The sequence below is a fragment of the Yersinia artesiana genome, assembly GCF_902726545.1.
Taxonomy (GTDB): Bacteria; Pseudomonadota; Gammaproteobacteria; order Enterobacterales; family Enterobacteriaceae; genus Yersinia; species Yersinia artesiana.
The window spans coordinates 1-57,671 of the sequence record NZ_CACVAD010000005.1 but is presented as its reverse complement, the minus strand read 5'-3'; the positions used below and the strand labels follow the sequence as shown (position 1 = coordinate 57,671).

Here is a 57,671-nt window from a genome sequence, read left to right as displayed (position 1 = left end):
ATCTTCGTTTATCACATGCCTTTTAATCGCGAATTAGGATTAAAATTAACTCGCTTCGAGCAAGATTTCGCCGAAATTACTTTTGATAATAATGACAAACTGGTCGGTAATATTGCGCAGCGGATTTTACACGGCGGTGTTATTGCTGCGGTGCTGGATGTTGCGGCGGGTCTGGTGTGTGTTGGGAACAGCCTGGTTCGCCATGAACCGCTGATTCAGGAACAACTGCAAATGAAGCTGGCCAAAATGGGAACCATCGACCTGCGTGTCGACTATTTACGCCCTGGCCGCGGCGAGCATTTTATTGCCAGCAGCCGCATTTTGCGCAGTGGCAACAAGGTGTCTGTTGCCAGAGTTGAGCTGCATAATGAAAGCCAAATGCATATCGCCAGCGCGACTGCGACCTATCTGGTTGGCTGATGCGGCCTATTGCGGTGATGAATAATAACGTGAAGTTAAGTACACTCACCGCATCTCCTTTCTTGTTCTGAGCCACACCATGGATAAACAACGAACCCGTCAGGGCATTTTCTTTGCTCTGGCAGCCTATTTTATTTGGGGCATCGCCCCTGCTTATTTCAAGCTCATCCAACAGGTGCCGGCTGATGAAATTTTGACTCATCGGATTATCTGGTCATTTTTCTTTATGCTGATTTTGCTAACTGTTAGCCGTAATTGGCCACAGGTCCGCAGCGCCATTAAAAACCGTAAGCGCCTGCTATTACTGGCGGTGACCGCGGTGTTAATTGCCAGCAACTGGCTATTATTTATTTGGGCGGTCAACCACAACCACATGTTGGAAGCCAGTCTGGGCTACTTTATTAACCCGTTGGTTAACGTGTTATTTGGCATGCTATTTCTCGGCGAGCGTTTTCGCCGCATGCAATGGGTTGCGGTGGCACTGGCGTTCGGTGGTGTGCTCATTCAGCTATGGCAATTTGGCTCGCTGCCGGTGATTGGTTTGGGTCTGGCGATTACCTTTGCGTTATATGGCCTGATTCGCAAAAAACTGGGGATTGATGCCCAAACTGGCATGTTGGTTGAAACAATGTGGCTATTACCGATCGCGGCAGTTTACCTGTTCTTTATTGCCGATAGCCCAACCAGCCACATGGGCGCCAATGCCTGGTCGCTGAATGTGCTATTAGCCGCCGCAGGGGTGATTACCACTATCCCACTGCTGTTCTTCACCGCTGCTGCCACACGTTTACGGCTGTCGACGCTGGGCTTCTTCCAGTATCTGGGGCCAACGCTGATGTTTATTCTGGCGGTCACTTTCTATGGTGAGACTATCGGCAACGATAAGATGGTCACTTTCATCTTTATCTGGGCAGCACTGTTGTTGTTCACACTGGATGCGCTCTATACCCAACGCAAACTGCGCGGCTAACAGTTCAAATGCTAAAACTCATTGAGTTATGAATTGATAACCAAAGAACTTGAAGTTGCAGGTAGGCAGCAAGCGAACTCATCCCGATGAGCTTACATAAGTAAGTGATTCAGGTGCGTGAACGCAGCTAACACCCCTGCAACTTCAGGGGCGAAGGCTTTAGAGCCAGTTTTTGCGTTTGAAATAGAGATATGGTGCCAGGCCAGCGATAATCATTAAACCAATCGCCGCCGGATAACCAAATGACCAACGTAGCTCCGGCATAAACTCAAAGTTCATCCCGTAGCTGGATGCCACCAACGTAGGCGGTAGGAAGACAACCGATACCACCGAGAAGATCTTGATGATACGGTTCTGCTCGATGTTGATAAAACCCATCGCCGCTTGCATCAGGAAGTTAACTTTCTGGAATAAGGATTCATTGTGCGGCAGCAGGGATTCGATATCGCGCAGCACCTCACGAGCTTGTTCCAGTTGGCCACTTGGCAAACGCGCTTTACGCACCAGGAAATTCAGCGCCCGCTGGGTATCCATCAGACATAACCGCACTTTCCAGCCGATATCTTCCTGTTCCGCCAATGTGGAGAGCGCAGCATCATATTCATCGCCCTGCTGGCCCTCCATGATAACGCGGCTCAAGGCTTCTAAATCGCTGTAAATATTCTCGATTTCATCTGCCAACTGTTCGATTTTGGTTTCAAACAAGTCCAGCAGCAACTCATAGGCATTACCATCAACCAGTGTCTGGTTACGCGCGCGCATACGATATAAACGAAATGCCGGTAATTCACGTTCGCGTAGGGTATACAGGCGGCCATCCCGAATAGTAAATGCCACCGTTGAGTTACCCGCGTGGTCTTCAGCATCTTCATAATAGAAGAAGGAGTGGATATGCAGGCCATCCTCATCCTCAAAGAATCGTGCGGAAGCCTCGATGTCGTCCAATTCTGGCCGGGTCGCCAGGCTTTGCCCTAACTCATTCTGGACGCGTTCCCGCTCCCCCTCTTCTGGCTCGACTAAATCGACCCAAAGTGAGGTTGTCAGGTCATCTGATTCATCCAGCTCCAAACGGGATAAGCGATTATTACTTAATTTAAATGCGCTCAGCATGTGCCAAAACTCCCTTGCGGTGATGGATAGGGAAAACGCATTGAAGCACAGAAACAGGTGAGTATTGAAATACCGTTTGTTTCAGACCGTTAGGAGATCTGACTCACAGCGACGGTTTAGCGGGGCCGCTGACAACCACGAAGGCTATCAGCAAATAAGAGGATAGCCTTAGAAGTTGCACCATATGAACAGGTTATTGAGCCAGTATCTACTGGGTGTGTCCAAGGCGAATGTCCTCATCAAGAATAGTGCGCGCATGTTACGCCGAGAAGAAAAAGTCTGTCAACCGGTTAAAAGATGTTAATTGATGAGCACAAATTTCAGTTCTTGCCGATAATCTCACCAATAGCAAAAGCAGGTAAGAACACACCGGGTTAATAGCGGTAAAAAGTAAAAAACCGAAGCCAGCTTCGACTTCGGTTTTGTGTATCCTGAATGTTTATTAAGCCGATGACTCAGCAAAATTTACAAACAGGCTTTCCCTTGGTATTGGCAAGAATAATCAACGCTTTATATTTTTAAACTGCTTAGTCGTGTCCGTCAGCGCAATTTCTGTCGGCAGCCTTTCCATTGAGCTGGCACCGTAGAAACCATCACATTGCGGGCAATTATCCATGATGTATTGCGCATCTTGCGGGGTAGAAATCGGCCCGCCGTGACACAACACAATCACATCTTCACGTACTGCTTTTGCGGCAGCGGCCCATTCATTAATCAGAGGAACGCAATCTGCCAGCTTCAATGCCGTGTCAGCGCCAATATTACCACCGGTGGTCAGCCCCATATGAGGGACAATAATATCAGCCCCCGCTTGGGTCATAGCGACAGCATCTTCGGCACTGAAAACATAAGGTGTGGTGAGTAAATCTTTCTCGTGGGCAAGACGGATCATGTCCACTTCCAAACCATAACCCATGCCAGTCTCTTCAAGGTTGGCACGGAAGTTCCCGTCGATTAACCCGACAGTTGGGAAGTTCTGCACGCCAGAAAAGCCCAATGCTTTCAGTTGGTCCAGGAACTGGTCGAACTGACAGAATGGATCCGTGCCATTCACCCCCGCCAGCACCGGTGTATTCTTGACCACTGGCAGCACTTCTTTTGCCATATCGACCACAATTTCATTGGCATTGCCGTAGGCCAACAGACCAGCCAGCGAACCACGACCGGCCATGCGATAGCGGCCTGAGTTATAGATGACGATTAAATCAATACCACCGGCCTCTTCACATTTGGCCGATAGCCCCGTACCCGCACCGCCACCGATAATCGGTTCACGGCGCGCAATCATTTCCCGAAATTTAGCCAATATGGCCTGGCGTTGAAATTTTGGCATATGTTTCTCCAGATATTTTATGGCCCTAAACCCGTCATACTTCGAACTGCATGTGCGTTGGCTGCCTTCGCTCACCCCAGTCACTTACTCGTGTAAGCTTCTGGGGATTTACTCAGTTGCCGCCTTCCTGCAACTTGAATTATTTAGGGTGTAATGGGATGGGCTCTTTGCTATTTCTTTAAATTTTTCAACCGCTGCCTGGGCAAACTGTGGATCATTAATATTGAACGGATAATGCACCAGACGGCGTTTGTCAGTTTGAATCACGGTTTCTTGCAGCGTATGGATAAAGGCTTGCAGTGCTTTTTCGTCCCAGAAAGGCTGGCCCGGAGCATCCAGCGCTGAGAAGCCACCCTCTGGAATCAAGAAACGCACTTCCCCCTCACAACGATTGAGCTTCTCGCCAATCCAGCGCGCCATCTCAATATTCTCTTGCTCGGTGGTGCGCATCAGTGTGACTTGCGCATTGTGCTCATAGAATAAGCGGTCAGCGTATTTCGTCGGAATAGTAGCCGGGCTGCCGAAATTGACCATATCTAATGCGCCACAAGAACCGACATAAGGGATTTGGCTGTGAGCAATGGCATCGAACCTTTCTGGCCCACAGGCTAAAACACCATCAAATAATAGATCGCAGACTTCGGTGGTGGTCAGATCCAGCGCCCCTGCCAGTAAGCCACTTTCCGCTAATTTTTCCATGGCCTTGCCGCCACTGCCGGTCGCGTGGAACACCAGGCAATCATATTCTGCCGATAACGCAGCACTAACAGCCTGAATACACGGGGTTGTCACACCAAACATGGTCAAACCCAGCGCAGGTTTGTCAGCGGTGGCTAACTCTTCTTTGGCAAATGCTTCTTTGGCAAAATAAACCGCACCGGCAATTTGATGGGCCGCATTGCTCAGTACGCGGCGGGAAATACGATTCAGCCCGGCAATATCCGTGACCGAATACATCATGGCAATATCACTGGCGCCGATGTAACCGGAAACATCACCAGAAGCCATTGTTGATACCATCAGTTTAGGAATGCCGATGGGTAAGCTTTGCATGGCGGGTGTAATTAGCGCCGTACCACCGGAGCCTCCCAAACCTAACAGTGCAGCCACATCATCACGGCTGGCAATAAAACGTTCAAAAGCCACCGCCATCGCACTTATCGCCCGCCCCCTGTCACCACAGAAGACGGCCTGACGCCCATCAGGATGATGGCTTGCCACCATTTCAGCCGTGATATCAGCGCCACCTGCTCGCTGAGCCTCTTTAGTCGACAAATCAACCGTAACTGTCTTCAGGCCGGTTGCTTTAATCAATTCACTGACATAGGCCAGCTCGTCGCCTTTGGTATCTGTCGTAGTCGCGATAAAAATATGACGGGGCATCTGAACATCCTTCTGTGAGTGCGGAATGTCACAAAAAATGAAGCGCGTTGGTTAAGATAGAATCATATTGAGACTGCCGTATCATTATCGCAAAGTGCATTTTCCAAATGTGAGACTGCAGTCTCAAAAATAATCTGAATGTGAAGGGCATTCATGGCGATTTGTGCCAACGGTTTGTTATAGTGGGCGCAAATACGATCTCAAGCCTATGGAGTGACCGTGAGCCATCAAGATAAACCAGAGCACGCCTCTCCATCACTAACCACTATCAGGGCCAGAACCCGGCGGTTACTTATCGATACCGCGATGTCGATGTATGAACAAGGTGCGTTTCCATCAATAACTGAAGTGGCAAATGCTGCCCAGCTTTCCCGTGCAACGGCTTACCGCTATTTCCCGACGCAAAGTGCCTTGGTTTCTGCCATGGTCGATGAGAGCCTCGGGCCGATATTGGCGTGGCAACCGACTCAACCTGATGCCCGTCAGCGGATTGCTGAATTATTGTCTTTTGCTTATCCGCGGATGTTGCAACATGAAGGTGTGCTGCGGGCCGCGTTGCATTTATCGTTACAACAATGGGCCGACAACCGCAGTAATCCAAACAATGAAGAGAAGCTGGTTCGTGGTAACCGTAAACGGTTGTTAAAGCTGGCAGTTGAGCCATTGGAAGGAAAGTTACCGCCAGAAGCACTGCAACGCGTGATTTATGCCTTTTCGTTAATTTATGGGTCAGAAGTGTTTATGGTGCTGAAAGATATTTGGCATTTGGATGACGCCGGAATTCAGGATGTTACCCAGTGGATGGGCAAAGCCATTCTGCTACAAGCGGAAACCGATGCAAGGCAGGCGGCTCAGGATGAGAGCCGCATGAGTCAGTGATTCGGGTGAGTGAATGCCGCTAACACCGCTGCGGCGTCAAGGCCGCAGGGTTTACCCAAAGTCATTGGCGTTGCAGCAAGGCAGCAAATGAACGCATCCCGATGAGCTGACATGAGTCAGTGATTCGGGTGAGTGAATGCCGCTAACACCGCTGCGGCGTCAAGGCCGCAGGGTAAATTTAGACGGCTTCCAGCCGTGCGTAAGCCGCCACCAACCACTTAATCCCTTCACCGGGGAAAGCTACTTGCAATCGACTGTGCTCACCGCTGCCTTCCAAATTGACGATAGTGCCTTCACCAAACTTAGGATGTCGCACCCGCTGGCCCAGTGAGAAGCCGCTGTCATTTTCGTTCATTGGAGTCCCCATTCTACGGTGGTTTACCGGGCGGGAGACTGTCGCGCGTAGCCGCACTTCTTCGACACACTCTTGCGGTAATTCGCCGATAAAACGTGATGGTCGATGATTTACTTCTTTGCCGTACAAGCGGCGGCTCTCGGCATAACAGAGGGTCAGTTTCTGCATCGCGCGCGTGACCCCAACATAGGCCAGCCGCCGTTCTTCTTCCAGACGCCCACCTTCATCCAGTGACATCTGACTTGGGAACATGCCCTCTTCCATACCCACGATAAATACCTGCGGGAACTCCAGCCCTTTTGCTGAATGGAGAGTCATCAATTGTACTGCATCCTGATAGGCATCGGCCTGCCCCTCACCGGCTTCCAGCGCCGCATGAGAAAGAAATGCCTGTAGTGGCATCAGATCCTGATCTTCATCCTGATAGCTGTATTGGCGGGTCGCGTTGACCAGTTCTTCAAGGTTTTCAACACGCGCCTGACCTTTTTCGCCCTTTTCCTGCTCATACATCGACCACAAACCAGAATCGCGAATCACTCGATCAGTTTGGACATGCAGCGGCATATCAGCGGTTTCATGCGCCAGTGAATCCACCAGTTCGACAAAACGTTGCAGCGCAGAAGCCGCTCGGCCTGCCAGCACTTTTTCCTGCAACATGGCACGGGTTGACTGCCACAAGGTTAACTGACGGTCACGCGCGGTTTGGCGAATCACATCTAATGTGCGATCACCAATCCCACGAGTCGGCGTATTCACCACCCGCTCAAAAGCGGCATCATCGTTACGATTGGAAATCAGGCGCAAATAAGCCAGTGCGTCTTTGATTTCCTGACGTTCGAAGAAGCGCTGACCACCATAAATACGGTACGGCATCGCCGTTTGTAACAAAGCTTCTTCCAAAACACGCGATTGGGCGTTACTACGATACAAGATGGCACAATCATTCAGCGCACCGCCGTTGTCTTGCCAGGCTTTGATACGATTTACCACAAACCGGGCTTCATCCAACTCATTAAAGGCACAATAGAGTGAGATAGGCTCGCCTTGCGCCCCATCAGTCCACAAGTTCTTACCCATGCGCCCGTCATTATTAGCAATCAGGGTGTTTGCCGCCGTCAGAATATTGCTGGTCGAACGATAATTCTGCTCCAATCGGATAGTTTCAGCGCCGGGAAAATCTTTCAGGAAACGCTGGATATTCTCCACCTGCGCCCCGCGCCAGCCATAAATTGACTGGTCATCATCGCCGACAATCATCACATTGGAACGATCCCCCGCCAGCAGGCGAATCCAGGCATATTGAATGTTGTTGGTATCCTGGAACTCATCCACCAGAATGTTGGTAAAGCGCTCGCGATAGTGATTCAGAATGTGGGGCTTATTCAGCCACAGCTCATGCGCGCGCAATAATAGCTCGGCAAAATCCACCAGGCCCGCGCGGTCACAGGCTTCCTGATAGGCCTGATAGATGCGCAACCAAGTGGCTTCAACCGGGTTACCGTAGCTCTCAATATGCTGCGGACGTAGACCTTCGTCTTTTTTGCCGTTGATGTACCACATTGCCTGACGCGGCGGCCATTGTTTTTCATCTAAATTCAAGGCCTTAACCAAGCGCTTTAATAACCGCAACTGGTCGTCACTGTCGAGGATTTGGAAATCTTGCGGCAGATTGGCATCCATATGGTGAGCGCGCAGCAACCGGTGCGCCAAACCGTGGAAAGTGCCAATCCACATGCCGCCCTGACTGGTGCCAATCAAATGCTCAATACGGTGGCGCATTTCGGCCGCCGCTTTATTGGTAAAGGTCACCGCGATAATCGAATACGGGGAGGCATTTTCTACCGACAACAGCCAGGCAATACGATGAACCAGTACCCGTGTTTTGCCACTGCCCGCACCGGCCAGTACCAACAGGTTGCAGCGTGGTGCAGCCACGGCTTCACGTTGTTTTTCATTCAGGCTGTCGAGCAGATCAGAAACGTCCATAGGCACCGTTTATCGGGTAAGGGAAAATAGCTAAATCGCCAGCTATCCGGCGATTTTAACATCATTTCACTGTGAATTTATACAGAGTTATTGCAGAGGATTATAGCAATGCTGTCAGGGAAGCCAACTGCGAAATCTCAATATGTGGCAATAACCGGCTGTCACTGGCCGTCATCAGGCTCTGTTGGCGGTCATTAATCCAGCATGCTTGCATGCCACAACGCAGTGAACCGGCTACATCTGTAGTCAGGTCATCACCGACATGTAAGATATTTTTCAGCGGAATATCCAGATGATTCGCCGCTTTATGATACATATCGCGGAAGGGCTTGGCGCGACCATGCGGGCCGGAGCGCAAGACAAACTGAAAATAATTATCCAGACCACAGGCTTTAGGGTCCGCATTGCCATTGGTGATAGCCACCAGCGGATAATGTTCAGCCAGCGCGCTTAAGGTGTCGTGAGTCGCCGGCGGCACATAAATACGGCTACGCCATAGGGCAAAGTTTTCCATAGCAGCATCAGCCCCACATTGCGCTTCTGACTTACTCAAGCCATGACGCATCAACCCCAGCTCAATAGCATGCCAGCGCCACTGAGTGACATCGTGGTAAATGTCCGGATCTTGCTCCAGTAATTCACGGCGAAAGTGGTGTAAATCTGCGGCTTGTAACTGCGCCAAATTGGGGTGGTACTGCTGTAAAAATGCCACAGATTCTTGTTCTGTGCGGGATATCACCGGCCGATTGTCATACAAGGTGTCATCCAAATCGAAGGTAATGGCGGAAATACGTTCAAGTGGACGATAAAAATGCATCAGGATTTGCCTCGTTTGGCCCGTGGATGAGCAGCATCATACACTGTTGCCAGATGTTGAAAGTCTAGATGAGTATAAATTTGTGTGGTGCTCAGATTGGCGTGGCCGAGTAACTCCTGCACTGCACGCAGGTCGCCGCTGGATTCCAGCATGTGGGTGGCGAAAGAGTGGCGTAGTTTATGCGGGTGAATATGGCTACTGACCCCTTGCTTGACACCCCATTCGGCAAAGCGTTTTTGCACATTTCGCGCTGAAATCCGCTTCCCGGTATTAGCTAAAAAGATGGCGTCATCCTGCGGTTCAAACAATTCACGCAGTTCCAGCCAATGCTCCAGCCACTTGACTGCCGTCTTGCCGATAGGCACTTTGCGCTCTTTACTACCTTTCCCCATCACCCACACTTCACCGCTCGCCAGATCGACATGTTTGCAGTTCATTCCGACCAGTTCAGATAAGCGCAAGCCCGCGCCATACATCACTTCCAGCATCGCCCGGTCACGTACAGCCAGTGGGTCATTCAGGTCGATATCCAGCAGTTTATCGACCTCATCGACATCAATATTTTTCGGCAGATGACGGCCAGAACGCGGGGTACTGACTCCTTTAGCCGGGTTGGCTTGCAGTATGCCCTGACTGACCAGCCAGTTGAGGAAACTGCGCAAAGCCGAGAGCCGCAAAGCCAGGCTGGATGAGTGCAAACCGGCGCGTTTGCTGCGCGAAACCAATGAGCGCACTTGAGCGGCATCCAGTGTTTGCCAGTGTGCCAACCCCATCTGTTCGCCCATTTCCATCAGCGCCTGCAACTGACGCCGATAACTGGTGACAGTCAGCGGGCTGAGTTGGCGCTCAACTTTGAGGTAACGCAGAAAAGCCTCTACCTGCGGGGCAAGTGAAGTGCTGAACTCGGTCATACCGGCTCTATCCAACGCTCCAGCAGACTCGGCAATAACATGGATAATTGATTCAGCATCACGGTGCCCATGCCTTGCTGATAATGCTGGATATCACGACTGCTGAAAATGATAACCCCCAGATCGCCCTCTTTGCCCAGCAACGACAATGCCACAGACCCGACTTGCTTGGCCTGCGGCAATAACAGCAACAGCTCCGGCCCATTCAGGCTGCCAAGATAATGGCGAGCATTCCCCAGCCGCTGAATGCGCATTGGCTCAAAAGCGTGGCGAGACAGACCTAAATGGGTGAAGTCAGATGGCGCGCCGATTTGCCAACGGTCAGTAAACAATCTGACATTTGCACCAGCCAGCCCAAAATCTCTGGCCCAGCGCTGCAAACGATTGAGCATATCTTGCAAGCTACTGGCGGCGGCAAGATTGCCTTGTAGTTGCAGTAACCGGTTGAATAACACTTCATTCAGACCCGCCTGCTCCATCAGTAATGTAATCTCTTCTTCCAACTGACCTATCTGGTTACGCTGACGCCCCAGTTGCCACTCCACCAGCGAGACTGTGCCTCTAACCGGATGGGGAATATGCATCTGTTCAACCAAACGAGCATTGCGGATAAAGAAGTCGGGGTTTTGCAATAAATACTGCATAACGGTATCGTCATCTAACTCGATACCCGCTAGCGCCTGCTCCTCAGAACTTTTCATGTCACACCCGTCATAATGAACCTTTATACCCTAAATAATTCGAGTTGCATGAAGGCGGCAACTGAGCGAGTCCCCAGGAGCTTACATAAGTAAGTGACTGGGGTGAACGAAGGCGGCCAACACACATGCAGCTTGAAGTATGACGGGTATATTATAAATGAATGAAGCCATCATACACATGGGTTGCTGGCCCGGTCATATACAGCGGGTGACCCGGCCCTTTCCAACTGATATGCAAACTGCCACCCGGCAGTTCAACATGCACCTCTTCACCCAACAATTCTTGCTGAATGCCAATCGCCACGGCTGCACAAGCCCCGCTACCACAAGCCTGAGTTTCACCGGCTCCGCGCTCATACACCCGCAAGCGGATATGTTCACGGCTCACAACCTGCATAAAGCCGATATTAGCCCGTTCGGGAAAGCGCTCATGGCTTTCTAATACTGGGCCTAGCAAGGCAACATTGGCAACCGAAACATCATCAACCTGCATCACACAATGAGGATTGCCCATCGAAACGACACCACATAACACGGTGTGTTCAGCGGCACGCAAAATGTAGGTTTTTTCAGCTTTAGCCGCACGGAAAGGAACACTCTGCGGTTCGAAATTGGGTTCGCCCATATTGACGCACACCAGTTCGTCTTCAGTCACACTCAGTATCATGCGGCCAGTTTGGGTGCTGACACTGATATCGCGTTTATTGGTCAGCCCTTTCAGGCGGACAAAACGGGCAAAACAGCGCGCGCCATTGCCACACTGAGAGACTTCGCTGCCGTCGGCATTAAAAATACGGTAGTGAAAATCCAGCTCAGGATCGTAAGGCGGTTCAACCACTAACATTTGATCAAAGCCCACGCCAGTGTGCCGGTCTGCTAATCGGCGGATCAACTCCGACGAAAAGTAAACATTTTGGGTAACTGCATCGACAACCATAAAGTCGTTGCCAAGACCGTGCATTTTGGAGAACTGCATTTCATACTCCGCTGACTTTTATTGACCGGCTAAATTTTCGGTACTGGCTACATTCGGTACTGACTCAATCTGGCGGCGTAAAGGATTGTCACTGTGGCCCAGCGATACTTTGGGTCGGTTTTGAATCGCCCGGTAAACCCTGCTGATTTTTATCGACCTGCCCGCTGTCTTGTTTTGTCGTTTCAACTGTAGGTTTATCTGCCGGTGGGAAATATAACGGACCTTTCAGACCACAACCGCTCAGCGCGAACACCATCATCGCAGTCAGTGGCCAACATAGTTTCTTTTTCATTTTTTAACGCCTGTAAATTGTTTTGACGCCGGTAAATGTGTTATTGCCTGTGATTCACGCGTCCAAGGCCTCTATAATCGCAGGTGGATCATGAAAAGCAATAGGAATTGAATATGAACGACAGCGAGTTTCATCAGTTAGCCGATCAATTGATGCTTTGCATTGAAGAAACACTGGATGGTTTTAGCGGCGATAGCGATATCGATTATGAAACCAATGGCGGGGTGATGACCCTGACTTTTGAAAATGGCAGCAAAATTGTTATCAACCGCCAGGAGCCACTACATCAGGTATGGCTGGCAACTAAAGCGGGCGGTTATCATTTTGATTACCGCGAAGGGCATTGGTATTGCTCGCGCAGCGGCGAAGAGTTCTTTACCAAATTATCTGAAGCTGCGACCGCGCAAGCTGGTGAAGACGTAAGTTTTATCGAGTAGCTCAAACGGGTAAGAGCGCGCAACTAACTCCCTGCGGTGTCAAGGCCGCAGAGGGTTAGTGTAGCTGAAACTGCTGCGCCGGTGCGGAGGTTTCTTTATCAGCAATATGCAGATGAGATAACGCATTACTGCGGAAAGGGATCACCTGAGTTCGACCATCTAATTGCACAATTTGGTAGAACTGCGGCAAGTTGAAGTTGATAAAGCTGGAGCCGTAGGTAAAGCGGTCGTGAGAAGATGAATAGAAACGGCTGACATCCCGCACTAACTCCTCTTTACTGCCCTCGCAATGATGATAAACCTCAACGCGGTTTGTCTCATCCAGGATATAAATATTAAATCCTTTCTCATCGGCGGTGCCTTCGAAGAAGAACTGAATAATCCCCTCGCTGGCAAAACCATCCACAACCGGTGGTAAATGAATTTGGTCAGTTTCGACCTGAATCGATAACCCATGCAGCTTGTTATTGGATATCGCGCCATAGAATTCGACAGCATTTTCCAGTTTTTGTACTGAGACACTCAGGCGCTCAAAGAACAAGCCCCAAGTCTGGCCGGAAACTCGCACCGCTTTGAAACGGCCCGGTTCCTGGCGGGTACTGGACAAGCGCAGTTCAATACATTCAGAAACCAATTGCTGGATACGGGTACGAATCAAGCCACGCAAATGTTGGCTATAGCAGAATACATCCACGGATTCTGGCGGAGCCGCATCCTGATGCATTTTGCCTAAAATGGTTTTCAGCGCTTCCAATACCGCCTGTTCACCGCTGAAATGCAGTGTCCGCACTTCATTCCATGAATTGCGATACAACAAGTCGATACTGCCAACCAGGCACTGTTGCTGCTCGCCAAAACTGAAAACATCCAGTTTACGGAAATCAAAATGCACCACTTGATTACGGAAAGCGGCAGTTGGGTCATGTTCCAGATTGACGATAATCGCCAAATGGCGAATCTCGCACGGGCTATACAGCGCTTTCGGTGTCGGTGCTGGCAGACGCAATGGGAAGTGGTGAGAGATATCTGTCACCAACTCTTGCAGTTTGACGGTATCGCACAGATTGGCACTTTTAATATGCAGGCGCGTTTTGCTGGTCAACAAGCCGTTGAAATAGGCCCATGACACCAATTTATTCAGGTAACGGTTATATTCCAGCGGTTGATGGCTGACAATCGTCTCCATCGACGGCGCTTGGTTATACAGATACCAGCCCGGACGGTTAGCACGGCCCGCGGGCACATGAATAAAGGTCAGGTGCTCTTCGGAAAGATCCGGTGAAATTTGTGGGTTAACCAGGGTCACTTTACCCGGCAGGGCTTCAAATGCCGCATACAGTTTTCGGGTCAGAACGCCGATATCCTGCGGGCTGGCGCTAACGCTCAAGTTGTTGCGCCGCGCAAAGCGAATCAAATTACGATAGCTTTGCATCATGGCATCTAACAGCTCGTTATGTGCTTCACGCACCCGTTCAATCTTCCAGTTTGCGCGGTTATCCAACACCGCCAGACTCTCGTCACTCCAGCCCCATTCACTGACCAATTGGCTGAGAATTTCACGCCGCCAGCCCGCACTTACGGGGCTGCGGGATAATTTCTCGCCCACTTTCAGATAGAAACAACGACGCACCAGGTTCAAACGGGTGGTGTCATTAATTTGAGTCAGGTAGCGGGTGACGCGATCGAGCATCATGCAGTAAGCATCAAGGCCAAATGCCACAATCTCACCGGCATGCAGGCGCTGTTTGATTTCCATCGCCAACAGTTGGGAATTAGGGTATTCCCAAGAATAGGCTTCCAGCAGAAGTGTTTTCAGCACCGCTTTATAAGGCGAGTCGATACTCTTGTACAATTGCCACAAGCTGGCCCCGAAATACTCTTCCGCTGACAGGGTGCTCAAACCGCCCAGATCCAGCCATTCATTCGGGGTTAATACGCCCTGCGCATACAGCGACAACACGTAATCATCGTAATTATTTTCTTCTTCAACCGGAACCATATTCCACAGAATACGTTTCCCTGCCAGACGAACCGCGCTGCGGTAAAATTCATCCAGCAATAAAATATGTTGGGTAGAGCCACAATCTTCGCCCCCCAGACTGCCACTGGCGTTATGGCGGAAGCGGTTTTCATCTATCAGGAAGAAGCTGACTTCAACACCCATTGATGCAGCCCATTTTTCCAGCAGACTACATTTCTTTTGCAGCCGGTTGCGCTCTTCAGCATCAAGCCAGGCTTGGTGACACACCCAGATATCCAGATCGGACGTATGGCACTGACCAATAGATGAAGTGCTACCCATTGAGTAGACGCCGGTAATCGGCAGTTCACCGCCCACACTCTGCTGCAAAGGCTGGCCCCATTTGGCTTCAACCTCAGAGAGATAATCCTGTTGCGTTTCATTGGGCGTGAAAAGGCAGATGCCATGGGGAACGTTACCATCAAGGTAGCCCGGCATCAGTGGATGATGACAATGTAATAGGGTCGGTAGCAGACTGTAGACCTTTTGGAAGGCTGGCCCCATAGCCGCCAAGGCGCGATCGACTCGTAATTGGTTGATCGCATCCAGTCGCTGTTTCAGTGTCTCGATGTAGAGGTACAAGACGTCTCGCCTGGTTGTTCCGGTGCTTAGAATTGTTCCGGTGCTTAGAAAAAAAACCGTGTTCCAAATTCGCTTATGGCTTTTTTTGACTTTCAGCGAAAATGTGGTTTTTGTTGAACTGACCAAAAAACATTTTGTTTGAAGACATATTGTTTGAATAACAGTTAACGAATTATTGCTGGAAACGTGATCAATCTAACACCTTGCCGATTGACCGTAAAGAAAGTAAAGCTATCCCTACAATTATAATGCCTATCTCTTGCCAAAGTCATGATCGCAATGACCCGATATCTGGCAAAAACCTTTAAGGCCTGTGGCTATCACACTGACAGTCTTCACCGGTCAATGGTAGGATGGGCCGTAAAATATAAAAACGGTAACAAGCAATGTTAGACAAAATTATTCGAATTGCCACGCGACAAAGCCCGCTCGCCTTATGGCAAGCACATTATGTTCAACATTTACTGCAAGCCAATCACCCAGGCCTGCAAGTCGAATTGGTGCCAATGGTGACCCGTGGGGACATCATTCTGGACACTCCACTGGCAAAAGTCGGTGGTAAAGGTTTGTTTGTTAAAGAATTAGAGCTAGCGCTATTGGAAGGACGAGCAGATATTGCCGTTCATTCGATGAAAGATGTCCCGATCGCTTTCCCTGAAGGGTTGGGGCTGGTCACCATTTGCGAGCGGGATGACCCTCGCGATGCTTTCGTATCAATAAATTATGCCCATTTGGATGAGCTGCCCGCTGGCAGCATTGTCGGCACGTCAAGCTTGCGCCGTCAGTGTCAATTGCGTGAGCGCCGCCCTGATCTGATTATCCGTGACCTGCGCGGTAACGTCGGCACGCGCCTTGCCAAGTTAGATAAAGGTGAATACCACGCTATTATTTTAGCCGTTGCTGGCCTCAAGCGCCTCGGGCTGGAAACGCGAATTCGTTATGCCATGCCTGCCGAGGAGTCATTGCCCGCGGTTGGTCAAGGTGCCGTCGGTATTGAATGCCGTCTGGATGATGATTTTACCCGTCAACTACTGGCTCCCTTGAATCATCGCGAAACTGAATTGCGCGTGTGCGCTGAACGCGCCATGAATACCCGCCTTGAAGGAGGTTGTCAGGTGCCTATCGGCAGTTATGCCGAATTGGACGGCGATACACTGTGGCTGCGCGCGTTGGTCGGTGCACCCGATGGCAGTGAGATTATCCGCGGCGAGCGCCGAGGGCCGGCTGAAAATGCAGAGCAAATGGGTGTTGAGCTGGCCGATGAGCTGCTATCACGCGGTGCTCGTGAAATACTGGCTGAGGTTTATCAGGATAATCCACCGCTATGACGATTCTGGTCACCCGTCCATCTCCTGCCGGGGAGCAGTTAGTTAGCCGCCTGCGTGCGCTGGGCCGGGTTGCCTATCATGCGCCGTTGATTGATTTCTCACCCGGTGATGACCTGCCCAAACTGCCCGCATTACTGCAAGAGATGCAGGCGGGTGATCTGGTTTTTGCCTTATCGCAGAACGCGATTCGCTACGCTAACCCGCTGTTAAAAAGAAATAACCTGTCATGGCCTACGCAGTTATCTTATTATGCTATTGGTCGTAACACTGCATTAGCATTGCATACCGCCAGCCGCTTGCACGTTACCTTCCCCCCGACGGGAGAAACCAGCGAGATGCTATTATCATTGCCCGACCTGCAACAACTGACAGGTAAGAAGGCACTGTTATTGCGCGGTAATGGCGGGCGAGAGCTGCTTGGTGAAAGCCTGACCGAGCGGGGAGCAACGGTGACTTTTTGCGAATGTTATCAACGCAGTCCTATTTTTTATGATGGCAGTGAACAAAGTGCGCACTGGCAGCGTTCCGGGGTCAATACTCTGGTCGTTACCAGCGGCGAAATGCTACAACAGATCTATACTTTAGTTCCTGATTATTATCGTTCTTCCTGGTTGCTCCGCTGCCGGTTAGTGGTCGTGAGCGATCGTTTGGCGACCCTGGCAGCCCAATTGGGCTGGAGCAAAATCCGGGTCGCGGAGAATGCTGATAATGATGCGCTGATCCGCGCACTGCAAAATTTTCAATAAACCTGAAACCTGACTATGGGATGCCCAATATGACGGAACAAAATACCCCATCCGCACCAGTGGAAGAGACAACCACCGCGGCTGAGAGGCACCAACAGCCAGAACCAGAAGCCCGCCGGGAGAAAAAAACCGGCCCAATTCTGGGTGCCATTGCTATTGCACTGGCTATCGCGCTAGGTGCCGGGCTTTATTATCACGGACACCAGCAGGCTCAGTTACAAGCAGCAGCAAATAGTGCGCTGCAAGATCAGTTAGCCGAATTGAAACAGAGCCAGTTGCAGGAAAAACAACAGCTTGAGTCATTATTGCAACAGCAAGGCAAAGCGCTGGAGGCGGCTGACCGCCAACAAACCTCACTGACGCGCCAACTAAATGAGTTGCAGGAAAAAGTCGCGACGATTTCAGGAAGTGATGCTAAAACCTGGTTACTGGCGCAGGCAGATTTTCTGGTGAAAATGGCAGGGCGTAAGCTTTGGAGCGATCAGGATGTCACCACCGCGGCGACATTACTGAAAAGTGCCGATGCCAGTCTGGCCGATATGAATGACCCAAGCCTTATCGACGTGCGCCGGGCCTTAACCGAAGATATCAGCACTCTTTCGGCAGTCACTCAGGTCGATTTCGACGGTATTATTCTCAAATTGAATCAATTGTCGAATCAGGTCGATAACCTGCGTCTCGCCGATAACAATATTGATGATTCACCGATGGATGCTAATAGCGATGAACTGTCCAGCTCATTAGCCGAATGGCGTCAGAATCTGACCAAAAGCTGGAATAGCTTTATGTCAGATTTTATCACTATCCGCCGCCGCGATAGTAGCGCGGAGCCACTGCTGGCCCCCAATCAGGACGTTTATTTACGTGAAAATATCCGTTCCCGCTTGCTGGTCGCTGCTCAGGCAGTACCTCGCCATCAAGATGAAGTGTATAAACAGTCGCTAGAGACGATCTCTACCTGGGTTCGCGCCTATTTTGATGTGAATGATCCGAATACCAAGGCGTTTCTGGATGAATTGGAGAACCTGAGTCAGCAGTCAATTTCAATGGACGTGCCAGATCAATTGAAGAGCCAGCCGATGCTGGAAAAATTGATGCAAACCCGGGTTCGTAACTTACTGACACAAGCGCCAGTTGCCGCTCAGGGGGAATAAGTATGCTGCGAGTATTACTGTTATTCCTCATTCTGACCGCCGGGATCGTCCTTGGCCCCATGCTGGCCGGTCATCAGGGTTATGTATTGATCCAAACTGACAACTATAACGTCGAAACCAGTGTGACCGGTTTGGTCATTATGTTGGTCTTGGTGTTGGTGGCATTCCTGATAGTGGAATGGATATTACGCCGTATTTTCCGTACCGGCGCACGTACCCGTGGCTGGTTCCTTGGCCGCAAACGCACTCGTGCCCGTAAGCAAACCAAAGCGGCGCTGATCAAATTGGCTGAAGGTGATTTCAAGCAAGTTGAGAAGTTATTGACTCGCAATGCCGATCACGCCGAACAGCCGATGGTGAACTACCTACTGGCGGCGGAAGCGGCCCAGCAACGCGGCGATGAATTCCGCACTAATCAGTATCTGGAACGAGCTGCGGAAGTGGCTGATACCGATCAATTACCGGTCGATATTACCCGGGTGCGGATTCAACTCGCACAAGGGCATGTTCATGCCGCACGTCATGGTGTTGATCGGCTCCTGGATCAAGCACCACGCCATCCGGAGGTGTTACGTCTGGCTGAGCAGGCTTACCTCCGTTCCGGTGCTTACAGTTCATTACTGGAAATTTTACCGGCAATGAACAAAGTACAGGTGCACACCGCCGAGGAAATCGCCGCGCTGGAACAGCAAGCTTATATTGGCATGATGAATCAGTGTATGGCAGAGGAAGGAAGTGATGGCCTGAAACGCTGGTGGAAAGATCAAAGCCGCAAAGTACGCAATGAGATCCCACTGCAAGTCGCCTTGGTCGAGCATCTGATTGAATGTGATGATAGCGATGTGGCCCAGCAGATCATTTTGGATGGCCTGAAACGCCAGTATGATGAACGGCTGGTGTTGCTGATCCCGCGCTTGAAGTCCGGCAACCCAGAGCCACTAGAAAAATCATTACGCCAGCACATCAAACAGCACGGAGCCACACCATTGCTTAATAGCACTTTGGGTCAGTTGATGCTGAAACACGGCGAATGGGAGAAAGCCAGTGAGGCCTTTAAAGCCGCACTTGCGCAGCGCCCAGATGGCTATGATTATGCATGGCTGGCTGATGCTTTGGATAAGTTACACCGCCCTGAAGATGCTGCTCAGGCTCGCCGCGAGGGGTTATTACTCACATTGCGACAGAATGGCGAGTCACTTTGATGGTACGCGAGTAGCTCAGTGAGTGAAGGGTTTACCGCACCTAGGGGTACTTCGGTGGCTCACGCCACTACGACCCCAACGGCACGACTCCCCTTCATTTGGCTTTGTCAGCAGTCTGAGGCTCCTTCTGGGGCCTTTTCTTTACCCCTGATTCGGGTAAGTGCGTGCAGCTACCCCCCTGTAGCTTCAGGTACGAAGGGTATGCAAAAAAAACGCTTGCCGATAAGGGCAAGCGTCTGAAATTTTCAGGTCTACAGACAACAATGTCGGTGCCTCACTCAACGTTATGCCCGGTATGTGATGAAGATATTCAACATCGTTTACATGGACAATAGGCACCCTAAAATCGGCTCTGCATCATCCCTGGGTTTATGAAGCTAAATTGGCTATAAAAACCAGGCTGTCATAATAAGTGGGATGAGCATCTACATAGTAGATAATGCAGTTAGCGTGCCAAGTTTCATAACAGGTCGAACCTTTACCCGAACATCCATAAATAAATTTATAATTTACTGATAAGTAATAACTTTATTTTATAACTGATTTATCCTGCGAAACCTCTCTTTCACTATACTGGGCTCCACTCCACCATGGTGATCTGTCGCTACAAAACGACGGTATAAACTGCCATTTTTTTTCTATATATTTATCATTAGGTTACGCGTCTCCATTTAGAGACAAGGCATTCAACTTTTGTCGCAAAAAACCAACACCTTGCTCTTCACCTCATAAAGAAAAGGGCGGCTCCTGCCATAAGACAAATTTGATCAAAGAGCGCCAACAACGGTTTCTTATGTAAGTCGGACGGATAAGCAGTGGGTAGCAGAATAAAGATGATATGAGAGGGAGAAGAGGGAAATCGATTTGATGCGAACAAGGCTGAGGCAAAGTACAGACGAAAAAAAACCCCGCATTGCGGGGTTTCTTCTGAAATTGGTCGGCGAGAGAGGATTCGAACCTCCGACCCACTGGTCCCAAACCAGTTGCGCTACCAAGCTGCGCTACTCGCCGATTTCGTACTGCTCACTCTACATGGTCTTTCGACCTATGTCCATGTAAATCTTAATAAAATCTACATGTTTTGTGTGGTGCGAAGGGAGGGACTTGAACCCTCACGTCCGTAAGGACACTAACACCTGAAGCTAGCGCGTCTACCAATTCCGCCACCATCGCATGTTCCACAAAATTTGGGGTGGCTAATGGGGCTCGAACCCACGACAACTGGAATCACAATCCAGGGCTCTACCAACTGAGCTATAGCCACCATAACTTCCTACTACTTACAGCCTACTTCGACTTCGTCGTACGCGGCAATCTTACCACCGCAGCTCTTGCACACAAAATTAATGGTGCGCCCGACAGGATTCGAACCTGAGACCTCTGCCTCCGGAGGGCAGCGCTCTATCCAGCTGAGCTACGGGCGCTTAGCGCCGTTGCGGGTGAGGATACTACGGTTTTAATACTTGGCTGTCTAGTGCTTTTTTAGAAGAAATGGTGTGTTTGCTTACGCTTTGCACACTCTGCCGCAAAAGTCAGCCATTGATAGCCCTCACCCCGCCTTGTTCGCTGGTTTTATAGCCGTTTAATTTCGACTGCTACCTTTTTATGCATTCCCAGGCAAAAATAGCAGGCGGTCACTAAGCCAAGGAAAATCACCCCAACCAACAAAGATAACCGGGTATCCGGGTTAAGCCCCATTCCCACCAGCACACAAATCAGGAAAGCGATGGTGAGGTAGTTTACATAGGGGAACATGATGGATTTAAATGGATGCTGTTTCAGTGCCTCAACATGCGCCTGACGGAAACGTAGCTGGCTCACCAACACCACAAACCACGGCACCATGCCCGGCAGCACACTGGCACTGTAAACATACACAAACACCTGCTGTGGATTGGGAATGATGTAGTTAAGGCTAGAACCCACCATCAAACATAAAATGGTGACGGCAATGCAATAAACCGGAACACCGCTGGCCGACAGCTTGGTCAAGCAAGCGGGTAACTGACGGTTCTTCGCTAAGGCATATAGCATACGCCCACCGCTATACATGCCACTGTTACAACCCGACAGCGCCGCTGTGAGCACGACAAAGTTGATAATCCCTGCGGCTGAAACTATTCCTATCTTGGCAAAGGTCAGTACAAACGGGCTGCCCCCAGTGCCAATACCGTCCCACGGGAAGATTGTGACAATCACGAAAATCGCCCCGACATAGAAAATCAGAATGCGCCAAAGGATATTATTGATAGCACGCTTTAGTGTGACCTGAGGATTTCTGGCTTCGCCAGCCGTAATTCCGACTAATTCGACCCCCTGGTAAGACGCCACCACAATACACAGCGCAAACATAAAGCCTTTCCAGCCTCCAGCGAAGAAACCGCCATGGGCCGTCAGGTTATCAAAACCGATAGGTTGGCCATGATTACCAAAACCGAAGAAAATAACCCCTAACCCCACCAAAATCATCACAATGATGGTGGTTACTTTGATCATCGCAAACCAAAATTCCAGCTCGCCATACAGCCTGACCGCCGCGAGGTTAGCCAGTGCAACTATCGCCACCCCAGCAATAGCCGGTAACCATTGGGGGATTTCCGGGAACCAAAACTGGACATATACACCAATCGCGGTAATTTCAGATATTCCCACCGCTATCCACATAAACCAATAACCCCAAGCCGTCAGGTAGCCAAAATAGGGGCTGAGATATTTATGGGCATAAACGGCAAAAGAGCCTGCAACCGGCTCCAGATAGAGCATTTCGCCCATGGAGCGCATAATGAAAAATACAAACAAACCGGCAATGATATAAGCCAGTAATACCGATGGCCCAGCCCATTTTAATGTACTGGCGGAGCCCATAAATAACCCAACTCCAATAGTACCGCCCAGCGCTATCAGTTCGATATGCCGGGCTTCCAGCCCACGGTGTAATCCTTTCTTCTCTTCGTTGTCTGCCATATATCCTCTATAAACCGACTGGTGTGTCTGCTCCGGATGCCCCGGTTGTTGTTGTTATTCAATATAAGATTAACGACCAAATGAAATATTTAGCTTAATTATTAATACAGATTAAAGAATAGGAAAACGGCCCATAGAAAAACGCTGCGCGCACCACAGAACCGTAACCGGCCGGTATCGTTCCGTATCTGAGTCAGATAAGCAAACAAGAAACTAAAACTTTATGGAATAAATATAATTAAATTGATTCCATAATGGAATTAAGGAGTGGTGATATTAATAAGGGGAATGGATAGATGAAGTTTCATAGCATCAGGGCCTTATCGACCCCGACACTAAGAAGGTTATTACAAGCGACCGCTATAATAATAACCCACAAATTTCAGCAATTTGAATTGGCGACGAATACGGCTGGGTTGAGCCAGAAGGCGATAGAGCCACTCCAACCCCATGTTCTGCCATATCTTAGGCGCACGTTTAACATGGCCGGTAAAGACGTCGTAAGTCCCGCCAACCCCCATATAGAGAGCATCAGGATAGACTTTACGGCAATCGCGCATAAACATTTCCTGTTTAGGTGACCCCATGGCAACAGTGACAATTGCCGCACCACTGGCAGCAATCCGGGCAAACAGTGCTTCGCGTTGCTCTGGTGTGAAATAGCCGTCCTGGCTACCCACCAGATTCACATTCCATTGCGCACGTAATTTGGCTTCAGTTTCTGCCAACACATCAGGTTTACCACCAACTAAAAATACCGGTATCCCTTGCTGACCCGCGCGCTGCATCAGTGCTTCCCACAAGTCAGCCCCTGCCACTCGTGACAATTTCGCCTGCGGATATTTACGGCGGATAGCACGCACCATACTGATACCGTCAGCGTACAGATACTCAGCCTCAGTGATCAACTGACGTAATGCCGCATCATCTTCCGCTTTTAGCAGCTTCTCGGCGTTCATTGCCACCAACGTGCCCGTTTTCACCGGGCCACTGCTCAGCAAATGATCCAGCGTCTGCTCCATATCTCGAAAACCCCAGATGTCGAAGCCACGGACACTATATTTGGGAATATCAATAGATTTTGGAATCTCAGTATTCTGTTCCATCATAACCCTTACAGTTGGCTGTTCTCGTGCGGCACGGATAACGGCTTCGGCTTACCAATAATATGGCGCTGCACCCGTTGCTTGATTAAACCCGCCGTATCGAACAACCAATACAACAATTTCGCCAGTATCAAACAGGCACCAAAAATCACACAGAAAAATACTACTCGCGATACAAAGGAATCTAACCCTTCCCGCGCTAACACGATGATGTTAAACACCGCGCCAAAACAGAAGCTTTGCAGGATGGCGGCTTTGTAGCGATTCTTCTCGGCTTTACCTTGTTCATACAACCAGTCGAACCATTTAATGATTAACCCAACTACAATGGCACCCAGCGGGATAAACAATACACCACCCATCACCACCAGAGAGCCTATCAACGTTGGGGAAATAGCCAGCCCAGAGTGGTTATCGAGCACGTCCCAGGTAAAGTAATTAGCGGTATTCAATACCAAGTCTGGGCGAGCTGGCCATAAGGAACTGGGAATAAACACGTAGAAATCACGGATAATAGGTGCCAGGCCCTGAAAATCTATTTTGTCGTAATTCTGGAGTAACAATCCAAGATTTTCCCACGGCGAGAAAGTATCGCGCGTCAGGTAAAGGAATGTATAAAACGCCTCTGCGCCGTTCACGTCCAAGCCGTAGCGTTTCAGCGCCAACCAGAACATGCCGACAATGCCAAAGACGCCCGCCGCTGCCAGCATCCACAGTGTTATCCAGCCGCGCACAATGCCGATAAACAGGAATAATGAGAATGCGATGATGATATTTGCGCGGGTGCCGCCGACAATCACATAGGTCAGGATGCCAAATGCCACCGTACTTGCCAGGAAGAAGAACCAGGCACGCATATCCTGCTTAAGGAAATAGACCACCAACATCGCCGGAATGAAGAAGTAGAAAAAGCGCTTCAGTGCCACACCGGAGACATCGCTGGAGAAGATTTTACTGTAAGAGTCGAGCTTAAATAGCAGAAAACCATTCTGCATAAAGAAGATTCCCACCGTGCCGATAGCCACCAGCGCCAGCAGTATCCACGTCAGATTGGTTTCCACCCGATTCATCGTAAATACCGGTGCGCGGGGCTGGCTGCGTGGCTTGCGCAGACGCGTTTTATAGCTCACATAGTAAATGCCATAAAAGGCCGTAGCCGACAACATGGCATACAGCAGGTACTCAACCGGCACCACCGCGACATCAAACTGGAACACCAGCATGCATGTCAGTGGGAAACCAAAATAGAACGTTAGCAAATAAAGCATTGAAAACAGAACGTTGAAATTGAAGCGTACCCGCCTGAACTCCTGATACGTCAATATCAGGATAAAAATAACGGCTATCAAATAGACGCTGAAAAGACCGCCAAATTGCCCCAGCGTCATGGATGTTCTCCTGCGGCAAGCGCCAGCGCCTGTTGCCAACCTTCAATATAATTAGGGTTAAAGAATGCAATAGCGTGCTTATCCAGCCCCGCCAACTGGCGCTGCGCCTCGCGGATCAATGGTTCATCCAACGAATCACCGTAGAAAAGCACCGGAATATGCTGCTCGGCTAAATCTTGCCAGAACGGATTCTTACGGCTCAACACAAAGGGCACGCCAAACTGGGTCAATAAACACAGAGTGCCAATACCTTGCTGACGATTAAAAATAAAATAGCCCAAGTCGCATTCACGTAGGATATTCAGATAATCGTCGAACGGGATCTGTTCCGTCAGAATGCGCAGGTTATCTTGGGTAAACAACGCCAGACCCGCCTGCCTAACCTGCTCAATATACAGTTCATTATTGGCTGGATACCCCATTGGCAGAATCACTCTGGCATCAGGGCCAAATTGCTGATGAATGGCCTTTAGCGCCTCAATATGACGATTCGTGGTATCACCTGAATTCCCTACCAGAATAGTCATTGGCCCCGCCAACGGCTTGTCAATATTGATGCCAGTTAGCGCCGGGTCCATTCGGGTCGGGAAATAGAGCAGTGATGCCGGAACGCGCGGATGGCGCTGTTGGAAATAAATTAAATCACCCCGAGTGGCAAAAACGTGCCCTACCCGCCCCTGCGCAATACGGCGCAGCAGATAAAACAGGCGAAACTTCCAGCTTTTAGCATCTTCGTATAAATCTGCGCCCCAGATATGCCAATAAACCTGGTGCGGTTTGATTTTCCCACTCAGCAACGCCAGCCACAAAGTAGCATTAAACTGTCCATGCCAGAAAAAACGCGTATCGCGGGAGGCCTGCGCGCGGGCAATCACTGCTTCGGCCAAGGCTTTCTTATTGCTGTGCGTCTCGATTTCCAATTGAGGAAATGATGAGAAAGGAGCCGTCTCTTTTGCCGCGACCATAAAGTGTCGGGCCTGCTCGGCAGGCACACGAGTGCTCAGCACATCATTAAAGAAGCGCAATACAGTCAGATTATGGTGCGGGATATCAGATCCCAGTACATGAATCAGGGTTGTCATTTTTTTCTACTGTAAAGAGTGTTTACGGTGATGAATGTCTACGATACATAAGGAATACGCAGCTACAGAGCGCAAAATAGACGATATAAGTCGCCATATAAGCCTGCGCCGCGCCCAAAGAGCCATTCATTGGGATTAACCAATGGGCAAACCCGGTCAACAGTAAGAACTGGCTGACTTCCGTCAAAATGTAAAAGCGTAAAGAAGCTTTGGCAATCACCAGATAGCCGAATACGTAGGAGCCGACCTTCAATACATCACCGACCAACTGCCAGGCGAATAAGTCGCGCATTGCCGTAAATTGGTGAGAAAATAGCAGCCAGATAGCGAAATCTCGTAACAACCAGACTATCAAACTGGCGGTCGCCACTGCCGGTAACACAAATTTCAGGGAGCGCAGAATTTCACGGGAAATATCTGCTTTCGCTTTAAGTCTTGAGAGTGTCGGCAGTAGATAAACCGTAAATGACGCTGTGATAAATTGTAGATAAGCATCTGAAATACTGCTTACCCCTTGCCAAATCCCGACGGCATCCCAACCATAGCGGTCAGCCAGCAGGTTACGCATCATCACATAAGCAACCGGTAAGGTCACTGAGGTAATCAGCGCCATGATGGTAAATTTACCCAAATGGCTCGCTAATGCTTTGTCCCAGCTAAGTTTAAGATAGCTTAACGGAATGGTTTTGCGCCGAATTAGCATCGCTGCCGCAGGGATAACCACCAGCGCAGGAACTAATGCCAGGCCCACCAGCGCACCGGGATAACCCCCTATGCGGAAACAAATATAGTACGCGACCACCCCAATCAGGCTGCCACCAATCACCGCCAGCGCATTCCCCATCGCATCGCGATAACCTTTGAGAATAGCCAGGAATAGATTGGCGTAGGCAATCCCCATTTGGATAAACGCCACCGCCCGCACCACATTCTGGTAATCCGCATGACCAAATAATGCAATGCTGACCGGCCTGGCCGCCAGCAGAAAGACCAGTGCCAGCAGGGTTGAAAACCCCAGCACAATCGCTGATGAAGTCCCCAGCACAGCACGCAAACGTTCAGGTTGCTGATGGTATTCAGCAACATATTTAGTAATGCCGTTAAAGATACCCGCGCCAGACAACACGCCTAATACCGTAATTAGCTGGCGGAAGTTACCCGCCTGCCCAACACCGCTAGGGCCAAAGGTCACCGCCAGCAGTTTAACCACTAACAGCCCTACGCCAATCTTAATCAGCGTAGAGCCAGCAGTCCAAATCGATGCTTTTGCCAGAGACATATCAGGCGAAGAAACTTAGAACAGTATTAATGACCGTGCTCTGATTCACATCAGTCAGGTTATAGAAGATAGGCAAGCGCACCAGGCGTTCACTTTCTTTGGTGGTGAAGCGGTCTTCACCGGCCATACGCCCAAACTCCTCACCTGCCGGACAGGCATGCAATGGAATGTAGTGGAATACCGCCATGATCTCAGCTTCTTTTAAGTAACTGATAAACGCAGAGCGCTCTTCGATATCACGCAGTTTGATATAAAACATGTGCGCGTTTTGTGCCAGATTGCCAGGAATAACCGGTAAATCTATGCGTCCAGCTTCTGCCAGTGGCTTGAAAGCCTCATAGTAGGCCTGCCACAGCGCCAGACGACGCTGGTTGATTTGATCGGCTGCTTCCAACTGACCCCATAGATAGGCGGCTTGTAAGTCAGACATCAAATAGCTGGAGCCAATATCACGCCAGGTATATTTGTCGACCTGACCACGGAAGAACTGGCTGCGGTTAGTGCCTTTCTCACGGATAATTTCTGCACGGTCAATCAGTGACTTGTCATTGATAAGCGTCGCACCACCTTCACCGCCCGCCGTGTAGTTTTTGGTTTCATGGAAGCTAAAGCAACCAATATGGCCGATAGTGCCCAGAGCTTTGCCTTTGTAAGTCGACATCACGCCCTGTGCGGCATCTTCTACCACAAATAAATTATGCTTTTTCGCCAGCGCCATGATGGTGTCCATCTCACAAGCTACACCTGCATAATGAACCGGCACGATAACCTTGGTTTTGTCGGTAATGGCGGCTTCAATCTTGGTTTCATCGATATTCATAGTATCTGGACGAATATCGACAAACACCATTTTCGCACCGCGCAGTACAAAGGCATTCGCCGTCGATACGAAAGTGAAACTTGGCATGATAACTTCATCGCCGGGCTTGATATCCAACAGCAACGCAGCCATTTCCAGTGAGGCAGTGCAAGAAGGCGTTAGCAAGACTTTCGGGCAACCGAAGTGTTCCTCCATCCACTGCTGGCAGCGACGGGTAAAGCCACCATCGCCGCATAATTTGCCGCTGGTGATTGCTGCCTGCATATAACCCAGTTCAGTGCCGACTACCGGTGGAGCGTTAAATGGAATCATTTCATCCCCTGCATAACCAATACGCGGTGCTCTCAATCGAGGCACCACTGCGAATATAAAGACGTAAAGCAGCAATATTGCTCATCTGAGTGGCTACCCGTAACTGGTGTAGCCCATGACTCTGGCACCACTGCTTTGCCGCCGACATTAATAATGAACCTATACCTTTACCCTGCGCATCAGGAAATACCGCTAACAGGCCAATACGTGCGCTGCCATCGTGCAAATCGCGTAATGTCACAAAACCCGCTGGCTGACCAAATGTATCCATCACCAACAAACATTGATGGTCAAAAGTACCCAACACGGCCTTTTCAGCCCATAATGCATAAAAGCGCCCGCTGTCCTGTGGGTCATACCACGGAGCGCGAAAACGGCTCAATGCAAAAGCTCGGGCAGCGACACTACGCAATAACGGGATATCGGCGGTTGTTGCCAGCCGCTGTTGATAGGTTCCAGTATCTAGCGCAGATGAAGCATTTTCCGTGCCAACCCCATCTTTTTCCTCAACTAACAGGGCCAGATCAACCTCACCCTCAACTAACTTGAAACCAAGCTGGCCGAGGGAGTCAATAAGATCAAGGCGATGGGTCGGTACTTTGGCTTGGGTCAGGGTAAAAGCATCCAACTCAGCCGGGTTAAGTTGCGGGGCTGAGTCGGAGAAGTTAAGTTTTGCACTTTGGCGCTGGAAAAATTCACTTTCCCAGACCAGCGGCTCAATATTGGCGTGGACGGGCATGGAGCAAGTCCAACAGATATTTGCCATAACCGGTTTTCGCTAAAGCCGTTGCAGCACGTCTTACACCGTCGTCGTCTAACCAGCCATTGCGCCAGGAGATCTCTTCCAGACAGGCAATTTTGAAACCTTGCCGTTTTTCAACGGTTTGCACAAAAGTGCTGGCTTCAATCAAGCTGTCATGGGTGCCGGTATCCAGCCAGGCAAAACCACGGCCCAATAATTCAACCGTCAGTTCACCGCGTTCTAAATACATCTGATTGATGCTGGTTATTTCCAGCTCACCACGGGAAGATGGCTTAACTTGTTTCGCGAAATCAACTACTTGGTTATCGTAAAAATAAAGCCCGGTCACCGCCCAATTAGACTTTGGCTGAGTCGGTTTTTCTTCGATAGATAGCGCGCGGAAATTGTCATCAAACTCCACCACGCCAAAGCGCTCTGGATCCATGACTTGATAACCGAAGACAGTCGCGCCATGCTCACGCGCTGCGACGGCTTTCAATTTAGGGCTAAAGCCCTGACCGAAGTAGATATTATCACCCAGCACCAGACAACAAGGCTCATTGTCGATAAATTCTTCGCCGATGATAAATGCCTGTGCCAGCCCATCTGGGCTTGGTTGTGCGGCATAGCTCAGATTGATACCAAACTCATCACCATTACCCAGCAAGCGCTGGAAAGACGGCAAATCTTCAGGAGTAGAGATAATCAGAATGTCACGGATTCCGGCCAGCATCAGTACTGACAGCGGATAGTAAATCATCGGTTTATCATACACGGGAAGCAGTTGCTTAGAGACACCACGGGTGATGGGGTGCAGCCTCGTACCGGAGCCACCTGCCAGAATTATGCCTTTCATTCGATCTCCTGAAACTACCATCTCCTGAAACTATCAGGCAGACGTTATATGCAGCCAACTGCAATTTGAAAGATGAAGAGTATCAGTCACTCAAGCCCAGACGCTCACCGGCGTAAGAACCATCCTGAACACGCTGCCACCAAGATTTATTATTCAAATACCATAATACGGTCTTGCGGATGCCACTTTCGAAGGTTTCCTGTGGCTTCCAGCCCAGTTCCCGCTCAATCTTGCTGGCATCGATGGCATAACGCATATCGTGGCCTGGCCGGTCTTTAACAAAAGTAATCAAGTCACGGTAGTGAGCAATGCCTGCCGGTTTTTCCGGAACCAGTTCATCCAATAACGCGCAGATGGTTTCCACTACTTCAATATTCTTGCGCTCGTTATGACCGCCAATATTGTAGGTTTCGCCCACCACACCTTCAGTAACCACTTGATACAAGGCGCGGGCATGATCCTCAACAAACAGCCAATCGCGCACCTGTGCGCCATTGCCATAGACTGGCAGTGGTTTGCCCGCCAGCGCATTCAAAATAACCAACGGGATCAATTTCTCAGGGAAATGATACGGGCCGTAGTTATTAGAACAATTGGTCACCAAAGTCGGTAAACCGTAGGTCCGCAGCCAGGCGCGAACTAAATGGTCGCTGGATGCCTTGGATGCTGAATAGGGGCTACTTGGCGCATAAGGTGTTGTTTCGGTGAATAAATCATCAGTGCCATGCAGGTCGCCATACACTTCATCAGTTGAAATATGATGGAAGCGAAACGCCAATTTTTTCTCAGCATCCAGCGGTTGCCAGTAATGGCGCGCGGCCTCCAACATCTGGTAAGTGCCCACAACGTTGGTTTCGATAAAAGCAGCGGGGCCATCTATAGAACGGTCAACATGACTTTCTGCTGCCAGATGCATCACCACATCCGGCTGATATTGTGCAAAAACACGATCCAGCTCAGCACGATCGCAGATATCAACCTGTTCAAAAGCATAGCGCTCACTGTGAGCGACTACCGCCAGTGACTCCAAATTGCCGGCATAGGTGAGTTTATCCACCACCACCACGCTATCTGAGGTGCCATCGATAATATGTCTTACCACTGCGGAGCCGATAAAACCGGCTCCGCCTGTGACCAGAATACGTCTCAACGCCATACTCCTTTGGTGTCAACAATCCAGGATTGCTTCACATCTTCAGGTTTGATTGCTTTGAATTGGCTGTGGTCTACCAGCATCACCAGCACATCCGCTTGCTGCAAGGCAGTTGCGGTGTCTTTCAAGGTCACGTGGCCCACCAGCGATTTCGGTAATTGCTCAACATTCGGCTCAACGACCAGCGTTTCGCCGGTGTGCCATTGTGCGATTAGATGGGCGATTTCAACCGCCGGGCTTTCACGCAGGTCATCAATATTGGGCTTGAATGCCAGGCCGAAGCAGGCAATTTTCACTTCAGAAGCACGTTTATCAGTGGCTGCCAAACAATCAGCAACTGCCGCTTTAACACGATCAACAACCCACAGCGGTTTACCATCATTCACCAGACGGGCGGTGTGAATCAGACGGGCCAGTTGTGGATTTTGCGAAACGATAAACCAAGGGTCAACTGCGATACAGTGGCCGCCGACACCTGGGCCTGGCTGCAAGATATTAACGCGTGGATGACGGTTCGCCAGGCGAATCAGTTCCCATACATTGATTCCTTGCTCATCACAAATCAGCGACAATTCGTTGGCAAAAGCAATGTTAACGTCGCGGAAGCTATTTTCGGTCAGCTTGCACATTTCTGCGGTGCGGGAATTAGTCACCACACATTCGCCTTCCAGGAAGATTTTGTACAATTCACTGGCGCGGGCAGAGCACTTCGGTGTCATACCGCCAATAACGCGGTCATTTTGAATCAGTTCCACCATCACCTGGCCTGGCAATACGCGCTCAGGGCAATAAGCAATGTTAATATCAGCCTCTTCACCGGCGTTCTGTGGGAAGCTTAAATCAGGGCGAGCTTCAGCCAGCCATTGTGCCATTTGTTCAGTGGCACCGACAGGAGAGGTGGACTCCAGAATAACCAAATCACCTTTTTTCAACACCGGAGCGATAGATTTAGCGGCTGATTCAACATAAACCATATCCGGTTCATGATCGCCTTTAAACGGTGTCGGTACGGCAATAAGAAACGCATCTGCTGCCAGTGGTTTGGTTACAGCTTGTAGGTAACCGCCTTCGACAGCAATCTTCACCACTTTATCTAAATCCGGCTCCACGATATGGATAGCACCGCGATTAATGGTTTCAACTGCATGGGCGTTGACGTCCACACCAATCACTTTCTTCTTGCGCGACGCGAAAGCAGCAGCAGTTGGCAGGCCAATATACCCAAGACCAATAACAGAAATTGTTTCAAAACTCATAGCGTCACCTGATGATTCTTTAAAGCTTCAAGGATGCGTTGACAGGCATGCCCGTCACCGTAAGGATTATGCGCCTTTGCCATTTGATGATAGGCAGTTTCATCAGTCAGCAAGCGGGTTACTGTTTCAACAATGTCATCAATCTCAGTGCCAACCAACAAAACCGTACCGGAATCGACAGCTTCCGGGCGCTCAGTGGTATCCCGCATGACTAATACCGGTTTACCTAATGAAGGCGCTTCCTCCTGAATACCGCCGGAGTCCGTCAGGATCAGATAAGCATGATTCATAAGATAAACAAACGGCAGGTAATCTTGTGGGTCGATCAAGGTGATATTATCGATCTCTTTCAAAATACGCTTAACCGGTTCGCTGACATTCGGATTGAGATGCACCGGATAAACCACCTGTACATCAGAGCGGCTACATGCAATTTTAGCTAATGCACTGCAAATCCGCTCAAAACCATCACCAAAACTCTCACGGCGATGGCCGGTAACCAGAATCATTTTTTTACTGGTATCGATGAAGGGATAGCGCTCTGCGAGACTGGCGCGTAATTCCGGATTATTCATCACCCGATCCCGCACCCAGAACAGCGCATCAATCACAGTATTACCGGTCACAAAGATGTGTTCGTCCGGTACATTTTCACGCAGCAGATTTTGGCGAGAATTCTCAGTCGGAGCAAAGTGGTACTTAGCCAGGTGACCGGTCAACTTACGATTGCCTTCCTCCGGCCACGGAGAATAGAGGTCCCCGGTGCGCAAACCCGCTTCGACATGGCCGACAGGGATACGATGATAGAATGCAGCAAGACTGGTCGATAACGTCGTCGTGGTATCGCCATGGACCAAAATAACGTCCGGCTTAAAATCCGCCAAAACAGACTTTAGCCCTTCCAGAATATGGCAGGTTATTTCCGTTAACCCCTGTCCCGGTTTCATGATATTCAAATCATAGTCCGGCTGAATATCAAATAAACGCAGCACCTGATCCAACATCTCACGATGTTGAGCAGTGACGCAGACTCTTGATTCAAAGGCTTCATCCTGAGCCAAGGCATGCACCAGAGGAGCCATTTTAATGGCTTCAGGCCGGGTGCCAAAAACAGTTAACACTTTCACAGTGAATCTCTTTAAGGTCAGTTAGCCGCAGACAGACAATGCCTGCAAGTTGGACGCACAATGCGTCCATTACTTTAAGTCTACTACTCAGCGCGACTGGTGCGACGAACCAGCACCACGCCAGCCCCCACCAATGCCCCAATCGCACCCCACATAATCAGCAGGAATACACGACGTGGGCTATCACGAGTAACCGGATCTTCTGGCGTACGTAAGTAGCGGTAAGTCTGGAATGTTTTATCCAGTGTCGGACCGACGTTCAATGTTGCCAGCATGGCGCGATTCTGATCGTAATCAATATCAAAACTTGGGCCGGTAGCCTGTAATGTTTCCAGACGGGCTTCAAGCATTGGCTTACCCAGCATAAACATTTTTGAATCAGGCAATTGCTCAGCTGGAGTATCCGTTTGATTACGGGTAATCCCTTGCTGGCTGGCCACTTTCAATGCTTGAGTCGCAGCGGCAACTTCACGGTCGAATACGGCTTTAGCCACCGCTTCCTGCCGCTTGACTTGCGCTTTCATTGATTGAGTTCTGGCAGACCAGGCACCTTGAATTTCATCATTCAAATGACTAGCCGCGCGTTGGTTGGCAAAATCAATGTAACTGCGCAGCAATTTATTTGAATCAGACGCTGTTTCTGCCGTCAATTTGATGCTGTCATTCAGCATTTTTTTATCATCGCGCGGCGTGAAAACAATATTATTCACCAGCTCGTCCAGCAATGCAGCATCAGCCTTAGCATCACCTTCCATCCGCTGTTTGTAGTAATCGGTTTGTAGCCAAAAATCACGACGGGTATCGTAAGCAGCTAACTGTGTGATGAACTCACCGTAAGCTTCGTCGGAGATACCGGGCTGCTCACTGCTGGCAGTGCTATTGATTCGTGTATCCAGGTTACGCAAGAATTGCTGCTGGGAATAATAACCGCCTAAATTATTGACGGTTGGCTTGTCTGTAATGGCTGCTGCACTCCATTGTTGTTTCACCAGATAGGAAACACCCAGCGCAATGGCAGCAAAAAGGATTGCCATACCGATAATCCACACTTTACCGCGCCAAAGAGTACGGCACAGGCTGCGGATATCTAACTCGTTATCCACAGAAGGCTCATTATGGGTAGACCCGGTTTTATCAGTCGACATAGATTCTGGTTTCATCACTGCCTAAAAGCCTCTGGTTAAGATTCATGCTTATTTTGCGATGCACGGCGCATTCGACGCTTAGTACGCTTGATAAAACGTGCCACTCGCCATGCTCGTTTAATGCAATAGCCATACAATATAAATGCAAGCAAGAATAGTGCCAACATGACCCATTCAGGTACAAATGTCAGTCGTTCGCCGATAACACCCACTGCCGCTAGTACCGCCGCCGCCAGAGTGATCAGGACAAAAGCTTGCCGTGAGGTAAAACCAGCACGCATGATCAAATGATGGATGTGCTGGCGGTCGGGTGAGAAAGGGCTCATCCCTTTACGTAAGCGCCGATACATGATGGCAATCATATCCATCAAAGGAATGGCAATGATCCATAACGCGGTAACGGGGTTAATCGGGTGAACATTGCCTTGGGTGGTTTGTAGTAGTATCCAAATTGCGGTGAAGCCAATGAGCGTACTGCCCGCATCACCCATAAAGACTTTATAGCGGCGGCCTAATAACCCGAGGTTTAGCAAGATATAAGGCAAGATGGCGGCGATCATCGCAAAACACCACAGTGCTAATGCCATTTGTCCACTTTGGTAGAGCAAAATACCCATGGCACCGAAAGAGACACAAGATAGCCCCCCCAGTAAGCCATCAATACCATCCACCATATTGAAAGCATTTACCGCTGCCCATACTGCGAATAATGTGACGACATAACCGAATGGCCCTAATATCATTTCCCACGGACCAAAAGCGTGCCCCAGGCTGCGTAAATAAAGCCCGGCGACCACCATCATGGCAATACCGACCAGCGCCTGAACAAAAGCACGAATTTTTACACTGATATCGAAGCGATCATCTAAAGCACCAACGAACACCAATAAACCAGCGCAACCGAGGTATAAACGAAAATGGGGAATTTGTTGGTTGGTAATCAGAAAGGTAAAACAAATACCCGCAAACACGGATATTCCGCCCACTAATGGGATCAACCCTTGATGACGTTTGCGATAATTAGGTTTATCAACTAATCCAATTTTCTTGGCAACTTTGCGAGCAACAAATAAAAATGCCAAAGAAAACATGAATATAACGAATATTTCAGTACTCATAGTGAGTAAATTCACGTTTAACCGCTCTCTGCAAAAAGATACAACAGCTTAGCATGTGGCATGGCATAAACTATACCTTCCCCCACGCTTTCAGTTATTTCTGAATATGATGACAGTCTTGTTCGTTATTCCCAACTCTATTTTCGCTATTTTCTTATTGGTAATGAGAATAAGTACCCAAATAGGCAAAGCTTAGCGATTTTTATCAACTTAATGGATAACAAACTCGACTATCGTATATTCCAAAAGCAAAAAACGCCACGGCTAAGCGTGGCGTTTTGATTGATTTCGCTAAAACTACGAACGTCTCATGTTATCGAAGAACTGATCGTTGGTTTTCGCTGTTGCCAGTTTGCTGATGAGGAACTCCATTGCGTCGATTTCACCCATTGGATGAAGAATACGGCGCAAGATCCACATTTTTTGCAGCTCTTCAGTGGTTGTCAGTAGCTCTTCTTTACGTGTACCAGAGCGATTGAAATCAATGGCTGGGAACACACGTTTCTCTGCAATTTTGCGCGACAGATGCAGTTCCATGTTGCCGGTACCTTTAAATTCTTCATAGATAACTTCATCCATTTTAGAACCGGTATCAACCAACGCGGTGGCAATGATAGTCAGGCTACCGCCCTCTTCAACATTACGTGCGGCACCAAAGAAGCGTTTTGGACGATGCAAGGCGTTAGCATCCACACCACCGGTCAGGACTTTACCTGAAGCGGGTACCACGGTGTTATATGCGCGGGCCAAACGGGTAATCGAATCCAGTAAGATGATAACGTCTTTTTTATGCTCAACCAGACGTTTCGCTTTCTCGATAACCATTTCAGCAACTTGAACGTGACGGGATGCTGGCTCGTCAAAAGTTGAAGCAATAACTTCACCTTTAACCAGACGCTGCATCTCGGTTACTTCTTCCGGACGCTCGTCAATCAGCAGTACCATCAATACGCAATCAGGGTGATTGTAGGCAATGCTGGTAGCAATATTCTGCAACAGCATGGTTTTACCCGCTTTTGGCGGAGCAACAATCAGCCCACGCTGACCACGACCGATTGGCGATGCCAAATCAAGGACGCGAGCAGTTAAATCTTCAGTCGAACCGTTACCACGTTCCATGCGCAGACGAGAGTTAGCATGTAATGGGGTTAAGTTTTCGAAGAGGATTTTGTTACGGGCATTTTCCGGTTTGTCATAGTTAACTTCGTTAACTTTCAACAAGGCAAAGTAACGCTCACCTTCTTTAGGTGGGCGAATCTTACCGGCAACGGTGTCACCAGTGCGGAGGTTGAAACGGCGAATTTGGCTTGGGGATACGTAGATGTCGTCGGGACCGGCGAGGTAGGAGCTGTCTGCAGAGCGGAGGAAACCAAATCCATCCTGCAATATCTCCAACACACCGTCACCGAAGATATCTTCTCCACTTTTCGCGTGCTGCTTAAGGATAGAGAAAATAATATCTTGTTTACGCATCCGGGCCAGGTTTTCCAGCCCCATATTTTCGCCAAGTGTTATCAGATCAGAAACCGGCGTGTTCTTTAATTCGGTAAGATTCATAATGGTGGGTTCTTAAACTCGGGGTATGTCTCGAACTATGGTCGTGAATGGTATGGCAGCGTCATCCGTGCCTGTTTAATGGGACATTCAATCACCGGCCTTGGGCCAAACTACGCAAGTAATGACTTACGCGAGATTGCGCGACACAACGGTGTAAAGATTGAAGGTGCCTTAGACTGATTTAGTAAAACACTAGACTGTCAAAAACCGATTGAGTTCATACATATTCTCAACACAAATTATTTCGACATAGAGTAAAACTTTAGATTCAAACTATTTAGATGCTACAGACTATTTATTAGGTACTAAAGAATTAAGCTAGATGCTACAAACCCGGTCTCAATACACAGGAATGTTCTATATGCAGTGGAGTAAACTTAACACGCTTCTTTGCAGGCGTCTAGCGGTCAGTGTGAGAAATCACAACTGCCGCTAAACATACCCTACGGCCTTGAAGCCACAGCAGTGTTAGCGACTCTAACTCACCCGAATTACTGACCTGAGTCAGCTCATCGGGATTCGCTCGTTTGCTGCCTTGCTGCAACTCAATGACTTTGGGTATTGTGACGGCTAACGCCGCTTACAGATTCGCATCCAAGAATTCTTTAAGCTGACCCTTAGACAAGGCACCAACCTTGGTTGCCACAACTTCACCATCACGGAACAACAACAGCGTAGGGATGCCACGGATACCGTATTTTGGTGCCGTGCCCTGGTTGTCATCAATATTCAATTTAGTGATAGTCAGTCTGCCTTCATACTCTTCAGCAATTTCATCCAAAATCGGAGCAATCATCTTGCACGGACCACACCATTCAGCCCAGAAATCGACCAGAACCAGGCCGCTGGCTTTCAGCACGTCAGTGTCGAAGCTGTCGTCACTCAGGTGAATAATTTTATCGCTCATGTTCTACTCCAAAGGATTGTGTCTACCTCGTTGGTGTAGCATTAACCAACAATAGGATGACTTTATTTCACCGGATACGCTTTCGTAAAGCAATAGTTAGCTGATATTCTACCACACTATGAGCAAAACACACTTGACCGAACAGAAGTTTTCCGACTTCGCCCTGCACCCGCTAGTTATTGAAGCCCTTGAAAATAAAGGGTTTCAGTATTGTACGCCGATTCAGGCGTTAGCATTGCCACTCACCCTCTCTGGGCGTGATGTAGCGGGTCAGGCGCAAACAGGAACCGGCAAGACGCTGGCATTCTTAGCGTCTACTTTCCATTATTTGCTTTCTCACCCCGCAGAAGAGGGTCGTCAGACTAATCAACCGCGCGCATTGATTATGGCACCAACGCGTGAATTAGCTGTGCAAATTCACTCCGATGCAGAGTCACTTTCCCAGATAACCGGCCTGAAATTAGGCTTGGCTTATGGTGGTGACGGCTACGACAAACAGCTTAAAGTGCTGGAAAGTGGCGTAGATATTCTTATCGGTACGACTGGCCGTTTAATCGATTACGCAAAACAAAATTACATTAATCTCGGTGCGATTCAGGTTGTGGTATTGGATGAAGCTGATCGGATGTACGATTTAGGCTTTATTAAAGATATCCGCTGGCTGTTCCGCCGTATGCCTTCCGTTGATAAGCGTTTAAACATGCTGTTCTCAGCTACACTCTCGTACCGCGTACGTGAATTAGCCTTTGAGCAAATGAACAACGCCGAATATGTTGAAGTGGAACCGTTACAGAAAACCGGCCACCGCATTAAGGAAGAGCTGTTCTACCCTTCAAATGAAGAAAAAATGCGTCTGCTTCAGACGTTAATTGAAGAAGAGTGGCCAGATCGCTGCATTATTTTTGCCAATACCAAACATCGTTGTGAAGAAATCTGGGGCCACCTGGCTGCCGATGGTCATCGTGTCGGTCTGTTGACCGGTGATGTCGCACAGAAAAAACGCCTGCGGATTTTAGAAGATTTCACCAAAGGTGATTTGGATATTCTGGTTGCAACTGATGTTGCTGCTCGTGGTTTGCATATTCCACTGGTAACCCACGTCTTCAACTATGACCTGCCTGATGATTGTGAAGACTATGTTCACCGCATTGGCCGTACCGGTCGTGCTGGCGAAAGTGGTCATTCCATTAGCCTGGCCTGTGAAGAATACGCATTAAACTTACCAGCGATCGAGAGCTATACCGGTCATAGCATTCCGGTGAGTAAATATAATAGCGATGCGCTATTAACTGATTTACCGGCGCCAAAACGTCTGGCCCGTACCCGCACCGGGAATGGCCCACGTCGTAACTCTGCCCCACGTCGCAGTGGTGCACCACGGAATAACCGTAAGCGACCGAGCTGATAAATGATGCTAAGTTCCACCTCACTTTATGCTGCCATCGATCTTGGCTCCAACAGTTTTCATATGTTGGTAGTACGTGAGGTGGCTGGCAGTATCCAAACGCTGGCCCGGATCAAGCGGAAAGTCCGCCTGGCTGCGGGTCTGGATACCCAAAACCATCTATCGCAAGAAGCGATGGAGCGCGGCTGGCAATGTCTGAAGCTTTTTTCAGAGCGTTTGCAGGACATTCCTTTGGATCAGATTCGCGTGGTAGCCACAGCAACCCTGCGTCTGGCTTCAAATGCTGAAGAATTCCTGCAAACTGCGACCGAAATCCTCGGTTGCCCGATTCAGGTCATCAGTGGTGAAGAAGAAGCGCGTCTGATTTATCACGGCGTTGCACATACTACCGGTGGGCCTGAGCAGCGTTTAGTCGTCGACATTGGTGGTGGCAGCACAGAACTTGTGACCGGCAATGGCGCTCAGGCCAATATTCTGGTTAGTTTATCAATGGGTTGTGTCACCTGGCTGGAGCGTTACTTCAGTGACCGTAATCTGGCAAAAGACAATTTTGACCGCGCGGAGTCGGCTGCCCGTGAGATGCTTAAACCTGTCGCGCAACGTTTTCGTGAACATGGCTGGCAAATCTGTGTCGGTGCCTCAGGCACAGTTCAGGCGCTGCAAGAGATTATGGTCGCTCAGGGTATGGACGAGCTGATCACGCTGGCGAAATTGCAGCAGCTCAAACAACGAGCGATTCAATGCGGCAAGTTGGAAGAGCTGGAAATCCCCGGTTTAACACTGGAGCGAGCACTGGTTTTCCCCAGCGGCCTGTCGATCCTGATTGCCATATTCCAGGAACTGGCAATTGAAAGTATGACGCTGGCAGGCGGTGCGCTACGTGAAGGGCTGGTCTATGGCATGCTTCATTTACCGGTTGAACAGGATATTCGTAGCCGAACAGTACGAAATATACAGCGCCGCTACTTGCTGGATACTGAGCAAGCCAAGCGCGTCAGTAAATTGGCCGATAACTTTTTGCTTCAGGTAGAAAAAGAGTGGCGTCTCGATAGCCGATGTCGCGAGTTATTGCAAAATGCCTGTTTGATTCACGAAATTGGTCTAAGCATTGATTTTAAACGTGCTCCACAGCATGCCGCATACCTGATACGCAATCTGGATCTACCCGGTTTTACTCCCGCTCAAAAACTCTTACTCGCAGCTTTGCTGCAAAATCAGAGTGATACTCTCGATCTCTCGTTGTTGAATCAACAGAATGCATTGCCAGTAGATATGGCTCAGCATCTGTGTCGTTTATTGCGTCTGGCCATTATATTCTCCAGCCGTCGCCGCGATGATACCTTGCCAGCCGTCCGACTGCGGGCCAATGGTGAAACACTTTATGTGCTATTGCCTCATGGCTGGTTGCAGCAACATCCTTACCGCGCAGAAGCACTAGAGCAAGAGAGTCATTGGCAGAGCTATGTTCAGTGGCCACTGCTATTAGAAGAATTTAACTAAATTCTTTGTTGTTGGCGGCCTCGGTCGCCTTCCCTTCACTTATATTCTTACTGTAAATCCCCATAAAACTGTCAGATTGTGATCGCCCTCAGTTTAAAAAAGAAACATTGTATGTATTTTTATAAAACACTGTTTCTTTATTGAAAAGGGATAATAATGCAAGCACAGCTTCAACGCCCACGAACTACAGGTATGCTGGTGATTATGGCTAGCCTGATGGTGGGTACTCCGATGGCAATGGCAGCAAAATCAAGTAGTCTCGATGCTCCTCAGCAGCTACAAGTTCCCACTCTCGCCTATGATGAGAGCAGTATTGTTCTGGTATGGAAAGCCCCGGAAGATACCCGCAAAATAGTTGATTATCAGATTTTCTCTGCGGGGAAAATGTTAGGTAAAGCCAGCGATAATAATGATAAATTCTCACCGGCTAAGCCTTATATCGATCATTTCTATGCCAACGATAAAGATAATTTTCAGCATAAAATTGTGATGCAAAACTTTACGGTGATGGGCCTAAAACCGGAAACCAGCTACCAATTTACGGTGAAAGCACAATACGCCGATGGATCGTTATCTGTCGCCAGCAAGCCCATCACAGCAAAAACCAGTGCCAAACCGCAGATTGTGAATGTGCGTGACTTTGGTGCCATCGATGACGGAAAAACATTAAATACCAAAGCTATACAGCAAGCAATTGATAGCTGTAAGCCCGGCTGCCGTGTCGAAATCCCTGCGGGTACATACAAAAGCGGTGCGCTTTGGCTGAAAAGTGACATGACCCTTAACCTACAGGCCGGAGCCACATTATTGGGTTCAGAAAATCCAGATGATTACCCTGCGGGCTACCGTTTGTATCCTTATTCCACCATTGAGCGCCCAGCATCATTGATCAATGCCATTGATCCTAATAACAGCAAGCCAGGCACATTCCGCAATATTCGTATTACCGGTTCCGGGGTAATTGATGGCAATGGTTGGCTGCGCGCAAAAACCGCTGAAATTACTGATGAATTAGGCCGACCGCTGCCGCAGTATGTCGCAAGTAAAAATAGCAAAGTACATGAAGACGGCATTCTGGCTAAAAATCAGGTTGAGAAGGCTGTTTCCGATGGTATGGATTTGAAAAATGCCTATGGTCAACGCCGCTCCAGCCTAATGACATTACGTGGAGTAGAAAACGTGTATCTGGCGGGCTTTACGGTACGTAACCCTGCCTTCCACGGCATTATGAATCTGGAAAACCACAATGTGGTTGCCAACGGATTGATTCACCAAACATATGATGCGAATAACGGCGATGGTATCGAGTTCGGTAATAGTCAGAATGTTATGGTGTTTAATAACTTCTTTGATACCGGCGATGACTGCATCAACTTTGCGGCAGGAACAGGGGAAAAAGCCCAGCAACAAGAACCTATGAAAGGTGCATGGTTATTTAATAACTATTTCCGGATGGGGCACGGCGCGATAGTCACTGGTAGCCACACCGGGGCATGGATTGAAGATATTCTGGCCGAAAATAATGTGATGTACCTGACTGACATCGGTCTGCGTGCCAAGAGTACCAGCACCATCGGCGGTGGTGCTCGTAATGTCACTTTCCGCAATAATGCAATGCGCGATCTGGCAAAACAAGTGATGGTGATGACATTGGATTATGCTGATAGCAATGCCAATATTGATTACCCGCCAGCCAAGATCCCTGCTCAATTCTATGATTTCACATTAAAAAATGTGACGGTGGATAATACCACTGGCAAAAACGCGTCTATTGAAATCAAAGGGGACACCGCAAACAAGGCCTGGCACCGTCTGGTGCACGTGAACAATGTGCAACTTAACAATGTCACACCGACAGCAATCAGTGACCTACGTGACAGCGAATTTAATAAAGTCACTTTCACTGAATTGCGCGGGGATACGCCGTGGCACTTCAGCGATGTGAAAAACGTCAAGGTTGATGGTAAACCTGTCGCGCCTTAATCAATAAGGGATGGGCAGGTTCTGTTATCACCTGCCCACTATTGGTTTTTAGTATTCACTGTGGCTTTTTAGCATTCGCTAATTGCGCTCGAATATTGGCCAGGTGACTCTGGCCTTTTTGCATCCGTTCTTCCGGGCTAACGGCTTTGCGCTCATTTTCCCATTTCAAATCATCCTGCGGTAACTCCATCAGGAAACGGCTGGGTTCTGGCCGAATCAGCTCACCATACTGCCGCCGCTCTTTGCATAAGGTGAAAAACAGTTCGCGCTGAGCGCGGGTGATCCCCACATAGGCCAGCCGCCGCTCTTCATCTACATTGTCTTCATCAATACTGCTTTGATGGGGCAATAAACCTTCTTCCATGCCAACCAAAAATACATACGGGAATTCCAGCCCCTTTGAAGCATGTAGAGTCATCAGTTGAACTTGATCCAGCTCTTCATCACTTTCCCCGCGCTCCATCATATCGCGCAGGGTAAAACGCGTGACAACCTGAGTCAGCGTCATCGGTTCATTCAGCTCTGACCCTTCCAACATTTCAGTCATCCAACTGAATAATAAATTGACGTTCTTCATCCGCATTTCAGCCGCTTTCGGGCTGGGAGAAGTTTCGAACAACCAGCTTTCATAATCGATACCGTGAATCAAATCTCGCACTGCCGCTATCGGCTCGCGTTCCACTAAGCGAATAATGCCATCCATCCAATAAGTGAAACGCTGTAATGACTCCAGACCACGCCCCTTCAGATGCTCGCCCAGCCCTAAATCAAAACTGGCACGAAACAGACTTTTATTACGCACATTAGCCCATTCACCCAATTTTTGAATCGTCGCAGAACCTATCTCGCGCTTTGGGGTATTCACGATACGTAAGAATGCGCTGTCATCATCCTGATTGGTCAATACACGCAAATAAGCCAGTAAGTCTTTGATCTCCGGGCGGGAGAAAAACGAATCCCCGCCGGAGATACGATAAGGGATACGGTTTTGCATCAGCAGCTTTTCAAACAGCCGTGACTGGTGATTGCCGCGATACAAAATAGCATAGTCGCTGTATTGCGTTTTTTTCACAAAATGGTGGGCGATAAGCTCACCGACCACCCTTTCAGCTTCATGATCTTCATTATTGGCGGTAATCACTTTCAGCTCATCGCCATATTCCAACTCAGAAAAGAGCTTTTTTTCAAAAACATGCGAGTTATTGGCAATCAAGATATTGGCCGCTTTCAAAATACGGCCCGAAGAGCGGTAGTTTTGCTCCAGCTTGATCACTTGCAATTGTGGGAAATCTTCATTCAACAAGACTAAATTCTGTGGCCGCGCACCACGCCATGAATAGATGGATTGGTCGTCATCACCGACCACGGTAAAGCGCGCCCGACTACCCACCAACAGTTTAACCATTTGGTACTGACTGGTATTGGTGTCTTGGTATTCATCCACTAATAGATAACGCAGCCGGTTTTGCCAGCGTTCACGCACTTCCAAATTGTTTTGCAGCAATAAGGTGGGCAATGAAATGAGATCATCGAAATCCAATACATTGCACGCTTTTAAATGTGCGTCATATAAGCCATAGCAATGGACGAACAACTTATCGCGCTCGGATCGGGCCAGCGCCGCGGCGGCGGCAGGATCGAGAAGATCATTTTTCCAGTTTGAGATCTGGGATATCAACTGCTGCAGTAAGGTTTTATCGTCTTCCAACCACTTATGGGTCAGATCTTTCAACAGACCCAGTTGGTCTTGCGCATCAAACAGGGAGAAATTGGATTTCATCCCCAGCGCTTTGTACTCTTTTTTGATGATTTCCAGCCCCAGAGTATGGAACGTCGCAATCATCAAACCCCGTGCTTCTTTGCGCCCCAACGTCTGGGCCACACGTTCTTTCATTTCACGCGCGGCTTTATTGGTAAAGGTTACCGCAGCAATATGTTTTGGCTGATAGCCACATTGGCGGATCAAATGCGCAATCTTATTGGTGATGACGCGGGTTTTGCCCGAACCCGCACCGGCCAACACCAGGCAGGGTCCGGTGACAAATTCGACGGCTTGTTGTTGGCTGGGATTTAATCGCATAACACTCGAAAGCTCAGTAGGTAGACGGGGGAACAGGATTGTAGCAGAAAGCGACTGATGACAAAAAACCCGCAGGCACCTTTTGATTTGTAAAACGTTGACCCGCGTGGCCCCATCACGACCAAAATACGTTACACTGGCGCGCTTCAAGGCTCCCTTGAAGATAATCTTCGTTCAAATAACCCTACCCAATAAATTGGTGGTGATTGTTACTATGGCAAACAAAGCTTCTGCACTGCACATCCTGGTTGATGATGAAAAGCAGGCAAACGATATTCTGGCGCAGTTGAATAACGGCGCAAATTTCCAAGAGTTAGCGAAAAAGTTCTCTAACTGCCCGTCAAAACGTAATGGCGGCGATCTGGGTGAGTTTAATAAAGGGGATATGGTTCCGGCATTCGATAAAGCCGTATTCAGCTGCGAACTACTGCAACCTTATGGCCCGGTAAAAACTCAATTCGGTTACCACATTATTAAAGTGTTATACCGTAATTAAGTTCTTCATGCGCCACCTCACTGGCGGCGCAAAATACTCCCTCTCTATTATCCAATTTATCGTTAATGCAATGTATCTTGAAAAATAATCAATTTTCAGAAAATCCCAATTAATATTTTGAGTCCTCAATCTATCGTTAGTTACATCTATACAAAATACCAACTTAACTTTACAAATCACACATTAAATAACATTAACAAACCCTACTGCAATGCACCCGAACAGGGGAAAAATTAGTTTTTCAATAAAAACAACAAGAAAGATCTCATTAGCTTACTTTTATAGAAAATAAAATATATTTAAATACAATGAGTTACATTGATTTCATTTAAATTAGATACCCAGTAGGAACTTTCCCACAAACATTGGTTTGTTTGTCCTATGTGCAGTAAAAGTTACTTTCTATATTATCTCCTCATCAAGTAACGGACGTGAACGAAATAACGACCACCTCCTTACTTTAATGAAAGAACATGTGGAAAGCTGACGAGTATAACCGAATAACATTCGCACATATAGTCATTAACCCACTTCATATTTATTAAGTTAATTACTCCTCCGTATTTAAACGTGAACGAGAATTTAGCTAATTTCTAATTATTATATTGGAGTTTTAAATGAATAAGATTACTTTGGCTATGGCATTATTCGCAGCATCTACAACCGTAGCAATGGCAGCAAGCAATAATACAATTACTTTCCAAGGGGAAGTCACCGCTCAGACTTGTTCTGTTACCGTTAACGGCCTTGATGCAAACCCAATGGTATTATTGCCAACCGTTTCAAGTGGCGATTTAAATGCTTCAGGTAAAACTGCAGGCAAAACAACCTTTACTCTGGGTGTCTCAGGTTGCGCAACTGGTGCTTCTGATATTGATATAAAAACTGTTTTCGTTGGTAACCAGGTAACAACTGCTGGCAACTTAAAGAATACCGGTACAGCAGCAAATGTTGAACTGCAATTACTGAAAGATGCAACCACAACAACCGGTATCGATCTGAATAGTGGTGTAGCACAAGATGGCATCGTATTGAAAGCTGGCGATACATCAGCAGAGCATGATTTTGCGGTTCAGTATTTCGCAACCGGTCAAGCAGGCCCTGGTTCTGTGATCGCTTCTGTACAATATGCAGTTTCTTACCTGTAATATCAGTATCGTAGTATAGAGTATACTCAAAGTAATTGAGGTTGTAGGTCGGTGGTGAATACACCACCCCCTATAGCTTCAAGTACGAGAGATATAACTATTTCTGCCAGTTCCCTTCAGAGGATATACCCATCATGCTTAATATAAATAGCTACCGTTTCCTGCTTGTTACTTTATTAATTCTTATGGGTATATCTTTTGCCAATGCCAGCGTAGTAATGAGCGGCAGCCGCATTGTATATTCGGCAGGTGAAAAAGAGCATAGCGTCCAATTAACAAATAAAGATAATTTTCCTAATGCGGTTCAGGTTTGGTTAGACAGTGGTGATGCTCAGTCAACACCGGAAACAGGTAAAGCACCCTTTATTGTTACTCCTCCTTTCTTCCGTATTGAAGCGAATGCGGGCCAAACATTACGGTTAAAATATACCGGTAGTGGTTTGCCAACGGATAGAGAGTCGGTGTTCTACCTTAATTTTTTACAGGTTCCCCCCGTTAATAAAGCAGAAAAAAATAATAAAATGCTCGTTTTGATGCGTAATCGTATTAAAGTCTTTTATCGTCCAGAAAATATTGCGGGTCGGGTTGACCAGGTTTCTGGCGCACTGACTTTTAATGTAAGTCAGCAAGGCAAAGATGTTGTTGTAACAGGTAAAAACCCAACGGGGTTCTATGCCACCATTGCCAGTGGTGAAATCATTGGGAGTGGAAAAAAACTCAAAATGAAATCAGAGATGATCCCACCAATGTCTCAAATTCAATGGGTTATTCCAAATTCATCCGTACCTGCAAATGCTATTGTTAACTTTCTGTTAGTTAATGATTTTGGTGGGCAAGATAGCGGTAGCTATAAAATTCAGTAATGGCTTTCCGGCGAAGGTATATTTATGGGGCTTGCACAAGTGGTTCTGAAAAAGAAGTTCTCTGGCCGTAAAAAAGCATTAACACTGTGTATGACTTTAGTTTTACCTGTAGATACTGTTTTCGCTCAGGAAGAATCGCAGGATCTTGAATTTGATGAGTCCCTCTTTTTAGGAACAAAATTTGCCTCCGGGTTGAATCAACTGAATAAAGAGGATTCTGTCACGCCCGGAAATTTTGATGCTGTAGATGTTCTGATTAATAACAAATTATACAAACGCACCACAATTAAATTTATTAAAAATGCCGATTCACCGGAGGTTTATCCCTGCCTGAGTGATGAGTTCTTAACTGCTGCTGGTATTGAGTTAGCCAACAAAAATAACACTACGCCTACAGAACCTAATGCTGCACAGCTCGAATCAGCCCCCTCAGATTCAGCTGATAATACTACCTCGTCAACGGAGCAATGTATGCCGTTGGCGGAGCGAGTAAAAGGCGCGTCTTTTCATTTTGATCAGGCCAAATTGCGCCTGGAGCTTTCTATTCCCCAGGCATTATTACAAAAACGTCCTCGGGGTTATATTGAGCGCAGTGAATGGCAGGAAGGTGAAAAACTCGCATTCGTTAACTACAGCGCAAACTTTTATCGTAGTGATACACAATCCCAGCAAAACAGTACTTCTGACTACGGCTTTGTTGGCCTAAAAAGTGGCCTCAATTTAGGGTTATGGCAATTACGCCAGCAATCAAACGTGAGTTATTCCAGCAACGATAGTTATAGCGATACCCAATGGAATAATATTCGCACTTATGTGCAGCGTCCTATTTCACAACTAGACAGCGAATTAACGCTGGGTGAAACCTTCACCGACAGTACATTATTCGGCACCATGTCATTTCGCGGCGTAAAAATGGCGACAGACCAACGTATGTGGCCAGAATCAATGCGTGGTTTTGCGCCTGAAGTGCGTGGTGTTGCCACCAGCAACGCACGAGTAATTATTAGCCAGAACGGACGTGAAATTTATGAAACCAACGTCGCCCCCGGCCCATTTGTTATTAACGATTTATACAGCACCACCAGTCAGGGCGATCTTAATGTTGAAGTTATAGAGGCCAATGGCAGCCGTTCAACATTTACGGTTCCATTTAGTGCGGTGCCAGATTCAATGCGTCCGGGCGTGAGCCGATATAATGCCGTCGTTGGGGAATCTCGTGATTTCACCAATATTGACAGCTATTTCACTGATTTTACTTATGAGCGTGGCCTCACCAATCAGTTAACTGCCAACAGTGGTATACGTTTAGCACAAGACTATACGGCATTACTTGTTGGGGGCGTTTTAGGTACGCCGATCGGTGCGTTTGGTCTTAATACCACCTATTCCCATGCCAAAGTTGAAGATAATCAAACTCAAGATGGTTGGCGGATGCAGGCCACCTATAGCCAAACATTTAATGAAACCGGCACCTCATTCTCACTGGCCGGATATCGCTATTCGACTAAAGGGTATCGTGATTTAAATGATGTATTTGGTGTGCGTTCAGTAGAAAAGAATGGCGGAACCTGGGATTCATCGACTTATAAACAGCGTAGCCAATTTACCACCACAATCAACCAAACTCTGGGTGGTTATGGACAACTTTCGGCCTCAGCATCGACCAGTGATTATTATAACGATACACAGCGAGATACACAGTTACAGCTAAATTATTCAAATAGTTATCGGGATATCAGCTACAACGTGGCAATCAGTCGCCAGCGCACTGTTTATACCTCCACCCAATTTGGCTGGGAGGGAGATGATACTGATGAAACAATGACAACAGCGCGCTATGGCGATACCGAAAATATCGCGTCGTTAACGGTGTCTATTCCACTGAATATTGGCGGCGGGAATCAATATTTATCCATGTCTGCTAACCGGAATCCGAAAAGCGGCAATAACTATCAGACGTCGTTATCAGGCACCGCCGGTGAACGTAATACTTTAAATTATTCAGTCAATGCGGGTTATGACGATAGTAATATCAGTGGTAGCTCAAATAGTTGGGGCGCGAATGTGCAAAAGCAATTCCCTAATGCCACTGTCAATGGTAGTTATTCTCGCGGTAATAACTATACCCAATATGGCGCAGGTGCTCGCGGGGCCGCTGTAATACACAGTAAGGGGGTCACTCTGGGGCCTTATTTGGGCGATACTTTCGGTTTAATTGAAGCCGATGGTGCTCAGGGCGCGACAGTACGAAATGCACAAGGTGCCAGGATTGATAATAACGGTTTTGCGCTGGTGCCTTCATTAACACCTTATAATTACAATACGGTCGGTTTAGACACCAAAGGCATTAATCGCAATACCGAGTTGAAAGAAAATCAAGGTCGTGTTGTTCCTTATGCTGGGGCCGCAGTGAGAGTGAAATTCGAAACATTGACTGGCTATGCGGTATTAATTCAAACCCAAGCAGCTAGCGGAGAGGGATTACCACTGGGCGCAGATGTTTATAACAATAAAAATGAACTGGTCGGTATGGTGGGTCAGGGCAATCAAATCTATGCTCGCGTGAAAGATAAAAAAAATTCGCTTTATGTTCGCTGGGGTGAAAATAGCAACGAGCAATGTGAATTACCTTATGATTTTGCCAGCCAGGATACTGAGCAAGATATTATCCATATAACAGGCAGTTGCCGCCGTTAACCATTATGAGAAAAATAATGTTAAGACCAACAGAGCAGTTAATATCTTGCGAAGTCTCGCGGCCAACAATGCCTGTTTATTCCCGTCGTCCATATATTGTGGCGGGGGCGATGCTGTTGATCGGGTTATTTAGTACCTCAGCATGGTCAGCTTGTACCCGAATTACCGCGCAAAGTCAGCTAAGTGCGGGCGATGGTACGGCCAGCGCGTGGTCTGGTTCTCTGGATAACAATAATGGGTCACTCGGCTTGCCGGGTGTTATTGACCTCAGCACCGCAGCCAATTTCCAACCTGACGGAACATTATTAGCCGCAGCGACATCCGACTTTACCACTTTTGCCCTGAATACCGGCTATGACCCTGAGCGGGTGCTATTCCGCTGTGCAGCGGCCGATGTTGACCAACTCTTTGAAATGTATGCCACTAACGGGGATAATGACTATGGCGGCAAAAATGAAGATGGTGCGATTGCTGGCAATGTTCCCTCCGGCTTTGCAACTTATGTCCGCAATGTGGTTATCAGACTAACCAACCTGTCCACCGGCGAGTATTACTCACGTTTATGGAAAGGACGCCGTTTAACCGGATTAGATACTGACAGCACTGGTCGTATTTTGGTCAAAGCTAAGAATTTCAGTAATCTGTATACTGAACTATTTCGTATTGATTATGCCCGCTCCGGTACCAACAACGCAGCATCTTATACCTATGCCTATACTCAGCCCAATGCCTATATCGCCTTTAAAGGGCCGGGCATTAGCGGCCCTGTTGAAGGAACCGACTCGGTATCAAACTGGCCCGGTTGGTATTCGACCTGGCCTGCCTCAATTGGGTTGTACAATTATGTGACTTTCCGCCGTACCACCATTTGCGCAGTCACCAATTTTACCCCAACGGTGATATTACCCAGAATTTCTGTGGCAGAACTGAACAGTGGCAGTAGTAGCTCAGCGGAGTTCAGTGTCGATTTCCAGTGCCAGACCGGTATTACCTCCGGCGTTAATGCTGGTGCAGTGGCAATGGGCTTTCTGGTGCCCGCGGCAAACGCCGCTAAGGCACAGGCTTTGGGCTTAATGAATGGTAGCGGTGGCATTAGCCATTTAGTATCAGATAATTATGGCGCCGCCGGAATGGCGAATGGCGTGGGGATCCGTATCTACCGCAATAATAATCCGATATATCTACTCTCAAAGAATGTGACCCAAACCGGTAATAACGGCGGCTGGTATGGCATCTTCCAGGGCGCACAAGAAATAACCGGCACGGTGAGCGGAGGTAATAGTTACACTGAGAACTTTCGGGCTGAGTTAAGCAAAATCAGCGGGCAAACTGTGACGGCAGGAGCAGTGAATGCACATGCGCAAGTGGTTATCCGTGTTCAATAATATGCGTTTCAAACGCACTTTCAATGGCTTGCTGTTATCACTTCTTATGGCCTGTAGTGTGCCGGCGATGGCAAGTGTCGTGGCAGAAAAAACGCGTATTATTTTCAGTGAGGGTAGCACAGAAGAGTCACTGCAACTGGTCAATAGTAATGACTACCCGGTGGCAGTGCAGGTGTGGGTGGATGATGGCGATTTGATGGCAACGCCGGAGAAAGCGATTTCCCCGGTATTAGTGCTGCCACCATTGTTTCGATTACAACCACAAGCTCAACGCAGCCTGCGTTTGATTTTATCCGGTGCCAGTAAATTGCCGCTGGATAGAGAATCTGCATTTTGGCTCAATGTTTACGAAATTCCGCCTAAAGCCACACCTAAAGTTGATGATGAGTCTTCCGTTACACTGGCTTTGCGCATGCAATATAAAGTCTTTTATCGCCCGAAAAACTTACCCGCACCGGCGGATACAGTCGGCAAGGCATTAACTTTTGCCTTAGAACGCAACGGTAATACCACCTCGGTTAGGGTTGATAATCCAACACCTTATTATGCATCACTCGCTTCTTTAACATTGGGGCTGGCCGAAGGGTTACCAGATATGGTCGCCCCTTTTTCCAAGCTCGACTTTCCCCTCAATCGCGTCCCAACAGCAGATAGTAAAACGGTCAATTTTGTTTTAATTGATGATTTAGGTAACCGTAAGCCTTTTAGTCGCGAGCTGAAATAAAAAACTTATCAATATAGACCGCCCAAAGAGACGGTCTATATGATTACTCGCGATATGATTTATTTCTTTAACAAGCCGTTCAGGAGTATTCTCCTGATTAGAGTTAGGGTAAAAAATTATATCAGTACCATCTGGATGTTCACATAGTCGCTCAAATTCAAGAAGGTTTTGAATATCTTCTTCTTCAGATGCATCTTCCACATTAAAGAGTTTCCTTACTAATTCTAAAAATTCAGACTCCGTGTAGTCAGATATAGTTTTTCCTTCCATCTTATTTCACCTCTTTATGAGTTTCTATATGCCTTTTAGGCGTTAATACTCTAATATTGTCAATGTCATAAATGGCCCCATCTTTGCTGATAGGCTTCACATGATGAAATTCATATTTTACCCGACCACCTACTCGCTCACTTTTTCTAGATGATGGGGCCTTCCCATTCTTAATATTCCCTAAATTACCCGATTTAAACTATTTTGATAAAATTGGATCATTCGCCACTGCCCGCCAAAACGCTTCCCTGAATCTATCAAAACTACTGAACTTCCTGCCACCAAGCCCTTAAATCCATTGGCAATATGCGGATAATCAAGATGGGAATGCTCTCTGGCCAAAACACCCATCGGGCCAGAATAGTTTGAATATCACTCATCGCTTTTCTCCTTTTTATATTTAAAATCCTTCTTATGATGTAATTGTCATCAGCCACAGTAATTTCATAAAATAAAAAGGCCTCACTGATTAGCGAGGCCTTTTTATTATCAACGAAATAGTTTTGTGATTCAGAAATTAAAAAGGCAGACATTATTGGTGAGGTATTTAACCACGATTAACACATTACAAGAGTTTTATCGGGCCGTGATAGCATCAATTTACGAAATATTTCCCTTATCGAAATGCAGTTAATCTGAAATAAAAAAGCCCCCCGTTGCTGGGAGGCCTTAATATCAGGTAACACACTATAGTCGATTATTAGCCGGCAACTGCGATACGTTTCATATCGGTCATATAGCCACGCAGCTTATGGCCTACAGCTTCAATTGGATGATTACGAATAGCTTCGTTTACATCGCGCAGTTGGGCATTGTCTACCGCAGTTCCGGCAACACTTTTACCTAAATCACCCGCTTGCAGGGAATCCATAAACTTGGCTTTCAGCAATGGCACGGCTGCATTAGCAAACAGATAGTTACCGTATTCTGCGGTGTCAGAGATAACTACGTTCATTTCATATAAACGTTTACGCGCAATGGTGTTGGCAATCAGTGGCAATTCATGCAGAGATTCGTAATAAGCCGATTCTTCAATGATGCCCGAATCAACCATAGTTTCGAATGCCAACTCAACACCGGCTTTCACCATGGCAATCATCAACACGCCGTGGTCGAAATATTCTTGCTCAGAGATTTTGCCTTCAAACTGTGGCGCGTTCTCAAATGCAGTTTTGCCGGTCTCTTCACGCCAGTTCAGCAATTTCTTATCGTCATTGGCCCAATCAGCCATCATCCCGCTGGAGAATTCACCAGAGATAATGTCATCCATATGTTTCTGGAACAGTGGGGCCATGATCTCTTTCAGTTGCTCAGACAACGCATAAGCACGCAGTTTAGCCGGATTGGACAAACGGTCCATCATCAGCGTAATCCCGCCTTGTTTCAGCGCTTCGGTGATAGTTTCCCAACCGAATTGAATCAGTTTCTCAGCATAAGCAGCGTCAGTACCTTCAGAAACCAGCTTGTCGAAGCATAACAGTGAACCGGCCTGCAACATACCACACAGGATAGTTTGCTCGCCCATCAGGTCTGATTTAACTTCAGCAACAAATGAGGATTCCAACACACCAGCACGGTGACCGCCGGTGGCTGCCGCCCAAGCCTTGGCAATCGCCATGCCTTCGCCTTTAGGATCGTTTTCCGGGTGAACCGCGATCAATGTCGGCACACCAAAACCACGTTTGTATTCTTCACGGACTTCTGTACCAGGGCATTTTGGCGCAACCATCACTACAGTGATGTCTTTACGCACTTGCTCACCCACTTCTACGATATTGAAACCGTGAGAGTAACCCAGCGCTGCGCCATCTTTCATCAGTGGCTGAACCGCCTGAACCACTGCGGAATGCTGTTTGTCTGGCGTCAGGTTAACAACCAAATCAGCCTGTGGGATCAGTTCTTCGTAAGTGCCTACTTTGAAACCATTTTCGGTCGCTTTACGCCATGAGGCACGCTTCTCGGCAATAGCTTCTTTACGCAGGGCGTAAGCTACATCCAGGCCGGAATCGCGCATGTTCAAACCCTGGTTTAGGCCTTGTGCGCCACAGCCGACAATCACCACTTTTTTACCTTTCAGGTAGCCTGCTTCATCGGCGAATTCATCTCGTGCCATAAAGCGACACTTACCTAATTGCGCCAACTGCTGACGCAGGTTCAATGTGTTGAAATAGTTAGCCATGTTATTGCTCCGTTCGGGTTCTGTTTTGTGGGTGCAGCTATTTTTTTAGTGACTGCAAACGAATGTGATGTTTGTGTGCTGATACTGTTTTTCACATCCCCTGTCTGTGTCGGGGATTGTCTTGAACTCACTATATGACAGGAAACTCATTGCTGAAATTGATATATTAACAATGTGATATTGCAGATTCTGCAATGTGGGCTATTTTTCGTACAATACACTGCATCTTCTCACTCCAGAGGCACTCTGTGATGGATTTACGCGACCTGAAATTATTTCTACATTTGGCTGAAAGCCGCCATTTTGGCCGCAGCGCCAAAGCGATGCATGTCAGCCCATCTACCCTGTCGCGTCAAATTCAGCGCCTGGAAGAAACCATCGGCCAACCGCTGTTTTTACGCGATAACCGCACAGTACAGTTGACGGATGCCGGCACTCAGTTGAAAGCCTTTGCTCAGCAAACTTTGCTGCAATATCAACAATTACGCCATGCATTAGGCCAGCATGGGCCATCCCTCAGCGGTGAGTTACGGCTATTTTGTTCGGTGACCGCCGCCTACAGCCATTTGCCGCCAATTCTGGATCGCTTTCGTGCACGTCACCCACTGGTTGAAATTAAACTCACCACCGGTGATGCCGCCGATGCAGTAGATAAAGTGCAATCAAATGAAGCGGATCTGGGGATTGCGGGTCGCCCTGAAGTGTTACCCACCAGCGTGGCTTTTACCCAAATCGGCGAGATCCCGTTGGTGTTAATTGCTCCGGCGCTACCATGTGCCGTGCGGTCGCAGGTATCAGTTGACCAGCCGGATTGGGCCACGATTCCGTTTATTTTGCCGGAACACGGCCCGTCGAGAAAACGCATTGATTTGTGGTTCCGTCGCCAACGCATCACTAACCCGTTAATTTACGCCACGGTTTCCGGTCATGAGGCTATTGTATCGATGGTGGCTCTGGGGTGTGGCGTGGCACTTATTCCATCAGTGGTGGTAGATAACAGCCCGGAACCGGTACGCAATCGTATTTCCCTGTTGGATGATGTTTCGCTGGTCGAGCCATTTGAGCTGGGCGTTTGCGTGCAGAAAAAACGGCTCAGTGAGCCGTTAATTGAAGCGTTTTGGGGGTTATTGTAGTTCGATGAAGAACTAAACAGGGTATCTCCTATCGGGAACAATGTTCCTAAGTCGTTCGGATATTTGGCTACTGATAATCTTATCCGTAGGAGCAGGGTTGATCTCTTTTGAAGGGAAACTGTTTATTGCATCTGCCAATTGGCCTGGATACTCAGCAGTCGGAGTTGCTTTTTGGTTAATGGTATCAGTGTTAAGCGGTGATATTGGGAGCCCCGTCTTGCTAACCCTCCAACTCTGCCGCAATGATGGTTGGCCGATCTCTTTACCAGCACCCCAATTAGTATATTCATAGTTACCATCGCCATTAAGAAATAGAAAGCTACTACTCCCATCGGAGTGATATCTCAATATACCATCATAAATTATTTCCCCGTTTTTAACCCGTTGCTCTCGAAGACCAATTTGCTTTTTATCTGGGCCATAAAATTTACTTTTAGTAAAGGTGTGGTCTAACTTATTGCTAGAGTCGTAGATATATTGAGTTTCATATTTTCCAGTCTCAGAATGTTTTTTGGTGTCAGGGTCAACCTCTCGTACTCTTACAGTTTTCAAGGTAATATTCCCATTCTGATATTTACTGGTAATGTCAGCTATAAATCTACTATTATCTCTTCGTGTCTCCTGAACCCGACTACCGTTATCAACAACAGGCCCGTCTTTAGTCACTAAAAAACGATCGCCATCAATAAGTTCATACTTCTTGTTAGGCTTACTGTCTAATAACTCCTTCTTCACCCTGGTTTCCGCAGGAACAGGTGTGCTTGCATCTGGTGGGGAACTGTTTAATTTAAAACCTTGGTCAGATATTTTTGACTCGAGAACTTGGTGTTTCTGTATTAATTTATCATTAATATTTTTGTGTTCTCTCATTTCTTGAGGTTTAATCTCTTGTGTTTTCTCAAATCTATTAGCCTGTCTGGTTTTTTTATTAACAGCATCATAGTCATATTGCACCACAGTAACTGTCTTCACATTATTATTAAAGTCAGATACTTCAGTCATGTGATTCATCTTATTAGTAGCAGAGTCAAACGTTTTAATTTTAACTGTTTCAATATTATTAATAACTTTCCTTTCTGTTAAAACAGACCTTACTATTTCTTTTCCTTTATATGCAGTCTTATCTTTTACCTTCCAGTCATTTTTTATATAACTCCGTGTTATAGGTTGTAATCGCTCAAAACCTCGACTAAGCGGCATAGCAGGCATATGATTAGATATTGATGGTTTAATTGATGACTTAATTGATGCTAATAATTCACTCATATAAAACTCCATTATATTACTGTAGATTAATAGTTAAAAAACAACAGTCATTAATCACTTAACTTTACTGAAAGCGGTATTAATTTTAATTAACCAATACCGGGAATTATAATACGCAGTAATAACAT

The 57,671-nt window shown here is 48.0% G+C and carries 47 protein-coding genes, 4 tRNA genes and 2 pseudogenes (1 of these 53 running past the window's edge); 18 read left to right on the top strand and 35 right to left on the bottom strand.

The window, feature by feature from the left end; translation table 11 throughout:
- Nucleotides 1-420, top strand: the 3' portion of a protein-coding gene (locus HU019_RS02550) for a thioesterase family protein (RefSeq protein WP_050076846.1). The gene continues 51 nt to the left of window position 1, outside the view; the window shows 420 of its 471 coding nt (coding positions 52-471); the start codon falls outside the window, past its left edge; the stop codon is at nt 418-420.
- 79 nt (nt 421-499) lie between these two features.
- Entirely contained in the window at nt 500-1,390 is an 891-nt protein-coding gene (gene rarD, locus HU019_RS02545) for an EamA family transporter RarD (protein WP_174848131.1), read from the top strand.
- Nucleotides 1,391-1,549: 159 nt separating this feature from the next.
- On the opposite strand, the gene corA is transcribed toward rarD, so the two are convergent.
- The 3 genes from corA to HU019_RS02530 all read right to left on the bottom strand — a co-directional run bounded on the left by corA (nt 1,550) and on the right by HU019_RS02530 (nt 5,216).
- Nucleotides 1,550-2,500, bottom strand: coding sequence for a magnesium/cobalt transporter CorA (gene corA, locus HU019_RS02540; RefSeq protein ID WP_005166238.1), 951 nt, complete (start codon nt 2,498-2,500; stop codon nt 1,550-1,552).
- A gap of 502 nt (nt 2,501-3,002) precedes the next feature.
- Complete coding sequence (locus HU019_RS02535; RefSeq protein ID WP_174848130.1) at nt 3,003-3,833, bottom strand: phosphoenolpyruvate hydrolase family protein; 831 nt, start codon at nt 3,831-3,833, stop codon at nt 3,003-3,005.
- Nucleotides 3,834-3,941: 108 nt separating this feature from the next.
- The gene (locus tag HU019_RS02530) at nt 3,942-5,216 is read right to left on the bottom strand and encodes a Tm-1-like ATP-binding domain-containing protein (protein ID WP_174848129.1); all 1,275 of its coding nucleotides are present in this window, start codon (nt 5,214-5,216) and stop codon (nt 3,942-3,944) included.
- Between the two features lie 219 nt (nt 5,217-5,435).
- On the opposite strand from HU019_RS02530, the gene HU019_RS02525 reads away from it, so the two are divergent.
- Nucleotides 5,436-6,095, top strand: a complete 660-nt coding sequence (locus HU019_RS02525) for a TetR/AcrR family transcriptional regulator (RefSeq protein ID WP_174848128.1) — start codon at nt 5,436-5,438, stop codon at nt 6,093-6,095.
- Nucleotides 6,096-6,273: 178 nt separating this feature from the next.
- Here the strand turns inward: HU019_RS02525 and uvrD are convergent, their stop codons facing one another.
- The 6 genes from uvrD to lptM all read right to left on the bottom strand — a co-directional run bounded on the left by uvrD (nt 6,274) and on the right by lptM (nt 12,133).
- Nucleotides 6,274-8,436 carry a DNA helicase II gene (uvrD, locus tag HU019_RS02520; RefSeq protein WP_005166120.1) on the bottom strand — a complete coding sequence of 721 codons (2,163 nt, stop codon included), beginning with the start codon at nt 8,434-8,436 and terminating at the stop codon, nt 6,274-6,276.
- Between the two features lie 100 nt (nt 8,437-8,536).
- A complete protein-coding gene (gene yigB, locus HU019_RS02515; RefSeq protein WP_174848127.1) occupies nt 8,537-9,253 on the bottom strand; it encodes a 5-amino-6-(5-phospho-D-ribitylamino)uracil phosphatase YigB in 717 nt (238 codons plus the stop codon).
- Complete coding sequence (gene xerC, locus HU019_RS02510; protein WP_174848126.1) at nt 9,253-10,164, bottom strand: tyrosine recombinase XerC; 912 nt, start codon at nt 10,162-10,164, stop codon at nt 9,253-9,255. Before xerC ends, yigB begins: the two co-directional genes overlap by 1 nt.
- The gene (locus tag HU019_RS02505) at nt 10,161-10,865 is read right to left on the bottom strand and encodes a DUF484 domain-containing protein (RefSeq protein ID WP_174848125.1); all 705 of its coding nucleotides are present in this window, start codon (nt 10,863-10,865) and stop codon (nt 10,161-10,163) included. Before HU019_RS02505 ends, xerC begins: the two co-directional genes overlap by 4 nt.
- Before the next feature lie 151 nt (nt 10,866-11,016).
- A complete protein-coding gene (gene dapF / locus HU019_RS02500) occupies nt 11,017-11,841 on the bottom strand; it encodes a diaminopimelate epimerase (protein ID WP_174848124.1) in 825 nt (274 codons plus the stop codon).
- An 88-nt stretch (nt 11,842-11,929) separates the two neighbouring features.
- Nucleotides 11,930-12,133, bottom strand: a complete 204-nt coding sequence (lptM, locus tag HU019_RS02495) for an LPS translocon maturation chaperone LptM (protein WP_174848123.1) — start codon at nt 12,131-12,133, stop codon at nt 11,930-11,932.
- A gap of 113 nt (nt 12,134-12,246) precedes the next feature.
- Here lptM and cyaY point away from each other — a divergent pair, with 113 nt between their 5' ends.
- Nucleotides 12,247-12,570 (top strand): iron donor protein CyaY, encoded by a 324-nt coding sequence (cyaY, locus tag HU019_RS02490; protein ID WP_174848122.1) that lies wholly within the window; start codon nt 12,247-12,249, stop codon nt 12,568-12,570.
- 55 nt (nt 12,571-12,625) lie between these two features.
- On the opposite strand, the gene HU019_RS02485 is transcribed toward cyaY, so the two are convergent.
- The gene (locus HU019_RS02485; RefSeq protein ID WP_174848121.1) at nt 12,626-15,172 is read right to left on the bottom strand and encodes a class I adenylate cyclase; all 2,547 of its coding nucleotides are present in this window, start codon (nt 15,170-15,172) and stop codon (nt 12,626-12,628) included.
- A gap of 386 nt (nt 15,173-15,558) precedes the next feature.
- On the opposite strand from HU019_RS02485, the gene hemC reads away from it, so the two are divergent.
- From hemC to hemY, 4 genes are read left to right on the top strand one after another with little or no spacing between them, the layout of a single operon-like run.
- The gene (gene hemC / locus HU019_RS02480) at nt 15,559-16,500 is read left to right on the top strand and encodes a hydroxymethylbilane synthase (RefSeq protein WP_077295553.1); all 942 of its coding nucleotides are present in this window, start codon (nt 15,559-15,561) and stop codon (nt 16,498-16,500) included.
- Complete coding sequence (gene hemD / locus HU019_RS02475) at nt 16,497-17,246, top strand: uroporphyrinogen-III synthase (RefSeq protein WP_174848120.1); 750 nt, start codon at nt 16,497-16,499, stop codon at nt 17,244-17,246. The genes hemC and hemD overlap by 4 nt, the downstream gene beginning before the upstream one ends.
- 29 nt (nt 17,247-17,275) lie before the next feature.
- Entirely contained in the window at nt 17,276-18,400 is a 1,125-nt protein-coding gene (gene hemX, locus HU019_RS02470; protein ID WP_174848119.1) for a uroporphyrinogen-III C-methyltransferase, read from the top strand.
- A gap of 2 nt (nt 18,401-18,402) precedes the next feature.
- Nucleotides 18,403-19,602 carry a protoheme IX biogenesis protein HemY gene (gene hemY / locus HU019_RS02465; RefSeq protein ID WP_174848118.1) on the top strand — a complete coding sequence of 400 codons (1,200 nt, stop codon included), beginning with the start codon at nt 18,403-18,405 and terminating at the stop codon, nt 19,600-19,602.
- A gap of 934 nt (nt 19,603-20,536) precedes the next feature.
- On the opposite strand, the gene HU019_RS02460 is transcribed toward hemY, so the two are convergent.
- From HU019_RS02460 to trxA, 19 genes are all read right to left on the bottom strand, one after another.
- Nucleotides 20,537-20,613: transfer RNA gene (locus HU019_RS02460), tRNA-Pro, on the bottom strand.
- A 75-nt stretch (nt 20,614-20,688) separates the two neighbouring features.
- Nucleotides 20,689-20,775, bottom strand: a tRNA-Leu gene (locus HU019_RS02455).
- 15 nt (nt 20,776-20,790) lie between these two features.
- A tRNA-His gene (locus HU019_RS02450) sits at nt 20,791-20,866 on the bottom strand.
- Nucleotides 20,867-20,949: 83 nt separating this feature from the next.
- A tRNA-Arg gene (locus HU019_RS02445) sits at nt 20,950-21,026 on the bottom strand.
- Between the two features lie 148 nt (nt 21,027-21,174).
- On the bottom strand, nt 21,175-22,566 hold the full coding sequence (gene thrP, locus HU019_RS02440; RefSeq protein ID WP_174848117.1) for a bifunctional threonine/serine APC transporter ThrP: 1,392 nt from the start codon (nt 22,564-22,566) through the stop codon (nt 21,175-21,177).
- A 347-nt stretch (nt 22,567-22,913) separates the two neighbouring features.
- Nucleotides 22,914-23,672, bottom strand: a complete 759-nt coding sequence (wecG, locus tag HU019_RS02435) for a lipopolysaccharide N-acetylmannosaminouronosyltransferase (RefSeq protein ID WP_005176198.1) — start codon at nt 23,670-23,672, stop codon at nt 22,914-22,916.
- Between the two features lie 8 nt (nt 23,673-23,680).
- A complete protein-coding gene (wzyE, locus tag HU019_RS02430) occupies nt 23,681-25,060 on the bottom strand; it encodes an ECA oligosaccharide polymerase (protein WP_174848116.1) in 1,380 nt (459 codons plus the stop codon).
- A complete protein-coding gene (locus tag HU019_RS02425; protein ID WP_174848115.1) occupies nt 25,057-26,142 on the bottom strand; it encodes a TDP-N-acetylfucosamine:lipid II N-acetylfucosaminyltransferase in 1,086 nt (361 codons plus the stop codon). The genes wzyE and HU019_RS02425 overlap by 4 nt, the downstream gene beginning before the upstream one ends.
- Nucleotides 26,143-26,164: 22 nt before the next feature.
- Nucleotides 26,165-27,421, bottom strand: coding sequence for a lipid III flippase WzxE (gene wzxE / locus HU019_RS02420; RefSeq protein WP_174848114.1), 1,257 nt, complete (start codon nt 27,419-27,421; stop codon nt 26,165-26,167).
- 1 nt (nt 27,422) lies between these two features.
- Nucleotides 27,423-28,553, bottom strand: coding sequence for a dTDP-4-amino-4,6-dideoxygalactose transaminase (gene rffA, locus HU019_RS02415; protein ID WP_174848113.1), 1,131 nt, complete (start codon nt 28,551-28,553; stop codon nt 27,423-27,425).
- Nucleotide 28,554: 1 nt separating this feature from the next.
- Nucleotides 28,555-29,292 (bottom strand): dTDP-4-amino-4,6-dideoxy-D-galactose acyltransferase, encoded by a 738-nt coding sequence (gene rffC / locus HU019_RS02410; protein WP_174848112.1) that lies wholly within the window; start codon nt 29,290-29,292, stop codon nt 28,555-28,557.
- The gene (rfbA, locus tag HU019_RS02405) at nt 29,270-30,151 is read right to left on the bottom strand and encodes a glucose-1-phosphate thymidylyltransferase RfbA (protein WP_174848111.1); all 882 of its coding nucleotides are present in this window, start codon (nt 30,149-30,151) and stop codon (nt 29,270-29,272) included. Before rfbA ends, rffC begins: the two co-directional genes overlap by 23 nt.
- Before the next feature lie 82 nt (nt 30,152-30,233).
- Complete coding sequence (gene rffG, locus HU019_RS02400; RefSeq protein WP_174848110.1) at nt 30,234-31,307, bottom strand: dTDP-glucose 4,6-dehydratase; 1,074 nt, start codon at nt 31,305-31,307, stop codon at nt 30,234-30,236.
- Nucleotides 31,298-32,560, bottom strand: coding sequence for a UDP-N-acetyl-D-mannosamine dehydrogenase (wecC, locus tag HU019_RS02395; RefSeq protein WP_005162605.1), 1,263 nt, complete (start codon nt 32,558-32,560; stop codon nt 31,298-31,300). Before wecC ends, rffG begins: the two co-directional genes overlap by 10 nt.
- Nucleotides 32,557-33,687: a non-hydrolyzing UDP-N-acetylglucosamine 2-epimerase gene (gene wecB / locus HU019_RS02390; protein WP_174848109.1), complete on the bottom strand. Its 1,131-nt coding sequence runs from the start codon at nt 33,685-33,687 to the stop codon at nt 32,557-32,559. Before wecB ends, wecC begins: the two co-directional genes overlap by 4 nt.
- An 83-nt stretch (nt 33,688-33,770) precedes the next feature.
- Nucleotides 33,771-34,847 (bottom strand): ECA polysaccharide chain length modulation protein, encoded by a 1,077-nt coding sequence (gene wzzE, locus HU019_RS02385; protein WP_174848108.1) that lies wholly within the window; start codon nt 34,845-34,847, stop codon nt 33,771-33,773.
- A 20-nt stretch (nt 34,848-34,867) separates the two neighbouring features.
- Nucleotides 34,868-35,965 carry a UDP-N-acetylglucosamine--undecaprenyl-phosphate N-acetylglucosaminephosphotransferase gene (wecA, locus tag HU019_RS02380; RefSeq protein WP_174848107.1) on the bottom strand — a complete coding sequence of 366 codons (1,098 nt, stop codon included), beginning with the start codon at nt 35,963-35,965 and terminating at the stop codon, nt 34,868-34,870.
- A gap of 282 nt (nt 35,966-36,247) precedes the next feature.
- Nucleotides 36,248-37,507: a transcription termination factor Rho gene (rho, locus tag HU019_RS02375; protein ID WP_004704159.1), complete on the bottom strand. Its 1,260-nt coding sequence runs from the start codon at nt 37,505-37,507 to the stop codon at nt 36,248-36,250.
- Between the two features lie 580 nt (nt 37,508-38,087).
- Nucleotides 38,088-38,414: a thioredoxin TrxA gene (gene trxA, locus HU019_RS02370; protein WP_005162627.1), complete on the bottom strand. Its 327-nt coding sequence runs from the start codon at nt 38,412-38,414 to the stop codon at nt 38,088-38,090.
- A 118-nt stretch (nt 38,415-38,532) separates the two neighbouring features.
- Here trxA and rhlB point away from each other — a divergent pair, with 118 nt between their 5' ends.
- From rhlB to HU019_RS02355, 3 genes are all read left to right on the top strand, one after another.
- Nucleotides 38,533-39,819: an ATP-dependent RNA helicase RhlB gene (rhlB, locus tag HU019_RS02365; RefSeq protein WP_174848106.1), complete on the top strand. Its 1,287-nt coding sequence runs from the start codon at nt 38,533-38,535 to the stop codon at nt 39,817-39,819.
- A gap of 6 nt (nt 39,820-39,825) precedes the next feature.
- Nucleotides 39,826-41,319 (top strand): exopolyphosphatase, encoded by a 1,494-nt coding sequence (gene ppx / locus HU019_RS02360; RefSeq protein WP_032900842.1) that lies wholly within the window; start codon nt 39,826-39,828, stop codon nt 41,317-41,319.
- Nucleotides 41,320-41,475: 156 nt separating this feature from the next.
- Nucleotides 41,476-43,302 (top strand): glycosyl hydrolase family 28 protein, encoded by a 1,827-nt coding sequence (locus HU019_RS02355; protein ID WP_174848105.1) that lies wholly within the window; start codon nt 41,476-41,478, stop codon nt 43,300-43,302.
- A 55-nt stretch (nt 43,303-43,357) separates the two neighbouring features.
- Here the strand turns inward: HU019_RS02355 and rep are convergent, their stop codons facing one another.
- Nucleotides 43,358-45,382: a DNA helicase Rep gene (gene rep, locus HU019_RS02350; protein ID WP_174848104.1), complete on the bottom strand. Its 2,025-nt coding sequence runs from the start codon at nt 45,380-45,382 to the stop codon at nt 43,358-43,360.
- A gap of 214 nt (nt 45,383-45,596) precedes the next feature.
- Between rep and ppiC the strand changes: the two genes are divergently transcribed.
- The 6 genes from ppiC (at nt 45,597) to HU019_RS02320 (ending at nt 52,695) form a co-directional block, all read left to right on the top strand.
- On the top strand, nt 45,597-45,878 hold the full coding sequence (ppiC, locus tag HU019_RS02345; protein WP_004704164.1) for a peptidylprolyl isomerase PpiC: 282 nt from the start codon (nt 45,597-45,599) through the stop codon (nt 45,876-45,878).
- Nucleotides 45,879-46,495: 617 nt separating this feature from the next.
- On the top strand, nt 46,496-47,026 hold the full coding sequence (locus tag HU019_RS02340; protein ID WP_174848103.1) for a fimbrial protein: 531 nt from the start codon (nt 46,496-46,498) through the stop codon (nt 47,024-47,026).
- A 134-nt stretch (nt 47,027-47,160) separates the two neighbouring features.
- Nucleotides 47,161-47,889, top strand: coding sequence for a fimbrial biogenesis chaperone (locus HU019_RS02335; RefSeq protein WP_174848102.1), 729 nt, complete (start codon nt 47,161-47,163; stop codon nt 47,887-47,889).
- Between the two features lie 24 nt (nt 47,890-47,913).
- Nucleotides 47,914-50,586 carry a fimbria/pilus outer membrane usher protein gene (locus HU019_RS02330; RefSeq protein ID WP_174848101.1) on the top strand — a complete coding sequence of 891 codons (2,673 nt, stop codon included), beginning with the start codon at nt 47,914-47,916 and terminating at the stop codon, nt 50,584-50,586.
- A 68-nt stretch (nt 50,587-50,654) separates the two neighbouring features.
- Nucleotides 50,655-51,971, top strand: a complete 1,317-nt coding sequence (stbD, locus tag HU019_RS02325) for a fimbrial usher protein StbD (protein WP_174848185.1) — start codon at nt 50,655-50,657, stop codon at nt 51,969-51,971.
- Nucleotides 51,937-52,695 carry a fimbrial biogenesis chaperone gene (locus HU019_RS02320; protein WP_174848100.1) on the top strand — a complete coding sequence of 253 codons (759 nt, stop codon included), beginning with the start codon at nt 51,937-51,939 and terminating at the stop codon, nt 52,693-52,695. Before stbD ends, HU019_RS02320 begins: the two co-directional genes overlap by 35 nt.
- Here the strand turns inward: HU019_RS02320 and HU019_RS02315 are convergent.
- The 4 genes and pseudogenes from HU019_RS02315 to ilvC all read right to left on the bottom strand — a co-directional run bounded on the left by HU019_RS02315 (nt 52,657) and on the right by ilvC (nt 55,144).
- A complete protein-coding gene (locus tag HU019_RS02315) occupies nt 52,657-52,965 on the bottom strand; it encodes a bacteriocin immunity protein (protein WP_174848099.1) in 309 nt (102 codons plus the stop codon). The genes HU019_RS02320 and HU019_RS02315 overlap by 39 nt on opposite strands.
- Nucleotide 52,966: 1 nt before the next feature.
- Nucleotides 52,967-53,194 (bottom strand): annotated as a pseudogene (locus HU019_RS20430) (HNH endonuclease signature motif containing protein).
- A gap of 35 nt (nt 53,195-53,229) precedes the next feature.
- A pseudogene (locus tag HU019_RS20425) lies at nt 53,230-53,345 on the bottom strand (antiterminator Q family protein); the annotation flags it as partial.
- Nucleotides 53,346-53,665: 320 nt separating this feature from the next.
- Nucleotides 53,666-55,144 carry a ketol-acid reductoisomerase gene (ilvC, locus tag HU019_RS02305; protein ID WP_174848098.1) on the bottom strand — a complete coding sequence of 493 codons (1,479 nt, stop codon included), beginning with the start codon at nt 55,142-55,144 and terminating at the stop codon, nt 53,666-53,668.
- A 251-nt stretch (nt 55,145-55,395) separates the two neighbouring features.
- Between ilvC and ilvY the strand changes: the two genes are divergently transcribed.
- Nucleotides 55,396-56,277, top strand: a complete 882-nt coding sequence (ilvY, locus tag HU019_RS02300; RefSeq protein WP_019080226.1) for an HTH-type transcriptional activator IlvY — start codon at nt 55,396-55,398, stop codon at nt 56,275-56,277.
- A 12-nt stretch (nt 56,278-56,289) separates the two neighbouring features.
- Here ilvY and HU019_RS02295 read toward each other — a convergent pair whose 3' ends face one another.
- A complete protein-coding gene (locus tag HU019_RS02295; RefSeq protein WP_174848097.1) occupies nt 56,290-57,543 on the bottom strand; it encodes a hypothetical protein in 1,254 nt (417 codons plus the stop codon).
- Between the last annotated feature and the right edge of the window lie 128 nt (nt 57,544-57,671).

Excerpts from the sequence above, each read along its gene's own strand:
- HU019_RS02320 (WP_174848100.1), top strand. The coding sequence starts at position 51,937 with ATGCACATGCGCAAGTGGTTATCCGTGTTCAATAATATGCGTTTCAAA.
- uvrD (WP_005166120.1), bottom strand. The coding sequence starts at position 8,436 with ATGGACGTTTCTGATCTGCTCGACAGCCTGAATGAAAAACAACGTGAA.
- HU019_RS02505 (WP_174848125.1), bottom strand. The coding sequence starts at position 10,865 with ATGAAAAGTTCTGAGGAGCAGGCGCTAGCGGGTATCGAGTTAGATGAC.
- hemD (WP_174848120.1), top strand. The coding sequence starts at position 16,497 with ATGACGATTCTGGTCACCCGTCCATCTCCTGCCGGGGAGCAGTTAGTT.
- HU019_RS02330 (WP_174848101.1), top strand. The coding sequence starts at position 47,914 with ATGGGGCTTGCACAAGTGGTTCTGAAAAAGAAGTTCTCTGGCCGTAAA.
- wzzE (WP_174848108.1), bottom strand. The coding sequence starts at position 34,847 with ATGAAACCAGAATCTATGTCGACTGATAAAACCGGGTCTACCCATAAT.
- hemC (WP_077295553.1), top strand. The coding sequence starts at position 15,559 with ATGTTAGACAAAATTATTCGAATTGCCACGCGACAAAGCCCGCTCGCC.
- HU019_RS02335 (WP_174848102.1), top strand. The coding sequence starts at position 47,161 with ATGCTTAATATAAATAGCTACCGTTTCCTGCTTGTTACTTTATTAATT.
- rho (WP_004704159.1), bottom strand. The coding sequence starts at position 37,507 with ATGAATCTTACCGAATTAAAGAACACGCCGGTTTCTGATCTGATAACA.
- HU019_RS02315 (WP_174848099.1), bottom strand. The coding sequence starts at position 52,965 with ATGGAAGGAAAAACTATATCTGACTACACGGAGTCTGAATTTTTAGAA.
- HU019_RS02295 (WP_174848097.1), bottom strand. The coding sequence starts at position 57,543 with ATGAGTGAATTATTAGCATCAATTAAGTCATCAATTAAACCATCAATA.
- trxA (WP_005162627.1), bottom strand. The coding sequence starts at position 38,414 with ATGAGCGATAAAATTATTCACCTGAGTGACGACAGCTTCGACACTGAC.
- ppiC (WP_004704164.1), top strand. The coding sequence starts at position 45,597 with ATGGCAAACAAAGCTTCTGCACTGCACATCCTGGTTGATGATGAAAAG.
- rhlB (WP_174848106.1), top strand. The coding sequence starts at position 38,533 with ATGAGCAAAACACACTTGACCGAACAGAAGTTTTCCGACTTCGCCCTG.
- xerC (WP_174848126.1), bottom strand. The coding sequence starts at position 10,164 with ATGACCGAGTTCAGCACTTCACTTGCCCCGCAGGTAGAGGCTTTTCTG.
- HU019_RS02535 (WP_174848130.1), bottom strand. The coding sequence starts at position 3,833 with ATGCCAAAATTTCAACGCCAGGCCATATTGGCTAAATTTCGGGAAATG.
- rfbA (WP_174848111.1), bottom strand. The coding sequence starts at position 30,151 with ATGAAAGGCATAATTCTGGCAGGTGGCTCCGGTACGAGGCTGCACCCC.
- rarD (WP_174848131.1), top strand. The coding sequence starts at position 500 with ATGGATAAACAACGAACCCGTCAGGGCATTTTCTTTGCTCTGGCAGCC.
- HU019_RS02530 (WP_174848129.1), bottom strand. The coding sequence starts at position 5,216 with ATGCCCCGTCATATTTTTATCGCGACTACGACAGATACCAAAGGCGAC.
- hemX (WP_174848119.1), top strand. The coding sequence starts at position 17,276 with ATGACGGAACAAAATACCCCATCCGCACCAGTGGAAGAGACAACCACC.
- wecG (WP_005176198.1), bottom strand. The coding sequence starts at position 23,672 with ATGGAACAGAATACTGAGATTCCAAAATCTATTGATATTCCCAAATAT.
- corA (WP_005166238.1), bottom strand. The coding sequence starts at position 2,500 with ATGCTGAGCGCATTTAAATTAAGTAATAATCGCTTATCCCGTTTGGAG.
- rffC (WP_174848112.1), bottom strand. The coding sequence starts at position 29,292 with ATGCCCGTCCACGCCAATATTGAGCCGCTGGTCTGGGAAAGTGAATTT.
- wecC (WP_005162605.1), bottom strand. The coding sequence starts at position 32,560 with ATGAGTTTTGAAACAATTTCTGTTATTGGTCTTGGGTATATTGGCCTG.
- rffG (WP_174848110.1), bottom strand. The coding sequence starts at position 31,307 with ATGGCGTTGAGACGTATTCTGGTCACAGGCGGAGCCGGTTTTATCGGC.
- dapF (WP_174848124.1), bottom strand. The coding sequence starts at position 11,841 with ATGCAGTTCTCCAAAATGCACGGTCTTGGCAACGACTTTATGGTTGTC.
- thrP (WP_174848117.1), bottom strand. The coding sequence starts at position 22,566 with ATGGCAGACAACGAAGAGAAGAAAGGATTACACCGTGGGCTGGAAGCC.
- rffA (WP_174848113.1), bottom strand. The coding sequence starts at position 28,553 with ATGATTCCATTTAACGCTCCACCGGTAGTCGGCACTGAACTGGGTTAT.
- lptM (WP_174848123.1), bottom strand. The coding sequence starts at position 12,133 with ATGAAAAAGAAACTATGTTGGCCACTGACTGCGATGATGGTGTTCGCG.
- ilvY (WP_019080226.1), top strand. The coding sequence starts at position 55,396 with ATGGATTTACGCGACCTGAAATTATTTCTACATTTGGCTGAAAGCCGC.
- ppx (WP_032900842.1), top strand. The coding sequence starts at position 39,826 with ATGCTAAGTTCCACCTCACTTTATGCTGCCATCGATCTTGGCTCCAAC.
- stbD (WP_174848185.1), top strand. The coding sequence starts at position 50,655 with ATGCCTGTTTATTCCCGTCGTCCATATATTGTGGCGGGGGCGATGCTG.
- ilvC (WP_174848098.1), bottom strand. The coding sequence starts at position 55,144 with ATGGCTAACTATTTCAACACATTGAACCTGCGTCAGCAGTTGGCGCAA.
- yigB (WP_174848127.1), bottom strand. The coding sequence starts at position 9,253 with ATGCATTTTTATCGTCCACTTGAACGTATTTCCGCCATTACCTTCGAT.
- HU019_RS02340 (WP_174848103.1), top strand. The coding sequence starts at position 46,496 with ATGAATAAGATTACTTTGGCTATGGCATTATTCGCAGCATCTACAACC.
- HU019_RS02355 (WP_174848105.1), top strand. The coding sequence starts at position 41,476 with ATGCAAGCACAGCTTCAACGCCCACGAACTACAGGTATGCTGGTGATT.
- wzyE (WP_174848116.1), bottom strand. The coding sequence starts at position 25,060 with ATGACGCTGGGGCAATTTGGCGGTCTTTTCAGCGTCTATTTGATAGCC.
- wzxE (WP_174848114.1), bottom strand. The coding sequence starts at position 27,421 with ATGTCTCTGGCAAAAGCATCGATTTGGACTGCTGGCTCTACGCTGATT.
- hemY (WP_174848118.1), top strand. The coding sequence starts at position 18,403 with ATGCTGCGAGTATTACTGTTATTCCTCATTCTGACCGCCGGGATCGTC.
- HU019_RS02425 (WP_174848115.1), bottom strand. The coding sequence starts at position 26,142 with ATGACAACCCTGATTCATGTACTGGGATCTGATATCCCGCACCATAAT.
- rep (WP_174848104.1), bottom strand. The coding sequence starts at position 45,382 with ATGCGATTAAATCCCAGCCAACAACAAGCCGTCGAATTTGTCACCGGA.
- cyaY (WP_174848122.1), top strand. The coding sequence starts at position 12,247 with ATGAACGACAGCGAGTTTCATCAGTTAGCCGATCAATTGATGCTTTGC.